This window comes from Streptomyces sp. NRRL F-2664 (assembly GCF_000719345.1).
GTDB lineage: Bacteria > Actinomycetota > Actinomycetes > Streptomycetales > Streptomycetaceae > Streptomyces.
This window is the reverse complement of sequence record NZ_JOFX01000020.1, coordinates 170245-219881: the sequence shown is the minus strand read 5'-3', so window position 1 is coordinate 219881 and position 49637 is coordinate 170245. Positions and strand designations below refer to the sequence as shown.

The window sequence follows — 49637 nt, the reverse complement described above, 5'->3', positions numbered from 1 at the left end:
GCTTGACGGGGCCCTGGGCCGTCCTCTTCTCCCGGATCTCGAAGTCCATCGCATACCCCCTGAACTGGGGTGTTGCGACGACCACTAGAACCTAGTTCACCCCCGGGCCCTTCTCATGTACCTGCCGGGCGGCGTCAGGCGAGGCTGACGGTGCGCGCCGAAACGGCGCCGATCTCGGCGGCGATGTCCGCGAGGACGTTCGCCGGCACCTCGGCGTCGACGGTGAGGACCGCGAGGGCCTCGCCGTGCTCCTCCGCACGGGCCACCTGCATGCCCGCGATGTTCAGGCCGCCCTCACCGAGGACGCGGCCGACGGTGCCGACCACGCCGGGACGGTCGGTGTAGCGCAGCACGACCATGTAGTCGGCGAGCGCCAGGTCCACGTCGTACTCGCCGATGCCCACGATCTTCTGCAGGTGCTTGGGGCCCGCGAGCGTGCCGGAGACCGACACCTCCTGGCCGTCCGAGAGGGTGCCGCGCACCGTCACCACGTTGCGGTGGTCCGGGGACTCCGAGCTGGTGGTCAGGCGCACCTCCACCCCGCGCTCCTGCGCGAACAGCGGAGCGTTGACGTAGGAGACCGTCTCGTCGACGACGTCCTCGAAGACTCCCTTGAGCGCGGAGAGTTCGAGCACCTTGACGTCGTGCTGGGTGATCTCGCCGCAGACCTCGACGTCGAGGCGGACGGCGACCTCGCCGGCGAGGGCGGTGAAGATGCGGCCGAGCTTCTCGGCGAGCGGCAGGCCCGGCCGGACGTCCTCGGCGATGACGCCGCCCTGGACGTTGACCGCGTCCGGCACCAGCTCACCGGCGAGGGCGAGGCGCACCGACTTGGCGACCGAGACACCGGCCTTCTCCTGGGCCTCGTCCGTGGACGCGCCGAGGTGGGGGGTGCAGACGACCTGGTCCAGCTCGAAGAGCGGGGAGTCCGTGCAGGGCTCCTTCGCGTACACGTCGAGGCCGGCGCCGGCGACGCGGCCCTCCTTGATGGCCGAGTACAGGGCGGCCTCGTCCACGATGCCGCCGCGCGCGGCGTTGGCGATGCGCACGGACGGCTTGACCTTGTGCAGGGCCTCGTCGCCGATGAGGCCGAGGGTCTCGGGGGTCTTGGGCAGGTGCACCGTGATGAAGTCGGCGACCTCCAGGAGCTCGTCCAGCGTCAGCATCTTGACGCCCATCTGGGCGGCGCGCGCGGGCTGGACGTAGGGGTCGTACGCGACGATCTTCATGCCGAAGGCCGACATGCGCTGCGCGACGAGGACGCCGATGCGGCCGAGGCCGACGACACCGAGGGTCTTCTCGCTGAGCTCGACGCCCGTGTACTTGTTCCGCTTCCACTCGCCGTTCTTCAGGGCGGTGTTGGCCTGCGGGATGTTGCGGGCGGTGGCGACGAGCAGGCCGCAGGCGAGCTCGGCCGCGGTCACGATGTTCGAGGTCGGGGCGTTGACGACCATCACGCCGGCCTTGGTGGCGGCGGAGACGTCTACGTTGTCCAGACCGACGCCGGCGCGGGCGACGACCTTGAGCTTCTTCGCCGCGGCGATGGCCTCCGCGTCGACCTTCGTCGCGGAGCGGACGAGGATCGCGTCGACGTCGGCGATCGCGGGCAGCAGCTCGGCGCGGTCGGCGCCGTTGCAGTGGCGGATCTCGAAGTCCGGGCCGAGCGCCTCGACAGTGGCGGGCGACAGCTCTTCGGCGATGAGTACGACAGGTTTCGAGCTCACGTGGGTCATCCTCACAAGTCCAGTGCGGACGGCCGTCCCGACGGCCGCAGGCGGTGGAGGGGGTAGCCGCGTGGAAGACGCACGACACTGTGGGCCTGACGCGTATGTGTTGAGCAGTGTAGTGGCGCTGACGGGCCGGTTTTCCGCCTGTCCGGAAGGATCACTCTTCCGTGGTTGGCCGGGTTGGACAAGCCGGGGCCCGGAGGGGCTCCGATCCCGGCGCGCCGGCCACCGGTGCGGCAGGTGCCGTACCGCCCGGTGATGCACGGCGGGCCGGGACCCGAACGTCCCGGCCCCGCCGCCACGCGATCAGCTCTCGTCGCTGTCGACCCAGCTCATCAGCTTGCGCAGCTTCTTGCCGGTGGTCTCCAGCAGGTGCTCCGAGTCGGCCTTCTTGTACTCGTTGTACTTGGGCAGACCCGCCTTGTACTCGGCCATCCACTCCTCGGCGAACTTGCCGCTCTGGATCTCCTCCAGAACCTTCTTCATCTCGGCCTTCGTGGCGTCGGTGATGACGCGCGGGCCGGTGATGTAGTCGCCCCACTCGGCGGTCTCGGAGACCGACCAGCGCATCTTCTCCAGGCCGCCCTCGTACATGAGGTCGACGATGAGCTTCAGCTCGTGCAGGCACTCGAAGTAGGCGATCTCCGGCTGGTAGCCCGCCTCGGTCAGGGTCTCGAAGCCGGCCTTGACCAGCGCGGACGCACCGCCGCAGAGGACGGCCTGCTCACCGAAGAGGTCGGTCTCGGTCTCCTCGGTGAAGGTGGTCTTGATGACACCGGCGCGGGTGCCGCCGATGCCGGCCGCGTAGGAGAGCGCGAGCGCGAAGGCGTTGCCCGAGAAGTCCTGCTCGACGGCGGCGATGCACGGGACGCCGCGGCCTTCCTCGTACTGGCGGCGGACCAGGTGACCCGGGCCCTTGGGGGCGACGAGGGCGACGTCCACGTTGGCCGGGGGCTTGATGAAGCCGTAGCGGACGTTGAAGCCGTGGCCGAAGAAGAGCGCGTCGCCCTCCTCCAGGTGCTCCTTGATCGACTCCTCGTAGATCTCGGCCTGCAGCGGGTCCGGGGTGAGGATCATGATGACGTTCGCCCAGGCGGCGGCCTCGGCCACGGGGACGACCTTCAGGCCCTGCTCCTCGGCCTTGGCCTTGGACTTCGAGCCCTCCTTCAAGCCGACGACGACGTCGACGCCGGAGTCACGGAGCGACAGCGCGTGGGCGTGGCCCTGGCTGCCGTAGCCGATGACCGCGACCTTGCGGCCCTGGATGATGGACAGGTCGGCGTCGTTCTCGTAGAACAGCTCGGCCACTGGGATATCTCCTTGGTGCGCTGGTGTTGCTCCCACCGTACGGCGGGGAACGGAATCTGAGTTTGTCGGTCTCGCCATGCGGGCCGGGCGTGTCTGCCGCGGCCGGGCCGCCGGGGAGGCCGCCGTGCCGCGGCCGCCCCGGTGGCCGGTCAGGCGCTGCGGTCGAGCGCGCGCAGGCTGCGGTCCGTGATGGACCGTCCGCCGCGCCCTATGGCGATCGTGCCGGACTGCACGAGTTCCTTGATGCCGAAGGGCTCCAGCATCTTGAGCATCGCGCCGAGCTTCTCGGTGCCGCCGGTCGCCTCGATGGTGACGGCCTCCGGGGAGACGTCGACCGTCTTGGCGCGGAACAGCTGGACGATCTCGACGATCTGCGAGCGGGTCTCGTTGTCGGCGCGGACCTTCACCAGGACGAGTTCGCGCTCGATGGCGTTGTGCGGCTCCAGCTCGACGATCTTGAGCACGTTGACCAGCTTGTTCAGCTGCTTGGTCACCTGCTCCAGCGGGAGGTCCTCGACGTTGACGACGATGGTGATGCGGGAGATGTCGGGGTGCTCGGTGACGCCGACCGCGAGGGAGTCGATGTTGAACCCGCGGCGGGAGAACAGGGCGGCGATCCGGGCGAGGATGCCGGGCGTGTTCTCGACCAGGACGGAGAGCGTGTGCTTGGACATGTGGGGCGTTCTCTCTCTCGGCTCTCTCGGCTCAGTCGTCTTCGTTGTCGCCGAAGTCGGGACGGACGCCCCGGGCCGCCATGACCTCGTCGTTGGAGGTGCCGGCGGCGACCATCGGCCACACCATGGCGTCCTCGTGGACGATGAAGTCGATGACGACGGTACGGTCGTTGATCGCGTTGGCCTCGGCGATGACCTTGTCCAGGTCGGCCGGGTCCTCGCAGCGCAGGGCGACGCAGCCCATGGCCTCGGACAGCTTGACGAAGTCCGGGACGCGCGTGCCCTTGCGGGGGGCGGTGGACTCGCCGAGCTGGGAGCCGACCGTGTCGTGGCCGGTCTCGTCGGCGTGCAGCACGGTGTTGGAGTACCGCTGGTTGTAGAACAGCGTCTGCCACTGGCGGACCATGCCCAGGGCACCGTTGTTGATGATCGCGACCTTGATCGGGATGTTGTTGAGGGCGCAGGTGACCAGTTCCTGATTGGTCATCTGGAAGCAGCCGTCGCCGTCGATCGCCCAGACCGTGCGCTCGGGCATGCCGACCTTGGCGCCCATCGCGGCCGGGACCGCGTAGCCCATGGTTCCGGCGCCGCCGGAGTTCAGCCAGGTGCGGGGCTCCTCGTACTTGACGAAGTGCGAGGCCCACATCTGGTGCTGGCCGACGCCCGCCGCGAAGACGGTGCCCTTCGGCGCGAGCGCGCCGATCCGCTCGATGACCTGCTGCGGCGACAGGCTGCCGTCCTCGGGCAGGTCGTAGCCCAGGGGGTAGGTCTCGCGCCACCGGTTGAGGTCGTTCCACCAGGCGGTGTAGTCGCCGGCGTGGCCCTCGGTGTGCTCCGCCTGGACCGCCTGGATCAGGTCGGCGATGACCTCGCGGGCGTCACCGACGATCGGGACGTCGACGGCGCGGTTCTTGCCGATCTCGGCCGGGTCGATGTCCGCGTGGATGATCTTGGCGTAGGGGGCGAAGCTGTCCAGCTTGCCGGTGACCCGGTCGTCGAAGCGGGTGCCGAGCGCGATCAGCAGGTCCGACTTCTGCAGCGCGGTGACGCCGGTGACCGAGCCGTGCATGCCGGGCATGCCGACGTGCAGCGGGTGGCTGTCGGGGAAGGAGCCCAGCGCCATCAGGGTGGTGCAGACCGGCACACCGGTCAGCTCGGCCAGGACCTTCAGCTCGGCGGTGGCACCGGACTTCATGACGCCGCCGCCGACGTACAGCACCGGGCGCTTGGCCTGGCAGATGAGCTTGGCGGCCTCGCGGATCTGCTTGGCGTGCGGCTTGGTGACCGGCCGGTAGCCGGGGAGGTCCTGGGAGGGCGGCCACGCGAAGGTGGTCTTGGCCTGCAGGGCGTCCTTGGCGATGTCGACGAGGACCGGGCCCGGACGGCCGGTGGCGGCGATGTGGAACGCCTCGGCGATCGTCTTCGGGATGTCCTCGGCCCTGGTGACCAGGAAGTTGTGCTTGGTGATCGGCATGGTGATGCCGACGATGTCCGCCTCCTGGAAGGCGTCGGTGCCGATCGCCTTGGACGAGACCTGGCCGGTGATCGCGACCAGCGGGACGGAGTCCATGTGCGCGTCGGCGATCGGGGTGACCAGGTTGGTGGCGCCCGGGCCGGACGTGGCCATACAGACGCCGACCTTGCCGGTGGCCTGGGCGTAGCCGGTGGCGGCGTGGCCGGCCCCCTGCTCGTGGCGGACCAGGATGTGACGGACCTTCTTGGAGTCCATCATCGGGTCGTACGCGGGGAGGATGGCACCCCCCGGAATCCCGAAGACGGTGTCGCACCCCACCTCTTCGAGAGAGCGGATGAGGGACTGCGCACCCGTGACGTGCTCAACTGCGGCGGACTGCTGTCCTCCGGAACGGGGCCGCGGCTGCGGATGGTGGGCCCCGGTGGCCTGCTCGGTCATCGGCATTCTCTTCTCGAAGCTGAGGGTTCTACGCGGATTCGGCTCTGTGCCAGTGCAACAAAAAACCCCTCGTGCCAGGAGGCAAGCGAGGGGAGCGCGTCGGGTGTGCGGAGCGGGGACATGCTGGCCCCAGCTTCAGCCGACGCGCTTTCCAAGTACGAGAATTCGGGTGCGCATGGCACTGACCCTCCCTCCGGCGGGAGGGTGATGTCAAGTAGGTGGGACGGGCGTCTCATTATGTGAGCCTCTACGGATGACCATGGAGCCCGCGGAGGAGCCGCCCGCCAGGGCCGGCTGGGCCGCTCCGCCCGGTACTGGGAACGTACCGCGCACCAGCGCACGGCGCAGCCTGTACTCGTCGAGGGGGCCGGAAAAGGCCAGCCCCTGGCCGTGCGTGCACCCCATCGCGCGCAGGGCGGCCACCTGCTCGGGCAGGTCCACACCGTCGGCCACCGAACGCATGCCGAGGTCGTTTGCGATCCGCAACAGGCCAGCCGTGATCTTGTGCAGACGGGCGGACTCGACCACGCCCTCCACCAGGCCGCGGTCCAGCTTGAGCATGTCCACGGGCAGGCGACGCAGGGCACTGATGGCCGCGTAGCCGCTGCCGAAGCCGTCCAGGGCGATGCCCACCCCGAGCCGGTGGAGGGCCGCCAGGCGCCGCTCCAGGTCGTCGAAGGGCACCCTGGGGTCGGACACGGCGAGCTCCAGCACCAGGGCGCCGGAGGGCAGGCCGTGCCGGGTCAGCAGGGCTTCCACGGTGCCGAGCGGCATGGCGCTGTCCAGGAGCCGCTGGGCGGTCATCCGTACGGCCACGGGCACGTCGTGCCCGGCCCGGTGCCGGTCGGCAGCCTGCTCGACAGCCTCCTGCAGCAGCCAGCGGCCCAGCTCGGCGGTGCGGGAGGCGTCGGGGCCCGCACCGCCGCCGGATCCCCGCGTGCCCTCGCTGTACTCGGCCACCCGCAGGAACTCCGTCGGCGTGAAGAGGATGCCCTGGGCGGAGCGCCACCTCGCCTGCGCGGCGACGGCCGCGATCTCACCGGTGGCCAGCGACACGACGGGCTGGTGCAGCAGCGCGAACTCGCCCTCGTGCAGTGCGGTGCGCAGCCGCCCCGCCAGCTCGGCCTTGCGCGCCACCTCGGCCTGCATCTGCGGCGCGTACGTCTCGACGCGGTCCTTGCCGCCCGCCTTGGCCCGGTACATCGCCAGGTCGGCGTTGCGCATCAGGTCCGACGGGGTGATCCCGGGGTCGGCGAAGGCGACGCCGATGCTGGCGGCGACCCGTACCTCGCTGCCGCCGATCCGGTAGGGCTGCGAGAGCCTGGTGCGCAGCCGGTCGGCGATCTCGCGGACCTGGTACTCCCGGGCGCTGCGGTCGCGGCTGCCGTCGCCCAGGATCAGCGCGGCGAACTCGTCGCCGCCGAGCCGGGCGGCGGTGTCCCCGGCCCGGACGGAGTCCTGGAGCCGGCGCGCGGCCTCGACGAGCAGTTCGTCGCCGGCCTGGTGGCCGATGGTGTCGTTGACGGCCTTGAAGCCGTCGAGGTCGATGAAGAGCACGGCGGTGCTGTGGTCGCCCGCGCGGCGGCCCGTCAGGGCCTGGCGCACGCGCCGGGTGAAGAGCGCCCGGTTGGGGAGGTCGGTGAGCGCGTCGTGCTCCGCGCTGTGCTGAAGCTGGGCCTGGAGCCGGACCCGCTCGGTGACGTCCCGGCTGTTGAGGATGAGCCCGCCCTGGTGGCGGTTGACGGTCGACTCCACATTCATCCACTCGCCGCCGCCCGATTTGAAGCGGCACTCGATGCGGGTGGTGGGCTCCTCGGTGGGCGGCGCGGCGAGGAAGCGGCGCACCTCGTGCACCACCCGGCCGAGGTCGTCGGGGTGGATCAGGGTGGCCAGCTCGGTGCCGACCAGCTCCTCCGCCTCGCGGCCGTACACCCCGGCGGCGGCCGGGCTGACGTAGCGCAGCGTCCCGGTGGGCGCGGCGATCATGATGACGTCGCTGGAGCCCTGGACCAGGGAGCGGAAGTGGTTCTCCTTCTGGGCCAGTTCCTGGGTCAGCGCGATGTTGTCCAGGAGCATGATGCCCTGGCGGATGACGAGGGCGAGCACCACGGTGCAGCCCGTGAAGACGACCACCCGGTCGACCTTCCGTCCGTCCACGACGTTGTAGAGGATGCCGAGGGTGCACACGGCGGCCGCGAGGTACGGGGTGAGGGCGGGCAGCGATCCGGTGATCGGGCGGCTGTGGGGCCGGTCCCGGCGTGGGGGCCCGGCGGGCGCCGGACCCTCGGGGGTGCGCCGGGCACCCCACGGGGCGTAGGCGAGCAGCAGCGAGCCGGCGAACCAGCCGGCGTCGAGCAGCTGCCCGGACTGGTATTCGGCGCTCAGCAGGGGCGAGGTGAACAGGGCGTCGCTGAGGACGGTCAGGGCCAGTGCCGCGATGGCGGTGTTGACGGCGGAGCGGTTGGTCTCGCTGCGCCGGAAGTGCAGCACGAGGACCATCGAGACGAGCGCGATGTCCAGCAGGGGGTAGGCGAGGGAGAGAGCGGCGCGCGGCACGCTGCCGGGGGCGCCCGACTGGGCGGTCCGGGCCGCATGGGCGAGGGCGAGGCTCCAGGACAGGGTCAGCAGGGAGCCGCCGATGAGCCAGGAGTCGAGGCCCAGGCAGACCCAGCCGGCGCGGGTGACCGGGCGTTTGGCGAGGACGAGCAGGCCCACGATGGCGGGCGGGGCGAAGCAGAGGAAGGCGAAGTCGGCGAGCGACGGCTTCGGCACGTCCTGGCCGAGGATCACCTCGTACCAGCCCCAGACGGCGTTGCCGAAGGCACCCATGAGGGACGAGAAGGCGAAGAGCAGCCAGGCGGGGCGTTCCCGGCTGTCGATCGTGCGGGCGTAGCTGTAGCAGGAGACGGCGGCCAGCAGTCCGGCAGCACTGAGCCCGAAGTCGCCCATGATCTCAGCGACGTCCTCGGATCCCCAGTTGAGGGCGGCGCCCACGGCGTACCCGCCGCTGACGACCGCGAGGATCAGCTGCATCGCCAGGCACCTGCCGCCGCCCGAGACGGACGGCCGGTCGAGGAGCGCCGCCCCCTGGGTGCTCACCGGTTCCCCCCGCCGGCTGGTTCCGGCGCGGTCCATTCCCGGCTGCGTCGCCTGCGGCGGCTGTGCCGCATCGGATCCTTCGTCCATTGGCCGTGCATCGCCCGTCGCCCCCCAAAGTGTCCGATCACTCCCCAGCGCCAGACGTTCGTGGCGCAGCCCCTTCTTCCGGACGATACACCACTTTCGTCACTCAGGGACATAGTTGCTCTACGCTGCGTTACCGACCGGGGGGGTGTGACAACGCGTCGCATGCGGGTGACTGCGGAGCGTACAGGCATCCGGTGTCACGAGGTGATCAGGACCGTGTGCTCCACGGGCTCTCCGGCGGCGAAGCGGGTGAGCTGGCGGGCCAGCAGGCGCTTGGCGCGCGGCTCGAAGGCCGAGCTGCTGCCGCCGACGTGAGGCGTGATCAGGACGTTCGGCGCGTGCCAGAACGGATGGCCGGCGGGCGGCGGTTCCGGGTCGGTGACGTCGAGGGCCGCGCGCAGCCGGCCGGATTCCAGCTCGGCCAGCAGGGAATCGGTGTCGACGACGGGGCCGCGCGACACGTTCACGAGGAGCGCCCCGTCCTTCATCCGGCTCAGGAACGCGGCGTCCACCAGGCTCCGGGTGGCATCGGTCAGGGGTGTCACGACGATCACCACGTCGGCGTGCGGCAGCAGCCGGGGCAGGTCCGCGACGGCGTGGACGGGCCCTCGCGCAGCCGTCCGCGCAGAACGCGCAACCCGTTCGATCCGCTCGCACTCGAAGGGCACGAGCCGGTCCTCGACGGCCGAGCCGATGGATCCGTAGCCGATGATCAGAACTGACTTGTCGGCGAGGGCGTCGTAGAAGCCGGAGCGCCACTCCCCGCGGTCCTGGCCGCGGACCATTCCGGGGATGCCGCGCAGGGACGCGAGGGTCAGCGTGAGGGCCAGTTCGGCGGTGCTGGCCGTGTGGACCCCGGCCGCGTTGCACAGCCGTACGCCCGCAGGCAGGTCGCCGAGGCGGCCCAGCACGTCGTCGATGCCGGCCGTCAGGGTCTGGACGACCCGCACGGCCGGCATCGCGGCCAGCGGCCGGACGCTGACGTCGGCGGACTTCATGTACGGGGCCACGTAGAAGACGCAGTCGGCCGGATCGGCCGGGAAGGCGTCCTCGCCGTCCCACCGGCGGTAGTGGAAGGAGTCGGGGAGGCCGGCGACCTCTGCGGCGGGGAAGGGGAGCCAGACGTCCCGTGGCGTTGCAGTCATGATCACGAGGCTATGCCAAGCCGTCTTGATCAAGCCGTTAGTTTGGTTGCCGGACGGAGGGGGACGCAGCGGTGGAGCGCAGGTCGATCGGGGCGGGTGCACTCAGCGTGGGCGCCGTCGGCCTCGGCTGTATGCCGATGAGCTGGGCGTACACGCCTTCGCGGCGACGGGGGCACGAGTCGCTGGCCGCCGTGCATGCCGCGCTGGACCTCGGGTCGAACCTGCTGGACACGGCCGACGTGTACGGGCCGTACACCAATGAGCTGCTGCTGGGGCGGGTGTTGCGGGAGCGGCGGTCGGACGCCTTCGTGTCGGCCAAGGTCGGCCTGCGGGCGGGCGACCAGCACGTGGTGGCCGACGGCCGGCCCGGCTATCTGCGGCGGGCGTGCGACGCCTCGCTGCGGCGGCTGCGGACCGACGTCATAGACCTCTACCAGTTGCACCGGGTGGACCCGGAGGTTCCGGTGGAGGAGACCTGGGGGGCCATGGCCGAGCTGGTGAGCGCGGGGAAGGTGCGGGCGCTCGGGTTCTGCGCGCTGGGCGCCGGCGCCGGTCCGGGGGCGGGGCGGCGCGGTGACCGGGGGTACCGGACGACGCTGCGCCACCTGGAGCGGCTGCAGCAGGTCTTCCCCGTGAGCGCTGTGCAGGCGGAGCTGTCGGTGTGGTCGCCCGAGGCCGCGTCGCAGCTGTTGCCGTGGTGCGCGGCGCGCGGGGTGGGCTTCCTGGCGGCGATGCCGCTGGGCAGCGGGTTCCTGACCGGAACGCTCACCCCGGGAGAGGGCTTCGAGCCGCAGGACGTCCGGGCCCGGCATCCGCGGTTCACGGCGGAGGCGATGGCCTCGAACCAGGTGCTGGTGGCGGGGCTGCGGCGGGTGGCGCGGCGGCACGGTCCCGAGGTCACGGTCGCACAGGTGGCCCTGGCCTGGGTGTTGGCCCAGGGGCCGCAGGTGGTGCCGGTGCCGGGGGCGGACCGGGCGCACTGGGCCGTGGAGAACGCCGGGGCGGCCCGGTTGCGGCTCACGCCGGCGGACCTGGCCGAGATCGCGGCCCTTCCGGTCGACGCGGGAGCCTGGGACTGACCGCCCTCAACCACTCGATCGGGTGTACGAGTGGTGGAACTTCGGGACCTGCCCCGGCTGTTGAGACGGGTGAAGGGCAGGATCGGAGGACCGGAAGGGAGCAGGGCGATGCGGTACGGAAGTTCTCCCGGGCAGGCGGGGTGCGAGGGGCCGGGCGGGCGGCGCCGGGGCGTTCTGGCGGCGGTGGCGCTGGCCGGGTGCGGTGCGCTGCTGGTGGCGGGATGCTCCCCGGAGGGCGGCCCGGACAGCGGGCGGGGCGCCTCCCCACCGGGGGCGACGGCGGCGGGGCCCGGGTCACCGGGTCCTTCGGGGAGCGGGACGGCTTCGCCGCAGGCGCCGGCACCGCCCGCGAAGGGGTCGGTGACGGTCACCGGCGAGGTCGCCAAGGACCTTGAGTCGCCCTGGGGCGTGGCTCCCCTCCCTGGAGGGGATCTGCTGGTGGCCTCCCGGGACAAGGGGACCATCAGCCGGGTCGCGGCGGGTTCGGGCGCGGTGACGCGGATCGGCGAGGTCCCGGGGGTCGAATCGGGCGGTGAGGGCGGGCTGCTGGGGCTCGCGCTGTCGCCGGACTTCGCCTCGGACCGTCTGGTGTATGTCTACTTCACGACCGCGTCCGACAACCGGATCGCACGGCTGCGCTATGACGAGCAGAGACCTCCCGGACAGCAACTGGGCGCCCCGGACACGGTGTTCCGCGGCATCCCCAAGGGCCTGATCCACAACGGCGGGCGGATCGCCTTCGGGCCGGACAGGATGCTGTATGCGGGGACCGGCGAGACGGGTGTCACCGGCCTCGCACAGGACAGGACGTCACTCGGCGGAAAAATCCTTCGGATGACCCCGGACGGCGATCCGGTGCACGGCAATCCGGAGGCCGATTCCGTCGTCTACTCCTACGGGCACCGCAATGTGCAGGGCCTTGCCTGGGACAGGGACAAGCGGCTGTGGGCGGCCGAGTTCGGCCAGAACACCTGGGACGAGCTGAATCTGATCGAGCCCGGGGCGAACTACGGCTGGCCCGAGGCCGAGGGGAAGGCGGGCAGGCTCGGCATGCGGGACCCGGTGGCCGTGTGGCGGACCGACGAGGCGTCGCCGAGCGGGATCGCCTGGGCGCAGGGGTCGGTGTGGATGGCGGGGCTGAAGGGCGCGCGGCTCTGGCGGATCCCGTTGTCCGGGACGCAGCCGGTGGCCGAGCCCGAAGCCTTCCTGGGGGACAAGTACGGCCGGCTGCGGACGGTTGTCTCCCTCGGGGGTGACCGGCTGCTGCTGGTCACGAGCGAGACGGACGGGCGCGGGTCGCCGGAAGCCGGCGACGACAGGATCCTGACTCTGACGGTCCGGTGACCGGTGGGCCCTGCACAAGGGGCGGAGGGTGCGTGATGACGGTGTTCAACATGATCGAGGAGCTGTTCCACCCGGGACGCAAGCACACCGATGAGGAGAAGAAGCGGCTGGAGCTGTCCCGGACCGACGTCGGCGACGGTGATCCGGGACGGGGCGCGATAGACCTCGACTCCGGCCGGGTGCTCATACGCCTGGGTGCGGAGCCTCCGGCCGGGCACTGACCGGGGGTGTGCCGGGCCGGCCCACCGGGTCCGGCGTGGTGAAGAGCCGCAGCCGGTGGGCGAGGGCGGCCGCTTCACCGCGACCGGTGACGCCCGGCTCGGCCCTGATGTTCGAGACGTGCACGCTCGCCGTCTTCGGGGAGATGAACGGCTCTCCGGCGATCCCGTAGTCGGTGCTGCCGTGTCCGCACGGTGCACGTCCTCCACGACGAGGACGACGGTGCGGTCGGCGGCGCGATCCTTCGGGAGCAGCCGGTGCAGGGTGCGCCGTGCCGTCGAGAACGGGGCGAAGGACAGGCCCTCCGCCCCTGGCTCGATGCAGCCGCCGACGACGGCGCCCCGCCGGTCCGCCTCGCAGGGGAATTCCTCGGTGAGGCGTGCCCGGCCTCGCCTGGAGGCTCAAGCCATCAGGGCGCGGAGCGGGCGAGGGCCTCAGCCCGGGTGGAGGGGCCGGGAAGGTCCCCACGTGCCTGAGGCACCGCTCAGCCCGCTGCCTTCGGGACGGCCAGGAGGAGGTCGAAGTACATGAGGACGAAGAGGAGCACGCCGAGGGCACCGAGTCCGATGCCGGCCCAGGAGACGGACCGTACCCAGGTGGGCAGGGTGCGCTCGGGGGTGCTGAAGGCGGGCAGGGCCAGTACGAAGGTGGCGATGATCAGGGCGAGGGCCGAGAAGACGCCGTTCACCATCGCGGTGGTGTGCCAGGGGTCGACGAACTGGGCGGCGATCTGGGCGTTGGCGTCGGCGGCCTGGCTCAGTTCCAGGCGGGCGGCGACACTCGCGCGCTCGGAGACGATGCCGGCGACCCAGCTCCCGCTGAGGGCGACGACGGAGAGACCGGCGGAGACGAGCGCGAAGGCCGCGGAGCCGACGTGGCCGGGCGGCTCTTCGCCGGCCGGGTCCTCGGTGAGGGCGTCGTCGTCGAGGTCCGCTTCGTCGAGGGCGGCGTCGGTGTCGGTGGTGGTGCCGGGGGCGGCGTCGGGGGCGGCGTCGGTGACGGCCGGCCGGTCGGCCGCGGCGTTCCGGGGCGTCTCGGCCTTGTCGAGGGCGACCGGGGCGGTGTCCGCGTCGGGGGCGTTCGGGGTGGGGGGCTTCGTGGTGTCCATGCCGGGCACCGTAGGGGCCGTCTCTGAGAGTTCTCTGAGAATCGGGTGGTCACGGCCGTGCCGGGCCCCGGGGTCGGCGGGGCCCGTACGGCGGACGTCAGGAGGCGCGGGCGGCGGCCCACTCATGGGCGAGGACGGACCAGACCTCGGTGTCCTGGCGGACGCCCCGGTGGAGGTGGTTCTCGCGCAAAACGCCCTCTCGGGTCATGCCGAGGCGTTCGGCGACGGCGAGGCTCTTCTTGTTGCCGGTGGCGGCGTGCCACTCGACGCGGTGCATGCCGCGCTCGCCGAGGGCGTAGTCGATCAGGATGCGGCAGGCCTTGGTCACCAGGCCGCGGCCGGCCGCGGCGGGCTCCAGCCAGCAGCCGATCTCGCAGTTCCCGGTGCCCGCGTCGAAGTTGGGGAAGAGGACGCCTCCGACGAGGGTGCCGTCGAGGCGGATGCCGAAGAAGCGGGCGCCGTCCTCACCGGCCTTCACCGCATAGGTGGCCAGGAGGGCCCGGGCGGAGTCCAGGTCGGGGGACCGGTCCGGGAAGCCGACGTACTGGCCGATGAACTCGCGGCCGCGTTCGATGTGGGCGAAGAACTCCTCGGCGTGCCGGGCTTCCAGCGGGAACAGCTGGGCGTCGTCGGCGAGGTCTATCGAGAACATGCGGCTTCTTCCTTGGGACTCGTGCGGCGGTTCGCCGGATCACCGGGAGGCTGTGGCGGGCTCGGTGCCGTCCTCGCTCGTGGCGGGGACCGCGCCGGACCGCTGTGCCGGAAGTTTCGCATGCGGGCGGTGTGCGGGCGGCTCGATGCTGATCCGGGGCAGCCGCCGGTCGAGCCAGGCCGGCAGCCACCAGTTGGCGCCGCCGAGCATGTGCATCAGGGCCGGGACCAGCAGGGTGCGCAGCACGAAGGCGTCGAGTGCCACGGCCGCGGCGAGCGCGATGCCGAACATCGCGATGATCCGGTCGCCGCTCAGCACGAAGGCGAGGAAGACGGAGATCATGATGACGGCCGCCGAGTTGATGACCCGGCTGGTCTCGGCGAGGCCCACGCGCACGGCCCGCCGGTTGTCGCCGGTCTCCAGCCACTCCTCGTACATGCGGCTGACGAGGAAGACCTGGTAGTCCATCGACAGCCCGAAGAGGACGGACACCATGATCACGGGCAGGAAGGGTTCGATGGGGCCGGCGCTGCCCAGGCCGAGCCGTTCACTGCCCCAGCCCCACTGGAAGATCGCGACCACGACGCCGAAGGAGGAGGCGACGGCGGCGACGTTCATGGCCGCCGCCTTCAGCGGGATGCCGATGGACCGGAAGGCCAGCAGCAGCAGGACGCAGCCGAGGGCGACGACCACGCTGACGAAGAGCGGCAGCTTGCCGACGATGACGTCGGCGAAGTCGTCGTAGGCGGCTGTGACGCCGCCGACGTGGACCTGCATGGAGTTGCCCCGGCCGGTGCGCGGGATGACGTCCTGGCGCAGCGTGTCGACGAGGTCGCTCGTGGCCCGGGACTGCGGGGCGGAGTCCGGTACGACGGTCAGGACGGCTGTGTCGCCGCTGCGGTTGAGGACGGCGGGGCCGACGGAGGCGACGCCCGGGGTCGTGCGGAGCGCCTGCGCCAGGTGGTCCACGGCGAGGCGGTCCCCGGCTCCGTCCAGGCGGGCGACCACGGCGAGGGGGCCGTTCGCACCGGGCCCGAAGCCCTCGGCCAGCAGATCGTAGGCCTGCCGGGTGGTGGAGGTGGCGGGGTTGTTGCCCTGGTCGGAGGTGCCCAGGTGGAGGGAGAAGGTGGGCAGGGCCAGGACCACCATGACGGCGGTGGCGACGGCACCGAGCACCTTGGGGTGGCGCTCGACGAAGGCGGCCCAGCGGGCGGCGAAGCCGGAGGTCCGCTCGGGCTGCGGGCCCTCGGCGGCGAGCCTGCGGCGCTCGCGGCCGGACAGGGCGCGCATGCCGATCCAGGAGAGGAGGGCGGGCAGCAGGGTGACCGAGGCGGCGACGGTCAGGACGACGGTCACGCAGGCGGCTATGGCGACGCCGTTGAGGAAGTTCAGCCGCAGCACCAGCATGCCGAGGAGGGCGATGCAGACGGTGGCTCCGGCGAAGACGACGGCGCGGCCGGTGGTGGCGACGGCCGCAGTGGCGGCTTCCTCGACCGGGAGGCCGCGGGCGAGGCCCTTGCGGTGCCGGGTGACGATGAAGAGCGCGTAGTCGATGCCGACGCCGAGGCCGATGAGGGTGCCGAGCATGGGGGCGAAGTCGGCGACGGGCATGGCGTGCCCGAGCAGGGTGATGCCGAAATAGGCCGTGCCGACGCTGACGAGAGCGGTGGCGATGGGCAGCAGGCTCGCGGCGAGGGAGCCGAAGGCGAGGTAGAGGACGACGGCGGCGACGGCGACGCCCATGACCTCGGCGAGGTGTGCGGTGGGGGCCTCGGTCAGCTGGATGGCCCGGCCGCCCAGTTCGACCTGGAGCCCGCCGGCTTCGGTGGTGGGGTTCTTCGCGGCGGCGACGACGGCTCTGGCCTGTGCCTTGGGCACGGAGTCGGCCGGCTGGTCGAAGGTGACCACGGCGTAGGCGGTGCGTCCGTCGGGGCTGATGCGTGCGGCGCTGTCGGGGCCGGGGCCGTAGGGGCCGGCGACCGATCCGACGCCGGGCAGTCCCGCGACGGTGTCGAGTGCCCGGGTCATGCGCTGCTCGATCTCCGGGGTGTGCGCGCTCTGGTGGTCCGGGGCCCGCCACACGATGGTGTCGGTGTCGCCGCCCTGGCCGTGGAAGCCTTCGCGCAGGAGGTCGTTCGCCCTGCCGGATTCGGTGCCGGGGACCTCGTAGTCGTTGGAGAACGCCGTTCCGGCGGTCACGGCGGCCGCCGCGGTCCCGCCGAGGGCGAGCAGCCATATCAGGACGGCGAGGAGGCGGTGGCGCATGCACCACCGCGCGAAGACTGCCAACGGACGTGCTCCCTGGTGGGTTCGGATCTTTACCGGGAGGCAGCCCGTCGCAAAGAACGCGTGAACTCGTGCAGGCCCGGCCGGAGGCCCGGGGGGTCGCCCCGTGGTCCGGCCCAGATGGTCTGCACCCTCCACGATCCCAGTGTTTTGTGATCGTTGGCCCATTTGGTGTGCATCATCACAGAAGGACCGAGAGGTGTGCGGGGCGTCAGGTCCCGGCGGGGGTCACGGCACAGGCTCCGGCTGGCAGGGCGTCCGCCGGCTCCTGGGGCTCGTCCACCCGGTAGCCGGGGATCGAGGGCCAGCGGACGGTGAGGACGACCGCGTCCTCCTCGGCGTACCAGGAGTGGTCGACGCCGCGGCCCCACAGCACGTAGTCGCCCTGTTCGGCAAGGACGACGGTCCGCCCGGGGAACTCGAGCCGGAAGCGTCCGCTGATCAGGACGAGGAGTGCGGTGCGCTTCTCGGCGGTGGCCCAGCGCTCGCGTTCGTCGCCCTTCGGGTGGACACCCCATTTGATCTCCACGTCCTCGCTGTGACGGGGATCGCCCGGGTCCTTGAAGTGGCCGAGGAGCCAGCCGCGGTCGGCAGCGGCGTCCGGGCCGGCCTTGCCGGTGTGGATGGTCAGGTCGTCGTTCACGAGAGGTGAGGCTAATGCAGTTGTGCGGCCGGCCCGGCACTGGTGGGCTGGCCCGATGACCATGGATCGTGAAGAGCTGATGGACGTGCGGGCCCGGTTCGACGCCGAGGTCCGCCAAGGCGCGCAGCCGGACGGCCGGGACGCGCTCGTGGAGCGGGTGGGCCGCGTCGTCCGGCAGAGCGTGCCCGGCCCCGGATGGAACGGCGTGCTGTGGTCGGACCTCGACGAGGCAACGGCGGATGCGGAGATCGCGGCGCAGGTGGCGTTCTACAGGGAGCGCGGCTGCCCGGACTTCGAGTGGAAGCTGTACGGGCACGACGGGCCGGCGGACCTCGGGGGCCGGCTGCGGGCGGCGGGCTTCGTGCCGGAGCCGCCGGAGACGCTGATGGTGGGGCGCACGGCAGGGCTCGCGCAGCTGCCGGTGGAGCCGCCGGAGGGCATCACCCTGCGCGTGGTGACGGACGAGGCGGGCGTCGACCTGATGATGGAGGTCCACCGGGGCGCCTTCGGCACGGCGCTGCCCCGCATCCGCGAGGGGCTGCTGAGCCGGCTGCGCGACGAGCCGGAGACGATCGCCGCGGTCGTCGCGATGGCGGGAGACGTCCCGGTGAGCGCGGCCCGGATGGAGATGCCGCCGGGGGCGGCCTTCGCGGGCCTGTGGGGCGGCGGCACGGTCCCGGCGTGGCGGGGCCGGGGCATCTACCGCCTCCTGGTCGCGCACCGGGCGCGCATCGCGGCGGAACGCGGCATCCCCTACCTCCAGGTCGACGCTTCGGACGAGAGCCGTCCGATCCTGGAGCGGCTGGGCTTCGGCGTGCTGGGCGTGACCGTGCCGTACGTATGGACGCGGCCCGAGGAGCCGGCGCGGGCCGGGCAGGCGTGATCACCGGCAGGGAACGCACCGGCCCGCCCTCTCAGGCCATGAGCGCGAGGCCCGCCGCGGCTTGCTCACGCCCTCGTCGCGCCCGGTGAGGCCGCACCTCGTCCCTGAGGCGGCCCGGCACAGCGGTCATGCCTCCCGCGAGGCGGACGGCGGCACCACCGGCGCGTGGGCGGTGTCGCGCCGGTCGTGCCGGCGCGCGGGCGCACCGCCGCACGGCGTACGCCCCTACGCGGCGTCCGCCCGCCAGTAGCCCAGCCCGTTCACCCGCTGCTTGGGCAGGCCGAGGTCCTTGCGCAGGTAGGCCGTGAGGTTCCGCGTCGTGGCGGTGTCACAGGCCAGCCACACGTACGCCGACGCCGGGTCCCCGAGCAGCTCCGGCAGCTCGGCCCGGATCCGGTCGGCCAGTGCCGTACCGTCCCGCGCCACCCGGCGGAGGTCGTGCCGGCCCGCGTCCAGCCGAACGGGCAGCTCCGTGTCGGAGGTGTGCTGGGTCTCGAACCAGATGGTGGCCGGAGTGGCGGGGAAGGCGTCCAGCAGCGAGTTGATCGCCGGGAGGGACGCCGCATCGCCGATGACCAGCAGGCGCTGCGGGGACGGCTCCGGGGCGGTGAAGCCGGTGCCCTGGACGGTGGCCTCGATGGTGTCCCCGGGGCGGGCGCCGCGCGCCCAGGCGCTGGCGACGCCGTCGTGCAGCGCGAACTCGAAGCAGAAGGTGCCGGCTTCCGGATCGGGGTCGACCAGGGTGTACGCCCGCTGATGCGGCCGGCCCGCGTTGTCGAACCAGACCCGTACCCACATCGTCGGGTGCAGTGACGCGCCGGCCGCGGCCAGCAGTCCGCCGTCGGTGAAGTACACCCGTCGGTAGTGCTCCGTGACGTCTTCCGCCCCGGTCACCGTGAACGTGAAGTCCTTGCCCCGCAGGAGCTTGAGGACCACGCCCTCCCAACCCTTGCCGACCGCCATGTTCGAACCCTCCCCTGACACCTCTATAGTTAGGGCAGCCTAACCTAAATGCGCATCGGGGAAGAGAGCAGCGTGAGCAGTGTGAGCAGCGGAAGCGGCCCGGAGTCGTCCACTGGCACCCGGAGCGGGCCCCAGGGGCAGACCCCGGAATCCTACGACGTCTTCCGCGACCAGTGGGGCATCCCCCACCTGCGCGCATCGGACGAACTCGCGCTCGCCCACGCCCAGGGCCGCGTCACCGCCTTCGACCGCGCCTGGCAGTTGGAGGTCGAACGGCACCGCGCCGAGGGCTCCAGCGCCTCCTTCCTCGGCCCGGACGCCGTCGTCTGGGACCGCTTCGCCCGCCAGAGCCGCCTCGCCGACACCGCCCGCCTCTGCTACGAGGCCATGGCCTCCGACGACCCGTCGACCGCCGCCTGGGTGCGCGCCTACGTCGACGGCGTCAACGCCGGCCTGGCCGCCGGTGCCGCACGAGACGAGCGCTTCGCCCGCACCGGCCTCGCCCCCTCCCCCTGGGAGCCGTGGGTGCCGCTGGCGATCTGGACCGCCACGCACATCCTGTTCGCCGGCTTCCCCACCAAGCTGTGGCGCGAGCGCGTGGCCCGCGCCCTCGGCGACGAGGCACTCACCCTCTTCGCCACCGACGGGCCGCGCATCGCCGGCAGCAACGGCTGGATGGTGCCGGGCGACCGCACCACCACCGGCGCGGCGATCATCGCGGGAGACCCGCACCGCTTCATCGAGGACCCCGGCGTCTACCAGCAGATCCGCCTGTCCTGCCCGGAGTACGACGTCCTGGGCCTCGCCGTCCCCGGAGTCCCGGGCCTCGCACACTTCGGCCACACCGGTTCCGCCGCCTGGGCCATCACCAACGCGATGTCCGACTACCAGGACCTGTACGTCGAGCAGCTGCGCCGCGGCGACGGCACCGGCGTCGCCGTCGTCGAGGCGCTCGGCCCGGACGGGGTCTGGGAGCCCGTCGCGCGCCACACGGAGACCATCACCGTGGCGGGCGGCGGCGACGTCGAGGTGGAGATCCTGGAAACCGCACGCGGCCCGGTGATCGTCCACGCGGACGGCGACGCGGCCGCGGGCGCAGCCCCCGCCGACGGCAGTGCACAGACCCTCTCCCTGCGCTACCCGCCCCGCGTCCGGCGCGACCTCGGCTTCGCCGTCCTCCCCGCCCTGCTGCGCGCACGTACCGTCGCCGACATCGACCGCGCCCTCGACGGATGGGCCGAGCCGGTCAACGTCGTGCACGCCGCCGACACCGAGGGCGGCCTGCTGCACCGCGTCGCGGGCGCCGTGCCGCTGCGCCACCCCGCCAACCGGCTGCGGCCCGTACCCGCGTGGGACCCCGCGCACGCCTGGAAGGGCTGGGCCCCGACCCCGTCCGAACCGGTACAGGGCTTCGCCGTCATGGCGAACGCGCGCGGCATCGCCTCCCCGCTCGGCGTGGAGTTCGCACCCCCGCACCGCGCCGACCGCATCCGCGAGCTGCTCAGCGGCTCCGCGGACTGGTCCCCCGGGGCGATGGCCGAGGTGCACCGGGACACCCACCTGGCATCGGCCGCTCCCCTGCTCGCCCTGCTGCCCGGCCTCGACGACCTGACGCCGGCCGCGCAGGAGCTGCGTACCCGGCTGCTCGCCTGGGACCGGCGGATGGAGGCCGAGAGCACCGACGCCACCGTCTTCGCGGCCTTCCGGACCGCGACCGTACGGCGCTTCGCCGCCGACCCCGTCTTCGCCGGCCTCGCGGGGGCACCCGCCGGACCGGCGGTCTTCCACCCCTGGCTGTACCTGGTACCCAAGATCGGCTACGCGCTCGAAGGCCTGCTGACCACGGACCTCGTACCGGAGTTGGACCGCGCGGCGCACGTCCGTGCCGCCCTGGAGGAGACGGCCGCAGCGGGCTCCCCCGACACCCAGTGGTCGCAGGTCCACCGCCTGACGCCCTGGCAGGCGGTCCCCGACCCGGACGCCCCCGAGTGGCCCGGCCTCGGCGGCGACCACGACTGTGTGAACGCCACCTCCTCCGTCCCCGGCTTCACCGACCTCACCGCTCGCGCGTCGGCCGCCCGTTACGTCTGGGACCTGGCCCGTCGCGAGGACAGCCTGTGGGCGGTGCCGCTGGGCGCGGACGGCGTCACGGGCACCCCCCACCACCGCGACCAGCTTCCCCTGTGGGCACGCTGCGAACTCGCCCCCGTCGTCACCGACTGGGCCCGGCTCACCAAGGAAGCGATATGACCTCCGCCGCATCCCCGTCCCCCCGGCGGCCCGTCCACACGCAGCTCGTCGAGGGCTTCGGCACCGTCACCATCACCCCGGTCGATCCGGCGGCCGACGCCGGCCTCATCCACGACTGGGTCACGCAGGAGCGCGCCCGCTTCTGGGGCATGGGCGAGGCCAGTCCCGAACTGGTCCGGGAGATCTACGAGGACGTCGACCGCCGCACCACCCACCACGCCTTCATCGCGGCCCGGGAGGGTGTGCCGGTCGCGCTGTTCCAGACGTACGAGTGCGAGGCGGACCGGGTCAGCGAGTGCTATGACGCCCGGCCGGGCGACGTCGGCGTGCACCTGCTGATCGGCCCGGCCGAGGGCGCTCCCCGGCCCGGCTTCAGCGCGGCCCTGCTGACGGCCTTCCTCTCCTTCGTGTTCTCCGACCCGGCCACCCGTCGCCTGGTCGCCGAGCCGGACGCGCGCAACGCCAAGGCCCTCGCGCGGCTGGAGCGCACCGGGTTCGTGCTCGGACCGGAGGTCGTGCTCCCAGAGGTCGACCTGCCCGAGGTCTACCTCCCGGCCAAGCCGGCCCGGCTGGCCTTCCTCAGCGCTCCGCAGCGCACCGCAGGAAGCCGCTGACTCGCACCGCCCGGCCCGCCGGGCGCGGGGCGAACGGCGGTTGCCGGCGGGTCGGCTCGCCGGCCGGAGCGGTTTCCCGACCGGCGAATCGCCGCGCGGCCGGGCCAAACCGATCGTTCCGATTGACCGCGTGATTCTGGTCACGCAAGACTGATGCCCCTTCACCAACCCGGCGCTGGGGGGACATTGACCAGCCAGAATCTGCACATCGGGCCGGATGCGGCGGCGGACCGCTACCGCCTGCTCCGGTCCATCGGGCGCGGCGGGGAGGCCGTGCTCTACCTCGCGGAGATCGAACTCGCGGGCAGCGCGGAGCCCGTCGTCGTCAAGGTGCTCGACTCCAGGACGACCATCACGCCCGAGGTGTTCGACCGCATCAGCCAGAAGTGGAACGAGCAGGCCGAGCTGCTGAGATTCGTCCACCGGCCCGGCGTCGTGGGTGTGCGCGAGCACTTCGAGGGACCGCCCATCCACCGGCCCGGGGAGTCGTCCACCCTGACCGGGCGGGCGCTCGTCCTGGTCATGAACCACGTCGACGGACTCGACCTGCGGGACTGGCGGGCCGAGCGCACGCTCGCCACCGCCGCCGAGCGGCGCGAGGTCATGCGGACCCTGGAGCAGCTGGCCGAGGTACTGGACTGGCTGCACTCGGGGAGGGCCACGCCCTCGGGGCGCCAGGTCGTCCACGGCGACCTCTCCCCCGGCAACGTCATGGTCGACGCCCACGGACAGGCCACGCTGGTGGACTTCGGCCTCAGCAAGCTGACCGCCGACCACCGGACGGCGGAGATCTGGTTCACCCCCGGCTACGCGGCGCCCGAGGTGTTCGAGGGCAAGCGGACCCCGGGGACCGACCGGTACGCCTTCGGAGCCATCGCCTACTTCCTGCTCAGCGGGGAGTCCCCGCCGGCCTCGCCGCAGCAGCTGGCCCGGGCAATGGCCGGGCTCCCGCAGATCGCGGTGCTGGACCGCGAGCAGCGCTCCCGGATCACCGACCTCTTCGCGGAGGAGCCCGCCCGGCGGCCGGTGAACCTCACCGGGTGGATGAAGGACCTGCGCCGCGCGGTGGTGTCCACCACGACACCGACGACGTCGCAGCGGGCGCCGCAGGACTCCCCGCCGAAGCCGGCCGCGCCTCCACCGCCCGCCGTGCCGCCCCAGCCGGCCACCCCGCCGGACCGGCCCGCGCAGTCCGTGCCGCAGCCGCCGCCGTACGTGCCGACCGCACCGGTGGCCACGCCGGCCACGGCTCCGCCCGCACCGGCCACGGCTCCGGAGCCGGCCCCGCCCGCGCCGGCCACGGCGACGGCGCCCGCGGCGACGGCTCGGCCACCCGCCGCCGTCCCGGACGCGGTGCCCGCCGGCTACGGCCCGGCGGCGGCGTACCACCCGGGCACGGGCACCCCGGCGGCCGCGGACGTGCCGCCCTCCGCGAAGCCGAGGAGGAAGCGGACCGCGGTGGTCCTGGGCTCCGCGGCCGCCGTGGTGGTGGCGGCCGTGCTCGCGGTGATCGGCGTACAGCTCGTGGGCGACAAGGACAAGGCCGACACCGCGAAGGACGGCAGCGCCGTCGGGGACGGCACCCGCGCGGCCACGGCCCCCGCGTCCCCCACCTCGTCACAGCCCGGAGCCCCGAACGGGGCCACGCCCGGGACCTCCGCGAGCCCGGAGGGCTCCGCGAGCCCGCACGCCCCGGGGGCGGTCAAGGACAGCAACGTCGCCGACCTGACGGTGCGGGCATCGGTCGGGAACGTGGACAACTTCGAGGTCGGCTCCGCCAAGCTGAACACCACGGAGTACGGCGCGGCGCTCCTCGGCAGCTGCTACTACGGTGCGGCCATCGAGTACGACGTCAACCGGGCCTGGTCCACGCTGGAGTTCACCGCCGGGATCGACGACGGTTCGACCGTGGAACAGGCCCGGCTGACCATCTCGGTGGACGACAAGCCCGCGGTCTTCTCCGAACTGGTCCACCTGGGCAGGCCGGTCACCAAGTCCCTCGACATCAAGGGCGCCCTGCGTCTGCGCATCAAGGTGGAAGAGGGCTGCAAGGGCCGCGGCAACGCCGTCCTCGCCGCCCCCGTCCTCACCCGCTGACGGACCCGGACCCGTCCGACACCCCGAGGTCGGCCCGCATGGCCGCGCGCATCTCCCGCAGCAGGGCCCAGATCTCCTGCTGGTCGCGGGAGACGGTGGCCATCGTCTCCCCTTCCTCGGGGGCGCCCCGCTCCAGGCGCTTGACCTGGCCGTAGACCCGGCTCAGGGCGTGGTTGACGGCGCTCGCGGGCCCGAGCACGGCGTCCGGCGCGATCATCTGCGCCTCGGAGTAGCGGTCGCGCTGGGCGTCCTTGGCCTCGTCGAGCGCCTCCCGGTCCGCGTCCTCGACCGTGCGCTCCCGCATGACGTGCAGATGGCGGTTGAGGGCGGTGGTGAACTGCCGGGCGTCCCGGTTGAGGTCTGCGTAGCAGGTCCGTCGCAGCGCCAGGTAGTCACGGATCTCCTCGTGACCGCGCAGGAGTTCCATCTCCCGGCGCTTCGCCCGCTCCGCGCCCCGCTGGGTGAGCAGCGCCCCGCCCAGGGTGCCCACGACACCCACGGCGGCGATGACCATCGCACCGATCTCCACCCTCGACTCCCCCTGTCCTCGGTCGGCTTCGACGGTCCAGTGTGCGGGAGACGACCGAGGCCCCGCACCGACAGGTGCGGGGCCTCGGGAGGTTCGGGCCGCAAAGGCCCGGAGGACTCAGCCCTCGGTGACGCCCAGGCGCTCCAGGATGAGCTCCTTGACGCGCGCCGCGTCGGCCTGGCCGCGGGTGGTCTTCATGACCGCACCGACCAGGGCGCCGACAGCGGCGATCTTGCCGCCGCGGATCTTGTCGGCGATGGCCGCATTGCCCGCGATGGCCTCGTCGACGGCCGCGCCGAGCGCGCCCTCGTCCGAGACGACCTTCAGGCCGCGCTTCTCGACGACCTCGTCCGGGGTGCCCTCGCCGGCGAGAACGCCCTCGATGACCTGCCGGGCCAGCTTGTCGTTCAGGTCACCCGCCGCGACCAGGGCCGCGACCCGGGCCACCTGCGCCGGGGTGATCGGCAGCTCGTCGACGACGACGCCCTGCTCGTTGGCGTTGCGGGCCAGCTCGCCCATCCACCACTTGCGGGCGGCGGCCGAGTCGGCACCCGCCTCGATGGTGGCGACGATGGAGTCCACCGCGCCCGCATTGAGGATCGACTGCATGTCGTGCTCGCTGACGCCCCACTCCTCGCGGAGGCGGTTGCGGCGCACGCGCGGCATCTCCGGCAGACCGGCGCGCAGCTCCTCGACCCACTCACGGGCCGGGGCCACGGGGACCAGGTCGGGCTCCGGGAAGTAGCGGTAGTCCTCGGCGTTGTCCTTGATGCGGCCGGCCGTGGTGGAGCCGTCCTCCTCGTGGAAGTGCCGGGTCTCCTGCACGATCGAGCCGCCGGAGGAGAGCACCGCCGCGTGGCGCTGGATCTCGAAACGGGCGGCGCGCTCGACGGAGCGCAGCGAGTTGACGTTCTTGGTCTCCGAACGGGTGCCGAATTCCTTCGTCCCGTTGGGCCGCAGCGACAGGTTCACGTCGCAGCGCATCTGGCCCTTGTCCATACGGGCTTCGGAGACGCCGAGCGCCTTGATGACCTCGCGCAGCTCGGCGACGTACGCCTTGGCGACCTCGGGGGCCCGCTCGCCCGCGCCCTCGATGGGCTTGGTGACGATCTCGATGAGCGGGATGCCGGCGCGGTTGTAGTCCAGGAGGGAGTGGGAGGCGCCGTGGATGCGGCCGGTGGCGCCGCCGACGTGCAGCGACTTGCCGGTGTCCTCCTCCATGTGGGCGCGCTCGATCTCCACGCGGAAGATCTCGCCGTCCTCCAGCTGGACGTCCAGGTAGCCGTTGAAGGCGATGGGCTCGTCGTACTGGGAGGTCTGGAAGTTCTTCGGCATGTCCGGATAGAAGTAGTTCTTCCGGGCGAAGCGGCACCACTCGGCGATCTCGCAGTTCAGCGCGAGACCGATCTTGATGGCGGACTCGACGCCGATCGCGTTGACGACCGGGAGGGAGCCGGGCAGGCCGAGACAGGTGGGGCAGGTCTGCGCGTTGGGCTCGCCGCCGAGCTCGGTCGAGCAGCCGCAGAACATCTTGGTCCTGGTGCCGAGCTCGACATGGACCTCCAGGCCCATGACGGGGTCGTACGACGCCAGGGCGTCCTTGTACGACAGCAGTTCGGTGAAGGTGGTCACGGTGAAACTTTCCCTCTCAGCCCAGCAGGACGTCGTCGTCGCCCAGACGCTTCAGCTCGCGGTACAGGATCGCGAGGCCGGTGACGATGGCGGCGGCGGACACGGCGGCGTCGACCAGCTTCAGCACGTCGTTCTCGCTGCGGGCCTTCTTGACCTGCTTGATCACGCTGATGGCGCCGAAGGCGGTGGTGCCGATCGACAGGTAGGTGCCGGTCTTGGACTTCTTGAAGCCCTTGGCCTTGGACAGTGCACTGGTGCTCACAGCGACGGTGCCTCCTCGAGCAGCGGGTGACCCCAGCGTGCGACGAACGCGGCCTCGACGGCCGCACCGACCTTGTAGAGGCGGTCGTCCTGCATGGCGGGGGCGATGATCTGCAGCCCGACCGGAAGGCCGTCCTCCGGAGCCAGGCCGCACGGGAGCGACATGGCGGAGTTGCCGGCCAGGTTGGTCGGGATGGTGCACAGGTCCGCGAGGTACATGGCGAGCGGGTCGTCGGTGCGCTCGCCGATGGGGAAGGCGGTGGTCGGGGTCGTCGGGGAGACGATCACGTCGACCTGTTCGAAGGACTTCTCGAAGTCCTTCGAGATGAGCGTGCGGACCTTCTGGGCGGAGCCGTAGTACGCGTCGTAGTAGCCGGAGCTGAGCGCGTACGTACCGAGGATGATGCGGCGCTTGACCTCGTCGCCGAAGCCGGCTTCGCGGGTCAGGGCGGTGACGTCCTCGGCGGACTTGGTGCCGTCGTCGCCGACGCGCAGGCCGTAGCGCATGGCGTCGAAGCGGGCCAGGTTGGAGGAGCACTCGGACGGCGCGATCAGGTAGTACGCGGCCATCGCGAGGTCGAAGGACGGGCAGTCGAGCTCGACGATCTCGGCGCCGAGCTCCTTGAGGAGCTCCACCGACTCGTTGAAGCGCTGGACGACGCCGGCCTGGTAGCCCTCGCCGGCGAACTGCTTGACCACGCCGACGCGCATGCCGGCGACCGAGCCGTTGCGGGCGGCCTCGACGACCGGCGGGACCGGGGCGTCGATGGAGGTGGAGTCGAGCGGGTCGTGTCCGGCGATCACCTCGTGCAGCAGGGCCGCGTCCAGGACCGTACGGGCGCAGGGGCCGCCCTGGTCGAGGGAGGAGGAGAAGGCGACCATGCCGTAGCGGGAGACGCCGCCGTACGTGGGCTTGACGCCGACGGTGCCGGTGACGGCGGCGGGCTGGCGGATGGAGCCGCCGGTGTCCGTGCCGATGGCGAGCGGGGCCTGGTAGGCGGCGAGGGCCGCGGCGGAGCCGCCGCCGGAGCCGCCGGGGATGCGGGTGAGGTCCCAGGGGTTGCCGGTGGGGCCGTAGGCGCTGTTCTCGGTGGAGGACCCCATGGCGAACTCGTCCATGTTGGTCTTGCCGAGGATGACGACGTCGGCCTCCTTGAGCTTGCGCGTCAGGGTGGCGTCGTAGGGCGGGATCCAGCCTTCGAGGATCTTCGAGCCGACGGTGGTCGGGACCCCGACGGTGGTGAAGATGTCCTTGAGGGCGAGGGGCACGCCGGCCAGCGGGCCGAGCTTCTCGCCGGCCTCCCGCTTGGCGTCCACGGCGCGGGCCTGGGCGAGGGCGCCCTCGCGGTCCACGTACAGGAAGGCGTGGACCTTCTCGTCGGTGGCGTCGATGCGGGCCAGGTGGGCCTCGGTCACCTCGACGGCCGTCAGCTCGCCTGAGGCGATCTTCTCGGCGGTCTCGGCGGCCGTGAGCTTGATGATGTCGACCATGGCTGTTAGTCCTCCCCCAGGATCTGCGGCACCTTGAAACGCTGCTGCTCCTGGGCGGGAGCACCGGAGAGCGCCTGCTCGGGGGTGAGCGACGGACGGACCTCGTCCGCGCGCATGACGTTGGTCAGCGGCAGCGGGTGGGAGGTCGGCGGGACGTCTTGGTCGGCGACCTCGGAGACACGGGCGACCGCGCCGATGATGTCGTCGAGCTGTCCGGCGAAATGATCCAGCTCGTTGCTGGACAGCTCAAGGCGCGCCAGCCGTGCGAGGTGGACGACCTCCTCGCGCGTAATGCCAGGCATGCAGCGATCCTCTGGGGGTGGGTGGATGTGTAGGTTCGGGCTCAATCCTATGGGGCCCGGTGCCCGGGCTGCGAAACGGTTTGGCCCGGGCCGCGGCGCGGGCCCGCCGTGCAGGTCCGGGCGCGGTGCCGCCGCGCGGGTGGCTGCGCGGCTCGGCGGCCCCGCTCCTCGATCGCCGGGGTGCGCACCGACCGGGGCGTCGCGGGCGGCGGCGGTCAGACCGCGTCGGCCTCGGCCGCTGCCAGTTCCGCCGTGATGTCCGCCGGGCGGCGCCAACCGCGCTCGCCGCGGGCCAGCAGCCAGGCGGTGGCCTCCTGGGGCGGCATCGCGGCGGCCACCAGCCAGCCCTGGACGGCGTCGCAGCCCAGGTCGCGCAGCCGCTCCCAGGTCTCGTCGTCCTCGACGCCCTCGGCGACGACGAGCAGGCCGAGCGAGTGCGCGAGGTCCACGGTGCAGCGGACGATCGCCGCGTCCTGCGTGTCGACGGCCAGCCGGCCCACGAACGAGCGGTCGATCTTCAGCTCGCTGACGGGGAGGCGGCGCAGGTGGACGAGGGAGGAGTACCCGGTGCCGAAGTCGTCCAGGGACATCTTCACGCCGTGCCCGGTGAGGCCGGCCATGGTGTCCGCGGCGCGCTGGGGGTCCTCCAGCAGGACGTGTTCCGTTATCTCCAGCTGCAGGCCGCTGGCCGGGACCCCGTGGCGGGCGAGCCGCGCGGCCACGGCGCCGGCGAAGCCGGGGGTGTGGACGTCGCGGGGCGAGACGTTGACGGCGACGGGCACCTTGAGGCCCTGGGCCCGCCAGCGGGCCACCTGGGCCAGGGCGGTCTCCAGTACGTACTCGGTCAGGTGCGGCATCAGCCCGGAGGTCTCGGCGATCGCGATGAACTCGTCCGGGGGGACCCGCCCGCGTTCCGGGTGGACCCATCGGACCAGTGCTTCGAGGCCGGCGACCTGTCCGTCGAAGCGGACCTTCGGCTGGTAGTGCAGTTCCACCTCGCCGGCGTCGAGCGCTCTGCGGAGGTCGCCGAGGAGGCCCAGGCGGTCGGGGGTGTTGCTGTCGCGCTTGGACTCGTACACCTCCACGCCCGTGCGGTCCCGCTTGGCCTGGTACATCGCCACGTCCGCGCGCCGCAGCAGTCCCTCCGCGTCCAGCGCGTGGTCGGGGAAGACGGCGAGCCCGGCGCTTGCCTCCAGGACCAGGGTGAGGCCGTCCAGGTCGAGGGGAGAGCTGAGCTCCGCGACCAGGTGGCGGGCGACGCGCTGGGCGCTGGTGGTGGAGTCGGTGACGGGAAGCAGGACGGCGAACTCGTCGCCGCCGAGGCGGGCGGCCTCCGCCTCGTCGGGCAGGGCCTGCCGCAGCCGGTCGGCGATCTGGAGGAGCAGGCGGTCTCCCGCGAGGTGGCCCAGGGTGTCGTTGACCGCCCGGAAGCGGTCCAGGTCGATCAGTACGAGGGCGGCCCGGGTGCCCAAACGTTCAGCCTCGTCCAGGGCGGACCACGCCCGCTCCAGCAGCCACTGCCGGTTGGGCAGCCCGGTCAGCGGGTCCCGCAGCTGCTCCTCGGCGCGCGCCCGGGCGATCCAGAGCGTGGAGTCGAGTGCGATCAGGGGTACGGCGAACAGCGGCAGCAGCACCGGCAGGCTGACCGCGACCACGCAGATGAGGGGTGCGATGCCGAGCAGCGCGACCGCTACTAAGGCCTGTCGGAGCAGGGCGGTCCGGGCGACGGTGGGCAGTCCGCCGCCGCGCGGGGCCAGCGCGATCCACAGCAGGAACCGGGTGGCCAGCAGGTAGGTGACGGCGACGAGGGCGATCTCGGGTACGGCGTCCAGCCCCCAGGTGGTGGGCGGCCAGGGGCTCTCGACGGAGGGCGCCTCGCCGAAGGCGGCGAGGACGAGGGCGGCGGCGCCGATGCCGAGGATGTCGACGGAGCCGTGGAGGAGTCCCTGCCGCCAGCGGTGCCGGCGGGCGGCCCCGACGAGGGAGACCACGGCCAGCGAGACCAGTCCGGCGGGCACCCACCCGTAGAGGATGAGCACGCCGAGGGTGAGGGCGGCGCCCGATCCGGTGCCGCCCCACCAGCGGTCGCGGCCGAGAGCGACCAGGTGGCCGACGATGATGCCGGTGAGGAGGGCCAGCGCCCAGCCGACCGGCCCGCCGGGGAACAGGGCGTGACGGGCGCTCAGGGCGGACGCGACGCCGGTGGTGAGCACCGCGACCGCGAGACCCACGACGACGAAGGGCAGCACGCCGCGCCGCCCCTGCCCGCCCGCGCCGGTGTCGACCGGTCGGGTCTCCGGCGTCCTGACACCCAGGACACCGAGCCTGCCCGCCCGCATGGACGGGATGTCCCCGCCGAATTCAGGTGACGGGTCGGCGCTTTCGGTGGGTTTCATGCCCGTACCTCTCACAGCCGGCGATGCCGATGTCACACGATGGCCCCGATGCCGTGCCACCACGGCCGGAATCGCGTCCCGCAGCCGTGCACGACAGGCGCACCCCTCAACAGTAGGCCGCGGGAGGCTCCCAGGGGCAGCGGTCGGCAGTGGTTGCCCGAATGCGACCCAGCCATCCTCATCAGTACGGTATCCGCCGAACGGGTGAGTTTGGACCGGGGCCCCCCGTCAGTCTTCCGATGATCCGACAGGTCACCGCTCTACGACCAGGCTTGTACCGGCCGTTTACCACCGTCCGCCGCGCCTGGCGTGCGCCCGCCCGTCCGGCCGCACGCCACGCATCCGTTCGCCTTCGCTACTCCCCCTCGGGGATTGCCGTCTCGCTCCTACTCTCCTCCGGCGGTACCGTCCACCGGGAGCGCGGCCTCGCGGGCCGCCTCCGGGCCCTGCTCCAGCAGCACGGCGAAGCCGGCGTCGTCGAGGACGGGCAGCTTCAGCTGGACGGCCTTGTCGTATTTCGACCCGGGGTTGTCTCCGACGACGACGAAGGAGGTCTTCTTCGAGACGGAGCCGGTCACCTTGGCGCCGCGGCTCTGCAGGGCCTCTTTGGCGCCGTCCCGCGTGTGGCTCTGCAAAGTGCCGGTGACGACCACGGTCAGTCCCTCCAGGGGCCGCGGCCCCTCGTCCTCGGCGGAACCTTCCTCCTCCATCCGAACCCCCGCCTCGCGCCACTTGCGCAGGATCTCCTGGTGCCAGTCGACCGCGAACCACTCCTTGAGGGAGGCCGCGATGATCGCACCGACCCCGTCGGTGGCGGTCAGCTGCTCCTCGGTCGCGGCCTCGATCGCCGCGATGGACCGGAACTCGTGGGCGAGCGCCTCGGCCGCGACCGGTCCGACGTGGCGGATGGACAGGCCGTTGATGACGCGGGCGAGGGGGCGCTCCTTGGCCGCGGCGATGTTCTCCAGCATCGCCAGGGCGTTCTTCTTCGGCTCGCCCTTCTGGTTGGCGAAGACCGTGACGATCTTCTCCTCGCCCGTCTTCGGGTCGCGTTTGGGCAGGCCGCTGTCCTGGTCGAGGACGTACGCCTTGATGGGTAGCAACTGCTCGATGGTCAGGGCGAAGAGGTCGCCCTCGTCGAGCAGCGGCGGCCGGGCCGGCTCCAGCGGGGCGGTCAGGGCGGCGGCCGCGACCATGCCGAAGTTCTCGATGTCGAGGGACTGCCGGCCCGCCAGGTAGAACAGCCGTTCGCGCAACTGCGCCGGGCAGGTCTGGGCGTTGGGGCACCGGACGTCGATGTCCCCCTCCTTCATCGGCCGCAGCGCGGTCCCGCAGGCGGGGCACTCGGTCGGCATCTCGAACTCCCGCTCGGTGCCGTCCCGCAGGTCCACCACCGGCCCCAGGATCTCGGGGATGACGTCGCCGGCCTTGCGCAGGACGACGGTGTCCCCGATGAGCACGCCCTTGGCCCGGACGACCTCCTGGTTGTGCAGGGTGGCGAACTCCACCTCGGAGCCCGCCACGGTCACCGGCTCGACCTGTGCGTACGGGGTCACGCGGCCGGTCCGCCCCACGCCGACCTTGATGTCGATCAGCTTGGTGTTGACCTCTTCGGGGGCGTACTTCCAGGCGATGGCCCAGCGCGGGGCGCGGGCGGTGGAGCCGAGCCGTCCCTGGAGGGCGATCTCGTCGAGCTTGACGACGACGCCGTCGATCTCGTGCTCCACCGAGTGCCGGTTCTCGCCGAACTCGGCGATGAACGCGCGGACCTCGTCGAGGGAGGAGAGCACCTTGTTGTGCCGGGCGGTGGGCAGGCCCCATTCGCGCAGCAGCTCGTACGCCTGCGACTGGCGGTCGATCTCGAGGCCCTGGCGGGCGCCGATGCCGTGGACGACCATGTGCAGCGGGCGGCTCGCCGTGACCTTGGGGTCCTTTTGGCGCAGCGAACCGGCCGCGGCGTTGCGCGGGTTGGCGAACGGCTTGCCCTCCGCCGCGACGAGTCTCGCGTTGAGCTCCTCGAACTTCTCCATCGGGAAGTACACCTCGCCGCGGATCTCGACGAGGGCGGGGATGCGGTCGCCCGAGAGGCGGTCGGGGATCTCGGCGATGGTGCGCACGTTGGGGGTGATGTCCTCACCGGTGCGGCCGTCGCCGCGGGTGGCCGCCCGGGTGAGGCGGCCGTGCTCGTAGGTGAGGTTGACGGCGAGGCCGTCCACCTTCAGCTCGCACAGGTAGTGGTAGTCGGAGGTGCCGGTGTCGCGGGCCACCCGCTCGGCCCAGGCGGCCAGTTCCTCGTCGTCGAAGGCGTTGTCGAGGGAGAGCATGCGCTCGCGGTGCTCGACGGAGGCGAAGTCCGTCTCGTACGCCCCGGCCACCTTCTGGGTGGGCGAGTCGGGCGTGCGCAGCTCCGGAAACTCCTCCTCCAGGGCCTCCAGCGAGCGCAGCAGCTGGTCGAACTCGGCGTCGCTGACGACCGGCTGGTCGTTGACGTAGTACCGGAAGCGGTGCTCCTCGACCTGCTCGGCCAGCAGCTGGTGCTGTTCGCGCACTGCCGCCGGTACCGCCGTGTCCTGCTGTTCGGCTGCCATGCCGTGTCCTCCCGTGGCCCGTCTCGACCGTCACTCAGGGTTGTCGGCGAGCGACCTCGCCGCTCTGACGCAATGCGCCTGCACCGCGCGGGCGTAGGCGGGCGAGGCGCCCGCCAGACCGCACGCGGGGGTGACCACGACGGACTCCGCCAGAGTCCCCGGAGCCAGCCCCAGCCTGCGCCAGAGCTTCCTGACACCCATGACGCTACCGCCCGGGTCCGACAACGGACCGTCGGTGCCGGGCACCACTCCGGCGAAGAGCTTCGTCCCGCCTTCGACGGCTTCCCCGACGGCGTCGTCCTCGCGCTCCGTGAGCAGTGAGAAATCGAACGACACGCCCGCGGCGCCGGCCCGCCGCAGCAGGCCGAAGGGGACCTCGGGCGCGCAGGAGTGGACGACGACCTCACCGTCGTGGACGGCGATCAGGTCGCGCAGCGCACCCTCGACGACCTGCCGGTCCACGGCGCGGTAGGTGCGGTAGCCGCTCGCCGAGCGGATCCGGCCGCGCAGGACGGCCGTCAGGGACGGCTCGTCGAGCTGGAGCACGATCTCGGCGCCGGGGATCCGCCTGCGCACGTCGGCCAGGTGCTCGCGCAGGCCCTCGGCGAGGGATCCGGCCAGGTCCCGGCAGGCGCCGGCGTCCTGCAGCATCGCCTCGCCGCCGTGCAGTTCGAGGGCGGCGGCCAGCGTCCACGGTCCGACGGCCTGGACCTTGAGCCGGCCGGTGTAGCCCTGGGTGAACTCCTCCAGGGCGTCCAGGTCCTCTCCCAGCCAGGACCGGGCCCGGCGGGTGTCGCGGCCGGGCCGGTCGCTGATCCGCCAGCCGCTGGGCTCCACGTGCGCGTACATGTCGACGAGCAGCCCGGTCGAGCGGCCGATCATGTCCGCGCCGGGCCCGCGGGCGGGCAGCTCGGGCAGGTAGGGGAAGTCCTCGAAGGAGCCGGTCGCCGTCTTGGCGGCCTCACGGGCGTCGCCGCCGGGCAGCGAGCCGACTCCGGTCGCGCCGGCGCTCATCGGCCCGGCCTCACGGACAGGTCGTTGACCTCGGCGTCGCGCGGCAGGTCGACGGCCATGACGATGGTGGTCGCGACGGATTCGGGGTCGATCCAGGCGGCGGGGTCGTACTCCTTGCCCTCCTGGGAGTGCACCTTGGCCTGCATGGGGCTGGCGGTGCGGCCCGGGTAGACGGAGGTGACGCGGATGCCGTTGCCCCGCTCCTCGGCGCGCAGGGAGTCGGCGAGTGCCTTGAGGCCGTGCTTGGAGGCGGCGTACGCGCTCCAGTCGGCGTGGGCGTTGAGGCCGGCGCCGGAGTTCACGAAGACGACGGTGGCCTTGGAGGCGCGCAGGGTGGGCAGCAGCAGTCGGGTCACCTCGGCGGGGGCGACGAGGTTCACGTTGAGCTGCTGGTGCCAGGTCTTGGGCCGCAGGTCCCCCACCGGTCCGAGGTCCACGATCCCGGCGATGTGCAGGAGCGAGTCGATGCGCTCGGGGATCGCCTGCTTCGAGAAGGCCCAGGAGAGCCGGTCGGGGTCGGCGAGGTCGCCCACGAGGACCCGGGCGCCGGGGTAGCGCTCGACGAGCTGCTTGCCGCGGGCGGCGTCGCGGGCCAGGAGGACGAGGTCGTCGCCCCGGGCGTGCAGGCGGGTCGCGACGGCGGCGCCGATGCCGGAACCGGCACCGGTGATCAGGTGAGTAGCCATACCGCCCATGCTCGCAGGTCCCGCAGGCCGGGGTGGGAGAAGCCCCGGGGCCGGCGCCGGCCCCGGGCAGCACCGCGATCGACTCCCCCGCCCCGGCGGCGGGTACGCCTCCCGGACCACCGTACGGGGCGCCGCGCCGAGAAGCGGTCCGCCGCTCGGCGCCGGGCCGGGACCCGGCGCCCCGGCCGTCACCGCAGCCCGGCGGGACCGTTCGAGCGCCGCCGCCCGGTCCGCGGTGGCGGCCGACGGGAGGCCGGCGGCGCCGGCCGTGCCGCGGGTGTGGGGGCCCGGAGACCGGGGTCAGGTGCCGGCGACCGCCGCGTAGGCCCGTTCCACGGCGGTGCGGGCGCCGGCAGCCTGCTCCGCCGAGACGGCAGGGGCGAAGCCCCGGCCGATCGTGGCGTGCGGGAGCGCCGCGACGAGCCGTGCCCGCACATCGTCCCGCGGCTCGGCCCACCGCCGGAGCGCCTGCGCCCGTACGTCGGCCTGTGCGGCGGCGGGGTCCGGTGCGGGCGGGGCGAAGCGGCCGCCGCAGGCGCGTTCGTGCTCGCTCCAGCGGTCGGCCCAGAACTCCACGGTCCAGCCGGGCCGGCGCGCGGCCATGTGTCCGGCGTGGGGCACGGTGCCGCTCAGCCACCACCCGACCCTGCGGGCCGCGGGGTCGATGTGGATGCCGGCCTCGGCGTGCCCCGCGTACCCGGTGTGGGCGGGCGCGTCCGCGAGCCGGTCGAGGAGCGCGGGGCCTTCGGCGACGGGGTGGTCGGCTATGTGGGCGAGGACGTGGCAGCGGCCGGATCCGACCGTGATGACGGCGGCCAGGGGGTCGGGGTCGGCCAGCTCCTCGTCGTCGGCCTCCAGGGCCGGACCGGGGCGCACGCCGCCCCACTCGTCCGCCGGGTCCAGCCCGAGATGGTCGCGCAGGCCGCTCTGCCCGTCGTAGAGCCAGCGGACCTCCCAGCCGGGCCAGGCGAGGCCGAGCAGCCGCAGCCAGGCGGCGCGGGTGCGCAGGGCGACCGACGGGCCTTCCTGGGCGAAGGCCAGGAGCAGCTTGCGGGCGGGGTCGATCAGGGCGCCCGCCTCGCACATGTCGTCGTCGTACCCGGGGCCTTCCGTCAGCCGGTGGCCCGGACGAACGGCAGGAGCGCCTCGGGGCCGCCGAGCAGGTCGAGGTCGAGGCCGACGGCGCCGAAGGAGGAAGACCGGTGCTCGTACCCGTCGGGGCCCACGCTCACGAAGGTGGCCCGGTTGCCCATCAGAGGCCGGCCTCGGCGCGCAGGGCCGCTGCCGTCTTCGAGGCGTCGTAGTCGGCCGGGACGCCCTCGACCAGGACGGCCTCGCCCGCCATGTGGCGCGTGCGCAGCGGGAGGATGGCCTGGTAGGCGTCGGAGGCGTACCAGGCGCGGGCCCGCTCGATGTCGGGGAAGCCGATCACCACGACCGTGCCGGGGAAGGGGCCCTCCAGGACCTCGACCTGCTTGCCGTGCACGAGGAAGCGGCCGCCGAAGGGGTCCATCGTCGACTGGATGGCCTCGATGTAGGCGAGGACGTCCTCATGCATCGTCTCGGGGCGGAGGTGGGCGATGGCGTACGCGGTCATGGTCTGCTCCCTCGTCGGCTGTCGGCGGCAACGGTCCGCCGGTGCGGACCTCGGTCCGATCGTGTCAGCGGGCGACGGCGGTGGCGATTACCTCAGGGGTCATGCCGGGGCGGCCTGGAAGGTGCGCCGGTAGGCGATCGGGGAGACGCCGAGGGACGCGCGCATGTGCTGGCGCAGGGAGCCCGCGGAGCCGAAGCCGGACCGGTGGGCGACCAGGTCGACCGGCAGGTCGCTGGACTCCAGCAGGTGGCGGGCCGTCTCCAGGCGCTGGGCGGTGAGCCACTGGACCGGGGTCATGCCGACCTCGTCGCGGAAGCGCCGGGTGAAGGTGCGCAGGCTCATCCGGGCGTGGGCTGCGAGCTCGGCGAGGCTGACCGGTTCGGCGAGGCGTTCCAGGGCCCAGGCGCGGGTGGCGGTGGTGCTGGCGACGGTGGGTTCGGGGACCGGCCGGTCGATGAACTGGGCCTGTCCGCCGTCGCGCCAGGGCGGTACGACGCACATGCGGGCGGCCCGGTTGGTGGCGGCGACGCCGTGGTCGCGCCGGATGAGGTGCAGGCACAGGTCGACTCCGGCGGAGACCCCGGCGGAGGTCAGCACATCGCCGTCGTCGACGAAGAGGACGTCCTCGTCGATGCGGACCCGGGGGTAGGCGCGGCGGAATTCGTCGGCGAGGTTCCAGTGGGTGGTGGCGGGGCGGTCGTCGAGGAGGCCGGCGGCGGCGAGGACGTAGGAGCCGGAGCAGATGGACACCATGCGGGTGCCGGGGCGGATGCCGGCGATGGCCCCGGCGACCGCGGGTGGCAGCGGCCCGCCCCGGGCGAGCTCGGGCATGGCGTGGGTGGGCGGCACGATCACGGTGTCGGCGGCGGCCAGGGCCTCGGGTCCGGCGGCGGGCTGGAGGGTGAAGCCGGAGTCGCTGGGCACGGGGGCGCCGTCGGCGGTGCAGACGACGACGTCGTAGAGGGGTTCGCCGTCGTCGTCCACGGCGCTGCCGAAGACCCGTGACGGGATGCCCAGCTCAAACGGCGGGAAGCCGGGCAGGGCCAGGACCGCGACCAGGTGCCGGCCGTTCGCGCCGGTCCCCCGGGGGGTCGGGTCCTCGGTGTGCTCCTCGATGGCGGCCATGGCCAGATCCTGTCACACAGTGGCCAAACGGCCAATACCACGAGGACGGGCCCTGCCCGAAGGTGGAACACGTCGCCGGGAGAACGACCCGGTACCCCGACACCGACGGATGGAAATGAGGCGGACTGAGATGCGTGCGATCGTCGTCAACGAGTGGGGCGGCCCGGAGAACCTGGTCGAGCGGGAGATCGAGCGCCCCGAGCCGGGTCTGGGCGAGGTCCTCGTCCGTGTCCACGCGGCGGGCGTCAACCCGGTCGACTGGAAGACCCGCGCCAGCGGCGCCCTGATCGCCTGGGGGGAGACGCCGATCGTGGGCTGGGACGTCTCCGGCACGGTCGAGGCGGTCGGCCCCGGTGTGACCCTGTACGCCCCGGGCGACGAGGTCTACGGCATGCCGCTCTTCCCGCGGCAGGCGGGCGGCTACGCCGAGTACGTGGTGGCCCCGGCGCGGCACTTCGCGCGCAAGCCCGCCTCCCTCGACCACGTGCAGGCGGCGGCGCTGCCGCTGGCGGCGCTCACCGCGTGGCAGGCGCTGGTGGACACGGCCGGTGTCACGGCGGGCCAGCGGGTGCTCGTGCACGCGGCGGCCGGCGGCGTCGGGCACCTGGCGGTGCAGATCGCCAAGGCGCGCGGCGCCTACGTGATCGGCACGGCCAGCGCGGCCAAGCACGACGTGCTGCGCGGGCTGGGCGCCGACGAACTGGTCGACTACCGCTCGGTGGACTTCGCCGAGGCGGTCGCGGACGTCGATGTCGTCCTGGACGCGCTGGGCGGCGACACCGCCGAGCGCAGCCTGAAGGTCCTGCGGCCCGGCGGTCACCTCATCTCGCTGCCCGGTCCGGACTCCGTCCCGGCGGACGCCGCCGGGGTGAACGCGGCCTGGGTGCTGGTGGACCCCGATCTCAAGGGCCTGGAGGCCGTCGCAGACCTCGCGGACCGCGGACTGCTGAAGCCGCTGGTGGAGACGGTGCTGCCGCTCTCGCAGGCCGCCCGGGCGCACGAGATCGGCGAGCAGGGCCGGACCACCGGCAAGATCGTCCTGACGGTGGTCTGACCCGCGGACCCGGTCGGCCCTCAGACGGCGGCGGCGGCCCGGGTGGTCGTGGCGATGGTGGCGGAGCCGACCACGCGGGTGCCGTCGTAGAGCACGATCGCCTGGCCGGGGGCCACGCCGCGGACGGGCTCGGTGAAGGAGACGCGCAGCTCGCCGTCCACGACCTCGGCGAAGACCTCGCTCTCGCCGCCGTGGGCGCGCAGCTGCGCGGTGTACGTGCCCGGGGCGGCGGCCTCGGCGCCGCACCAGCGGGGCCGGATCGCGGTGAGGGCACGGACGTCGAGGGCCTCGGCGGGGCCGACGGTGACGGTGTTGTTCACCGGGGAGATGTCGAGGACGTAGCGCGGCTTGCCGTCGGGGGCCGGGTGGCCGATCCGCAGGCCCTTGCGCTGGCCGATGGTGAAGCCGAAGGCGCCCTCGTGGGTGCCGATCTTCTCGCCGGACTCGTCGACGATGTCGCCCTCGGCCTTGCCGAGCCGGTGCGCGAGGAAGCCCTGGGTGTCGCCGTCGGCGATGAAGCAGATGTCGTGGCTGTCGGGCTTCTTCGCCACGGCGAGGCCGCGGGCCTCCGCCTCGGCGCGGATCTCGTCCTTGGTGGTGAGGGTGTCGCCCAGCGGGAAGAGGGCGTGGGCGAGCTGCTTCTCGTCGAGGACGCCGAGGACGTAGGACTGGTCCTTGGCCATGTCGGAGGCGCGGTGCAGCTCGCGGGTGCCGTCCTCCTTCAGCACGACGGTGGCGTAGTGGCCGGTGCAGACGGCGTCGAAGCCGAGGGCGAGGGCCTTGTCGAGCAGCGCGGCGAACTTGATCTTCTCGTTGCAGCGCAGGCAGGGGTTAGGGGTGCGCCCGGCCTCGTACTCGGAGATGAAGTCCTCGACGACGTCCTCGCGGAAGCGCTCGGCGAGGTCCCAGACGTAGAAGGGGATGCCGATGACGTCGGCGGCGCGGCGGGCGTCGCGGGAGTCCTCGATGGTGCAGCAGCCGCGGGCGCCGGTCCGGAAGGACTGGGGATTGGCGGAGAGGGCGAGGTGGACACCGGTCACGTCGTGCCCGGCTTCGACGGCGCGGGCGGCGGCGACGGCGGAGTCCACTCCGCCGGACATGGCGGCCAGGACGCGAAGGGGGCGGTCGGTGCGCGGCAGGTTCTCAGTCATAGCACCGTCCAGGGTACGGGGGAACCCAGCGGGGTCACAGCGCGTTACTCGGGTCAGGGGGGTGGATCACATGACCGAGCAGGGGAACGCGGGATCGAAGCCGAGGGGCCGCACGCGCAGGGCTGTGCTGCTGGGCGGGCTCGGGGTCGTCGCGGCGGGGGCGGTCGCCGGCCGGGACGAGATCCGCCGCGCGTGGTGGCTGCTGCCGGGGGTGGCCAAGCCGCGCAAGGAGGGTGAGATCGACCACGCGGGCGCGGGATGGACGGCGGCCTCGCCGGCGAACTGGCGGATGGCGGACCGGCCCGACGACTACCGCGTCGACCGGATCGTCGTGCACGTCACACAGGGTGGCTTCCGGTCCTCGGTGGACGCCTTCAAGAACCCCTGGCACAAGGCGTCGGCGCACTACATAGTCCGCGGCGACGGGCACGTGGAGCAGATGGTGCGCGAGCTGGACGTGGCCTTCCACGCGGGCAACCGCTCGATGAACGAGCGCAGCGTCGGCATCGAGCACGTGGGCTTCGTGGACCGGCCGAAGGACTTCACGGACGCCATGTATGCGGCGTCGGCGCGGCTGGCGGCCGACATCTGCCGGCGGTACGACTTCCCGGCGGACCGCAAGCACATCGTCGGGCATGCGGAGGTGCCGGGTGCCGACCACACGGACCCGGGCGACCACTGGGACTGGGACCGCTACATACGCATGGTCCGGGAGGCCCTGGCGGCTTCGGCCTGAGCCTCCCGGTGCGCTCAGCTGAGGCCGGCCGTCCGGGCGCGCTCGACCGCGGGGCCGATGGCGGCGGCCAGCGCGGCGACGTCCTCCTTGGTGGAGGTGTGGCCGAGGGAGAAGCGCAGGGTGCCGCGGGCCAGCTGCGGGTCGGTGCCGGCGGCCAGCAGGACGTGGCTCGGCTGGGCGACGCCCGCGGTGCAGGCCGAGCCCGTGGAGCACTCGATGCCCTGGGCGTCGAGCAGGAGCAGCAGCGAGTCGCCCTCGCAGCCGGGGAAGCTGAAGTGCGCGTTGGCCGGCAGCCGCTCCTCGGGGTCTCCGCCGAGGACGGCGTCGGGGACGGCGGCCAGGACGGCGGCCACCAGTTCGTCGCGCAGGGCACCGATCTCGGTGGCGAAGTGCTGGCGCCGCTCGGCGGCCAGGACGGCGGCCACCGCGAAGGCGGCGACGGCGGGCACGTCGAGGGTGCCGGAGCGGACGTGCCGCTCCTGCCCGCCGCCGTGCAGGACGGGTACGGGGCTCTGGTCGCGGCCGAGGAGCAGCGCTCCGATGCCGTAGGGGCCGCCGATCTTGTGGCCGCTGACGGTCATGGCGGCGAGGCCGCTGTCGCCGAAGTGGACGTCGAGCTGCCCGAAGGCCTGGACGGCGTCGGAGTGCAGGGGGATTCCGGCCTCGCGGGCGACGGCGGCCAGTTCGCGGACCGGCATGACGGTGCCGATCTCGTTGTTGGCCCACATGACGGTGGCGAGGGCGATGTCGTCGGGGTTGTGCTCGACGGCCTCGCGGAAGGCGTCGGGGTGGACGCGCCCGTAGCGGTCCACGGGCAGGTAGTCGACCCGGGCACCCTCGTGTTCGGCGAGCCAGTGCACGGCGTCGAGCACCGCGTGGTGCTCGACCGGGCTGGCGATGACCCGGGTCCGGGCGGGGTCTTCGGCTCGCCGGGCCCAGTAGAGGCCCTTGACGGCGAGGTTGTCGGCCTCCGTGCCGCCGGCGGTGAAGATCACCTCGCTGGGGCGGGCGCCGATCGCCTCGGCGAAGGCCTCGCGGGCCTCCTCGACGGTACGGCGGGCCCGGCGGCCGGCGGCGTGCAGGGAGGAGGCGTTCCCCGTGGCGGCGAACTGCGCGGTCATCGCCGCGGCGGCCTCCGGCAGCATGGGGGTGGTGGCGGCGTGGTCGAGGTAGGCCATGATCCCCCGATTCTACGAGCCCGCCCGTACCTCTCCGCCCGGCGGGATGCGATCCGGCCGGGTCACGGGGCCGCGGCGGGCCGCCGCTCCCCGGCCCGGCGTCCGATCACATGCGCAGGGCCCGGGCCAGCTGGCGGGACTGCGCGACCAGGTGGTCGGTGGAGTCCCAGACCTCGGCGTCCTCCTCCAGGAAGCCGCCGGCCAGGTTGCGGGTGGTGATGGAGATCCGCAGCGGGCCGGGGGCAGGGCGGCGGCGGATGTGCGTGGTGAGTTCCACGGTCGGGGTCCACGCCACGAGGCCGAGGTCGAAGGCGGTGGGCGGCAGCGCGTCCACCGCGAGGAGCAGGGAGAGCGGGTCGGCGTCGCGGCCGTCGGCCAGCTCGAACCAGGCCCGCATCTCGCCCTTGCCGGAGGGAGCGCCGACGGCCCAGCCGGCGGTCGCCGGGTCCAGCCGCAGCCGGAGCCGGTCGACGATGGCGGAGCTGCCGGGGATCGGCGCGGGGCCGGCCTCCGGGCCGATGCAGTTCTCGTAGGAGGGCATGAGCGGCGGCACCGCCGCCGTCCGCACGTCGTCCGGAAGGGACGCGAGGTCGCCGTAGGAGGCGAGGACGCGGATGCGCTCCACCTCGTTGCCGTGCTCGTCGTACTGGAAGAGCGAGGCCTGGCCGGTGGAGAGGGTGCGGCCGACCCGGACGACCTCGGTGCGGATCACGGCGGGGCCGGGCACGGAGGAGGTCAGGTAGTGCGCGGACACCGTGAAGGGGTCCGGGTGCGGGAGGGTCGCCGACAGGGCCCGGCCGACCAGGGCCAGCAGGTAACCGCCGTTGACGGCGGCGATGATCGTCCAGCCGGCGGAGAGCTCCGCGTCGTACACGCCGGGCTCGCCGGCGCGTTCGGTGATGGCGGTGTCGCGGTCGAACTCGCTGTCACCGATGGATGCCTGGGCAGCTGCATATGACATGCAAACGACGGTACACCGGCTTGCTACTAAGCGGTAGCTTTCTCTTGTTACGGCTCTTCGGCCACCGCGGAGCGCCGGTTCCAGGCCAGCGGGGCCCGCCAGTGGTAGCGCATGGCGAGGATCCTGAGGACGAAGGTGGTGACGATCGCCAGTCCGGTGGTGACGGCGTTGAGGGAGTCCAGCGCGATGAAGACGGCCACCATGGCGGCGCCGACGGTGGCGGGCACGGCGTACATCTCCCGGTCCCGCAGCAGCGAGGGCACCTCGTTGGCCAGGACGTCGCGCAGAACGCCGCCGCCGACGGCGGTGGCCAGGCCCAGGGCGGCGGACGCGGTCAGGCCGAGGCCGTACTCGTAGGCCTTGGTCGTGCCGGTCACGCAGAACAGCGCGAGGCCGGCGGCGTCGAAGACGTTGATGGCCCGGTTGATCCGCTGGACCTCGGGGTGCAGGAAGAAGACGAGCGCGGCGGCGATCAGCGGGGTGACGAAGAAGCTGAGCTCGCCGAAGGCGGCCGGCGGCACGGCGCCGATGACCAGGTCGCGGAAGAGGCCCCCGCCGAGGGCCGTGACGAGGGCCAGGACGGCGATGCCGAAGACGTCGAAGTTCTTGCGGACGGCGAGCAGGGCGCCCGCCGTGGCGAAGACGAAGATGCCGGCGAGGTCCAGGGCATGCTGGACCCCGGGCGGGAAGAGATCATGGAGCACGGGGCCATTGTCGCCTGGGGCGGGCTCGGCGGAATGCGCGGCTCCGCCGTCGCGGGCGTGCGGGCCGCACACCGGGGGCTCCGCCCCGGACCCCTGGCTCGTGCCGCGCCGTTGCGGGGGCGCTGCCCCCGAGCCCCCGCGCCTCAACGCCGGCGGGGCTGGATGTGGCCGGGCGGGCCCCGGGTCGGGACGGTTCAGTCGACGGGGCTGGGGCCGGTGGCGCTGCGCCGGGTGGGTCGGGACGGCCCACCCGGCGCCCGGGTCACTCCGTCGCCGTCGTCACCGCGTCCGACGCGCCCGGGAGGGGCTTGTCGCCCGGGGCCTGGTCGGGGGCGTTCTCCGGGTGGTGGCAGGCCACCTGGTGGCCCGTCTTCAGCGCCAGGAGCGGCGGTTCCTGCGTCGCGCAGATCTGCGTCGCCTTCCAGCACCGCGTGTGGAAGCGGCAGCCGCTCGGCGGCGAGATGGGGGACGGCACGTCGCCCTTGAGCAGGATGCGGCCGCTCTTGGCGCCCCGCCGCCTCGGGTCGGGCACCGGCACGGCCGACATCAGGGCCGCGGTGTAGGGGTGCATGGGCTCCCCGTACAGCGACTTGTTGTCGGCGAGCTCGACGATCTTGCCCAGGTACATCACCGCGATGCGGTCCGAGACGTGGCGGATGACCGACAGATCGTGCGCGATGATCACGTAGGTGAGGCCGAGCTCGTCCTGGAGGTCGTCCAGCAGGTTGACCACCTGGGCCTGGATCGAGACGTCCAGCGCCGAGACGGGCTCGTCCGCGACCACCAGCTTCGGCTTCAGCGCCAAGGCCCGCGCGATGCCGATGCGCTGGCGCTGGCCGCCCGAGAACTCGTGCGGGTAGCGGTTGTAGTGCTCCGGGTTGAGCCCGACGAGCGACAGCAGCCGCTGGACCTCCGCCTTGAGGCCGCCCTCCGGCTCCACGCCCTGGAGCTTGAAGGGGGCGCCGACGATGGTGCCCACCGTGTGGCGCGGGTTCAGCGAGCCGTAGGGGTCCTGGAAGATCATCTGCACGTCCCGGCGCAGCGGGCGCATGCCCGCCACGCTCAGGTGCGTGATGTCCTTGCCTTCGAACTCGATGGTTCCGCCGGTCGGTTCGAGCAGCCGCGTGATCAGCCGGCCCATGGTCGACTTGCCGCAGCCGGACTCGCCGACGATGCCGAGGGTCTCACCGCGGCGGACGTCGAAGTCGATGCCGTCGACGGCCTTGACCGCGCCGGTCTGCCTGCGCAGCAGCCCCTTGGTGATGGGGAAGTGCTTGGTCAGGCCGGTGACCTTGAGCAGCGGCTCCGGAGAGTCCGTGGCCTGCGCCGGGAGGGTGACGGCGGGGTCCGTCTTCGTGGTGTCGGTCACAGCTTCGGCGCAATCTCTTCGGTCCAGATCCGGGTCCGCTCCTCCTGCGACATGTGGCAGGCGGACCAGTGGCGGGTGCCGTCCGCCCCGGTGTCGTCCGGCGCCGTGAGCTCGGGGCGCACGGTGCGGGTGACGTTGCCCTTGGGTACGTCGGCGTACGGGCAGCGCGGGTTGAAGGCACAGCCGCTCGGGATGTTGATGAGGCTGGGCGGCGAGCCCTTGACCGGGATGAGGCGCTCGGTCTGCTCGCGGTCGATGCGCGGCATCGAGCCCAGCAGGCCCCAGGTGTAGGGGTGCCGGGGCTCGTAGAAGACCTTCTCGGCGGTGCCGCGCTCGACGCAGCGGCCGCCGTACATCACGAGGAGTTCGTCGGCCATCTCGGCGACCACGCCGAGGTCGTGCGTGATCATGATGACCGCGGAGCCGAACTCCTTCTGCAGGTCCCGGATCAGGTCGAGGATCTGGGCCTGGACGGTGACGTCCAGGGCGGTCGTCGGCTCGTCCGCGATCAGCAGCTCGGGATTGTTGACGAGCGCCATCGCGATCATGGCGCGCTGGCGCATGCCGCCGGAGAACTCGTGCGGGTAGCTGTCGACGCGCTTGTGGGGTTCGGGGATGCCGACACGGTCGAGGAGCTCGACGGCCCGCGTGCGGGCGGCCTTCTTGTCGACCTTGTGGTGCACCCGGTAGGCCTCGGCGATCTGCTTGCCCACCGTGAAGTACGGGTGCATGGCGGACAGCGGGTCCTGGAAGATCATCGCGATCTCCCGGCCGCGCAGCCGGCGCACCTCGTCCTCGTCGGCGGAGAGCAGCTCCTTGCCGTCGAGCCAGATCTCGCCGGAGATCCGGGCGCGCTGGCGGCCGTACTGGCCCACGCGGTGCAGGCCCATGATGCCCAGCGAGGTGACCGACTTGCCGGATCCGGACTCGCCCACGATGCCGAGGGTCTTGCCCTTCTCCAGCGTGAAGGAGAGCCCGTCGACCGACTTGACCAGGCCGTCCTCGGTGGGGAAGTGCACCTTGAGGTCGCGGACCTCCAGGAATGCGGTGGAGGGCGGTGAGCCGTCGTAGGGCTGGTTGGGCGCCGCGGTCTCTCCGGTCTTGGTCGTCCGGTCGGTCATGACAGCCTCACTCGGGGGTCGATCACCGCGTACAGGAGGTCAACGATGAGGTTCGCGGCGACGACGAAGAACGCGGAGATCAGGGTGATGCCCAGGATGACCGGGAGGTCGTGCTCGCTGATGGCGCGTACCGCGCTGTAGCCCAGGCCGTGCAGCGAGAACGTGTACTCGGTCAGGACCGCGCCGCCCATCAGAGCGCCGAGGTCGAGGCCCAGGACGGTCAGGATCGGCGTCATCGTGGAGCGCATGGCGTGCTTGCCGATGACGACGGGCTCCGTCAGGCCCTTGGCGCGGGCGGTGCGGATGTAGTCCTCGTTGAGGACCTCCAGCATCGTGGCGCGGGTGAGCCGGGCGTACATCGCCGCGTAGAGGAAGGCGAGCGAGACCCACGGCAGGACCATGCCGTTGAACCACTTGGCCGGGTCGTCGGCGAAGGTCGCCTCCGGCCGTCCGAACCAGCCGAGCTGGTCGGAGAAGAGGGCGATGACGAGCATGCCCGTGAAGTAGATGGGGAGGGAGACGCCGGCGAGGGCGACGCCCATGACCGAGCGGTCCAGGACGGTGCCGCGCTTGAGGGCGGAGACGACGCCGGTGGCGACACCTCCGGCGACCCACAGCACGACGGCGCCCAGGGCGAGGGAGAGGGTGACCGGCAGCCAGTCCAGCAGCAGCGGCCAGACCTCCTGCTCGGTCTTGAAGGAGTACCCGAAGCAGGGCGCGGCGCATTGCGTGACGTCGGAGCCGTTGGCGTACGTACGACCCGCCACCAGCCCGACGACGAACTTGCCGAACTGGACGAGGACCGGGTCGTCGAGACCCATCTTCTGCCGGATGCCTTCGATGGCGGCGGGGTCGGACTGCTTGCCCACGAAGTACAGGGCCGGGTCCGTCCCGATGAGCTTCGGGAACAGGAAGAAGATTCCGAAGGTCACCAGCGTGATGACCAGCAGCATGACGAGGACGGCGAAGATCCGTCGGATGAGGTATGCAAGCACTGCGCTCGGCCTGGCTGCGGCCCGGGGGCGCCCCCTTCCGGAGAGCGCCCCCACGCCGTAACCGCGGCCATCACCTGCCCTTCGTGCCTAGCGGGTGTGGCACTGGAACACTGGAACTGGACTGATGGACCGTTACTTCACGACACCGAGGGACGCGTAGTCGTAGCGGCCGTTGTAGGCGTCGGTGGTGTAGGCGTTCGTCAGCCGGGTGCTGCGCCAGGTGATCGTCTTGTCGTAGACGAAGGGCAGGTAGACGGCGGCCTCGGAGACCTTCTGGTTCATCTGCTTGTAGATCTCGCCGGCCTTGTCCGGGTCGGTCTCCGCGATCGCCTGGTCGAACAGGGAGTTGATGGCGGGGTCGTTCAGCTCGGAGAAGTTGTTGTTGCCGCTCTGCAGGATGAAGCGGCCGTCGACCAGCGGCTGGGAGAAGCCCTGCCCGGTCGGGAAGTCGGCGCCCCAGCCCATGATGATGATGCCGTAGCCCTTCTCCTTGACGACCTTCGGCGAGCCGATGATGCCGGAGGTCTGCGCGCCGTCGAACTGGTCGACGTCGGCCTCGATGCCGACCTGCTTCAGGGCGTTCTGGAGCGAGACGGCCGTGGCGACCTCGACCGGCTTGTTGTTGCGGACGGCGATGGTGGTCTTGAAGCCGGCCTCCTTGCCGCAGGCCTTGAGGGCCTCCTTGGCCTTTTCGAGGTTCGGCTTGCCGTCGTTCTTCAGGACCTCGTACGGGTCGTACTTGGCGTCCGAGCCCTTGATGCCCAGCGGGAGCATGTTGGGCGCGATGTCACCACCGGCCTGCGGGCCGCCGCGGGCGGTCTGCAGGGACTTCTTGTCGGCCGCGTGGATGACGGCCTTGCGGCACTCGATGTTGTCGAACGGCGCGACGGTCTGCGGCATGACCGCGTACCGGATGAAGCCGGTCTGGCCGTTGTCGAGGTTGCCCTTGTGGTCCTTCAGCGCGGTGGCGCGGGCCGCCTGGCCGATGCCGGTCGCGTTGATGTCGAGGTCGAACTCGCCGTTCATCAGGCGCTTGTCCATGTCGTCCGCGTTCGCCATGAACGTGACCGAGATGGTGTCCGGGAGCGCCTTGCGGATCGTGTCCGACTCGGGCTTCCAGTTCTCGTTGCGCGAGAGCTTCATGCTCTTGTTCGGCTCGTACGAGTCGATCTTGTACGGGCCGTTCGAGAAGGGCTTCAGGCCGTACTTGGCGGCGGTGTCCTTGTCCTGCTTGACCGGGCTCGCCGCCGGCATCGCCAGCATCTGCTCGAAGTCGCCGTTGGGCGTGGGGAGCTTGAAGATGATGGTCTTCGCGTCCGGGGTCTCGATCGCCTTCAGGCCGAGCTTGTCCGGAGCGGTGTCCTTGTACGGGCCGGGGTACTCGGCCTTCGGGTCGAGGACCTGCTGGAGGTAGACCGGACCGCCGGAGATGACGTCCTGTGCCCAGGTGCGCTCGATGCCGTACTTGATGTCCTGGGCGGTGACGGGCGAGCCGTCCTCCCAGGTCACGTTGTCCTTCAGGGTGTACTTGTAGGTCTTGCCGCCGTCGCTGATCTCGGCCTTGGCGGTGGCGAGGTCCGGGACGAGCTCGGTGCTCTCCTTGCCGGGGCCGGGCTTGAAGCTGATCAGCTGGCGCGTGTAGTAGCGGGCGAAGTCCCACATGAAGCCGTAGTAGCCGCGCTGCGGGTCCCACGAGTCGGCGTCCTGGGTGCCGACGAACTTCAGCTCGCCGCCCTTCTTGTCCGACGGGTTGGCGACCTTCTCGATGCCCGCGTTGAAGCCGCCGCCGGAGGCCGCGCCCTTGTCGTCCTTCTTGTCGGCCCCGCCACAGGCGGTCGCGGTGAGCATGGCCGCGAGCACGACGGCCGTGCCGGCGGCAAGTCTGCGCTTCGACGTGCGATGGGTAGTCACGATGCTCGCAACCCTCCGTTGTAGTTCCGGTGTACGTACGGCACGAGGCCGGTCCTTGGTTTGCCCTGCGGTGGCTAGCGGGAGCCCTTCGGGTCGAGGGCGTCGCGGACGCCGTCGCCGAAGAGGTTGAAGGCCAGCACGGTGATGAAGATCGCTACGCCGGGGAAGATCATGAAGAGCGGATCGTCCTCGTAGGTCCGCACGGCCGTGGCGAGGGTTTCCCCCCAGGACGGCGTGGGCGGCTTGACGCCGACTCCGAGGAAGCTCAGGGCCGCCTCGGTCAGCACGTTGGTGGGGATCATCAGGGTCGCGTAGACCGTGATGGGCGCCACCAGGTTCGGGAGCAGTTCGCGGAAGAGGATGTAGAAGCGGCCCGCGCCGAGGCTGCGTGCGGCCTCGACGTACTCGCGCTCGCGCAGCGAGAGGGTCTGGCCCCGGACGATGCGGCCGATGTAGGGCCAGCCGAAGAAGCCGATCACCAGCACCAGGACGGCGATGCGCAGGCCCGAACCCTCGAACCCCCACAGCTTGTTGGGGATGACGGAGATCAGGGCGATGATGAAGAGCAGCTGCGGGAAGGCCAGCAGCAGGTCCATCACCCGGCTGATCGCCGCGTCGACCCACCCGCCGAAGTAGCCGGCGACGATGCCGAAGAAGGTGCCGAGCGAGACCGCCACGAAGGCGGACAGGAAGGCCACCAGCAGCGAGATCCGGGCGCCGTAGACGATGCGGCTGAAGACGTCGCG

Annotated in this window: 42 protein-coding genes and 1 pseudogene (1 of these 43 running past the window's edge); 9 read left to right on the top strand and 34 right to left on the bottom strand. The window is 72.2% G+C overall.

The genetic code is table 11. The features are described from left to right. Positions 1 to 134: 134 nt before the first annotated feature. From serA to IF89_RS0119270, 6 genes are all read right to left on the bottom strand, one after another. Entirely contained in the window at positions 135 to 1724 is a 1590-nt protein-coding gene (gene serA / locus IF89_RS0119295; protein WP_030769258.1) for a phosphoglycerate dehydrogenase, read from the bottom strand. A gap of 309 nt (positions 1725 to 2033) precedes the next feature. Continuing rightward, on the bottom strand, positions 2034 to 3035 hold the full coding sequence (gene ilvC, locus IF89_RS0119290) for a ketol-acid reductoisomerase (RefSeq protein WP_030769255.1): 1002 nt from the start codon (positions 3033 to 3035) through the stop codon (positions 2034 to 2036). Between the two features lie 149 nt (positions 3036 to 3184). After that, complete coding sequence (ilvN, locus tag IF89_RS0119285; protein ID WP_030769253.1) at positions 3185 to 3709, bottom strand: acetolactate synthase small subunit; 525 nt, start codon at positions 3707 to 3709, stop codon at positions 3185 to 3187. A gap of 31 nt (positions 3710 to 3740) precedes the next feature. Beyond that, positions 3741 to 5627 carry an acetolactate synthase large subunit gene (locus IF89_RS0119280; protein WP_030769250.1) on the bottom strand — a complete coding sequence of 629 codons (1887 nt, stop codon included), beginning with the start codon at positions 5625 to 5627 and terminating at the stop codon, positions 3741 to 3743. 204 nt (positions 5628 to 5831) lie between these two features. Then, positions 5832 to 8756 carry an EAL domain-containing protein gene (locus IF89_RS0119275; RefSeq protein WP_078628400.1) on the bottom strand — a complete coding sequence of 975 codons (2925 nt, stop codon included), beginning with the start codon at positions 8754 to 8756 and terminating at the stop codon, positions 5832 to 5834. Positions 8757 to 9004: 248 nt separating this feature from the next. Continuing rightward, on the bottom strand, positions 9005 to 9952 hold the full coding sequence (locus IF89_RS0119270; RefSeq protein WP_030769246.1) for a 2-hydroxyacid dehydrogenase: 948 nt from the start codon (positions 9950 to 9952) through the stop codon (positions 9005 to 9007). A gap of 71 nt (positions 9953 to 10023) precedes the next feature. Here IF89_RS0119270 and IF89_RS0119265 point away from each other — a divergent pair, with 71 nt between their 5' ends. From IF89_RS0119265 to IF89_RS38105, 3 genes are all read left to right on the top strand, one after another. Then, positions 10024 to 11031 carry an aldo/keto reductase gene (locus IF89_RS0119265; protein ID WP_030769245.1) on the top strand — a complete coding sequence of 336 codons (1008 nt, stop codon included), beginning with the start codon at positions 10024 to 10026 and terminating at the stop codon, positions 11029 to 11031. Between the two features lie 108 nt (positions 11032 to 11139). Next, positions 11140 to 12375, top strand: coding sequence for a PQQ-dependent sugar dehydrogenase (locus IF89_RS0119260; RefSeq protein ID WP_051807259.1), 1236 nt, complete (start codon positions 11140 to 11142; stop codon positions 12373 to 12375). Between the two features lie 35 nt (positions 12376 to 12410). Beyond that, complete coding sequence (locus tag IF89_RS38105) at positions 12411 to 12596, top strand: DUF6191 domain-containing protein (protein WP_078628399.1); 186 nt, start codon at positions 12411 to 12413, stop codon at positions 12594 to 12596. On the opposite strand, the pseudogene IF89_RS47715 reads toward IF89_RS38105, so the two are convergent. The 5 genes and pseudogenes from IF89_RS47715 to IF89_RS0119230 all read right to left on the bottom strand — a co-directional run. Continuing rightward, positions 12559 to 12777 (bottom strand): annotated as a pseudogene (locus IF89_RS47715) (hypothetical protein); the annotation flags it as partial. The gene IF89_RS38105 and the pseudogene IF89_RS47715 overlap by 38 nt on opposite strands. Before the next feature lie 301 nt (positions 12778 to 13078). Further along, positions 13079 to 13702, bottom strand: coding sequence for a hypothetical protein (locus IF89_RS0119245; RefSeq protein WP_051807258.1), 624 nt, complete (start codon positions 13700 to 13702; stop codon positions 13079 to 13081). 97 nt (positions 13703 to 13799) lie between these two features. Continuing rightward, entirely contained in the window at positions 13800 to 14354 is a 555-nt protein-coding gene (locus tag IF89_RS0119240) for a GNAT family N-acetyltransferase (RefSeq protein WP_030769236.1), read from the bottom strand. A gap of 39 nt (positions 14355 to 14393) precedes the next feature. Further along, positions 14394 to 16643, bottom strand: coding sequence for an MMPL family transporter (locus tag IF89_RS0119235; protein WP_043194117.1), 2250 nt, complete (start codon positions 16641 to 16643; stop codon positions 14394 to 14396). A gap of 208 nt (positions 16644 to 16851) precedes the next feature. After that, the gene (locus IF89_RS0119230) at positions 16852 to 17283 is read right to left on the bottom strand and encodes a signal peptidase I (protein WP_107047310.1); all 432 of its coding nucleotides are present in this window, start codon (positions 17281 to 17283) and stop codon (positions 16852 to 16854) included. 55 nt (positions 17284 to 17338) lie between these two features. Between IF89_RS0119230 and IF89_RS0119225 the strand changes: the two genes are divergently transcribed. After that, the gene (locus IF89_RS0119225) at positions 17339 to 18166 is read left to right on the top strand and encodes a GNAT family N-acetyltransferase (RefSeq protein WP_420706937.1); all 828 of its coding nucleotides are present in this window, start codon (positions 17339 to 17341) and stop codon (positions 18164 to 18166) included. A 225-nt stretch (positions 18167 to 18391) separates the two neighbouring features. Here IF89_RS0119225 and IF89_RS0119220 read toward each other — a convergent pair whose 3' ends face one another. Next, positions 18392 to 19129 (bottom strand): siderophore-interacting protein, encoded by a 738-nt coding sequence (locus tag IF89_RS0119220; protein WP_030769223.1) that lies wholly within the window; start codon positions 19127 to 19129, stop codon positions 18392 to 18394. 48 nt (positions 19130 to 19177) lie between these two features. On the opposite strand from IF89_RS0119220, the gene IF89_RS0119215 reads away from it, so the two are divergent. From IF89_RS0119215 to IF89_RS49065, 3 genes are all read left to right on the top strand, one after another. Then, complete coding sequence (locus IF89_RS0119215) at positions 19178 to 21379, top strand: penicillin acylase family protein (protein ID WP_078628398.1); 2202 nt, start codon at positions 19178 to 19180, stop codon at positions 21377 to 21379. Beyond that, complete coding sequence (locus IF89_RS0119210; RefSeq protein ID WP_030769217.1) at positions 21376 to 21993, top strand: GNAT family N-acetyltransferase; 618 nt, start codon at positions 21376 to 21378, stop codon at positions 21991 to 21993. Before IF89_RS0119215 ends, IF89_RS0119210 begins: the two co-directional genes overlap by 4 nt. A gap of 186 nt (positions 21994 to 22179) precedes the next feature. After that, positions 22180 to 24090: a protein kinase domain-containing protein gene (locus IF89_RS49065; protein WP_030769214.1), complete on the top strand. Its 1911-nt coding sequence runs from the start codon at positions 22180 to 22182 to the stop codon at positions 24088 to 24090. On the opposite strand, the gene IF89_RS0119200 is transcribed toward IF89_RS49065, so the two are convergent. The 13 genes from IF89_RS0119200 to IF89_RS0119140 all read right to left on the bottom strand — a co-directional run bounded on the left by IF89_RS0119200 (position 24080) and on the right by IF89_RS0119140 (position 37711). Then, a complete protein-coding gene (locus IF89_RS0119200; protein WP_234327805.1) occupies positions 24080 to 24619 on the bottom strand; it encodes a hypothetical protein in 540 nt (179 codons plus the stop codon). The genes IF89_RS49065 and IF89_RS0119200 overlap by 11 nt on opposite strands. Positions 24620 to 24736: 117 nt before the next feature. Beyond that, on the bottom strand, positions 24737 to 26251 hold the full coding sequence (gatB, locus tag IF89_RS0119195; protein WP_030769209.1) for an Asp-tRNA(Asn)/Glu-tRNA(Gln) amidotransferase subunit GatB: 1515 nt from the start codon (positions 26249 to 26251) through the stop codon (positions 24737 to 24739). A 16-nt stretch (positions 26252 to 26267) separates the two neighbouring features. Continuing rightward, positions 26268 to 26513, bottom strand: a complete 246-nt coding sequence (locus IF89_RS0119190; RefSeq protein WP_030769206.1) for a hypothetical protein — start codon at positions 26511 to 26513, stop codon at positions 26268 to 26270. Next, positions 26510 to 28003 carry an Asp-tRNA(Asn)/Glu-tRNA(Gln) amidotransferase subunit GatA gene (gene gatA / locus IF89_RS0119185; RefSeq protein WP_030769203.1) on the bottom strand — a complete coding sequence of 498 codons (1494 nt, stop codon included), beginning with the start codon at positions 28001 to 28003 and terminating at the stop codon, positions 26510 to 26512. Before gatA ends, IF89_RS0119190 begins: the two co-directional genes overlap by 4 nt. Positions 28004 to 28008: 5 nt before the next feature. After that, positions 28009 to 28305, bottom strand: coding sequence for an Asp-tRNA(Asn)/Glu-tRNA(Gln) amidotransferase subunit GatC (gatC, locus tag IF89_RS0119180; RefSeq protein ID WP_030030671.1), 297 nt, complete (start codon positions 28303 to 28305; stop codon positions 28009 to 28011). A gap of 215 nt (positions 28306 to 28520) precedes the next feature. Continuing rightward, positions 28521 to 30701 carry a bifunctional diguanylate cyclase/phosphodiesterase gene (locus tag IF89_RS0119175; protein ID WP_234327804.1) on the bottom strand — a complete coding sequence of 727 codons (2181 nt, stop codon included), beginning with the start codon at positions 30699 to 30701 and terminating at the stop codon, positions 28521 to 28523. A gap of 386 nt (positions 30702 to 31087) precedes the next feature. Next, the gene (gene ligA, locus IF89_RS0119170) at positions 31088 to 33289 is read right to left on the bottom strand and encodes an NAD-dependent DNA ligase LigA (RefSeq protein ID WP_030769195.1); all 2202 of its coding nucleotides are present in this window, start codon (positions 33287 to 33289) and stop codon (positions 31088 to 31090) included. 30 nt (positions 33290 to 33319) lie between these two features. Continuing rightward, the gene (locus tag IF89_RS0119165) at positions 33320 to 34303 is read right to left on the bottom strand and encodes a methionine synthase (RefSeq protein ID WP_030769191.1); all 984 of its coding nucleotides are present in this window, start codon (positions 34301 to 34303) and stop codon (positions 33320 to 33322) included. Further along, on the bottom strand, positions 34300 to 34989 hold the full coding sequence (locus tag IF89_RS0119160) for an SDR family oxidoreductase (protein ID WP_030769188.1): 690 nt from the start codon (positions 34987 to 34989) through the stop codon (positions 34300 to 34302). The genes IF89_RS0119165 and IF89_RS0119160 overlap by 4 nt, the downstream gene beginning before the upstream one ends. A 300-nt stretch (positions 34990 to 35289) precedes the next feature. After that, positions 35290 to 36075, bottom strand: coding sequence for a hypothetical protein (locus IF89_RS0119155; protein ID WP_030769187.1), 786 nt, complete (start codon positions 36073 to 36075; stop codon positions 35290 to 35292). Positions 36076 to 36101: 26 nt separating this feature from the next. Continuing rightward, positions 36102 to 36242 (bottom strand): hypothetical protein, encoded by a 141-nt coding sequence (locus IF89_RS46025; protein ID WP_158717888.1) that lies wholly within the window; start codon positions 36240 to 36242, stop codon positions 36102 to 36104. Then, positions 36242 to 36586: a DUF1330 domain-containing protein gene (locus IF89_RS0119145; RefSeq protein WP_030769185.1), complete on the bottom strand. Its 345-nt coding sequence runs from the start codon at positions 36584 to 36586 to the stop codon at positions 36242 to 36244. The genes IF89_RS46025 and IF89_RS0119145 overlap by 1 nt, the downstream gene beginning before the upstream one ends. A 99-nt stretch (positions 36587 to 36685) precedes the next feature. After that, positions 36686 to 37711: a GlxA family transcriptional regulator gene (locus IF89_RS0119140; protein ID WP_030769181.1), complete on the bottom strand. Its 1026-nt coding sequence runs from the start codon at positions 37709 to 37711 to the stop codon at positions 36686 to 36688. 130 nt (positions 37712 to 37841) lie between these two features. Between IF89_RS0119140 and IF89_RS0119135 the strand changes: the two genes are divergently transcribed. Then, the gene (locus IF89_RS0119135; protein WP_030769178.1) at positions 37842 to 38765 is read left to right on the top strand and encodes an NADP-dependent oxidoreductase; all 924 of its coding nucleotides are present in this window, start codon (positions 37842 to 37844) and stop codon (positions 38763 to 38765) included. A 20-nt stretch (positions 38766 to 38785) separates the two neighbouring features. Here the strand turns inward: IF89_RS0119135 and mnmA are convergent, their stop codons facing one another. Further along, the gene (gene mnmA / locus IF89_RS0119130; protein WP_030769175.1) at positions 38786 to 39916 is read right to left on the bottom strand and encodes a tRNA 2-thiouridine(34) synthase MnmA; all 1131 of its coding nucleotides are present in this window, start codon (positions 39914 to 39916) and stop codon (positions 38786 to 38788) included. Positions 39917 to 39986: 70 nt separating this feature from the next. Between mnmA and IF89_RS0119125 the strand changes: the two genes are divergently transcribed. Further along, positions 39987 to 40652: an N-acetylmuramoyl-L-alanine amidase gene (locus IF89_RS0119125; protein ID WP_030769173.1), complete on the top strand. Its 666-nt coding sequence runs from the start codon at positions 39987 to 39989 to the stop codon at positions 40650 to 40652. Between the two features lie 14 nt (positions 40653 to 40666). On the opposite strand, the gene IF89_RS0119120 is transcribed toward IF89_RS0119125, so the two are convergent. From IF89_RS0119120 to IF89_RS0119085, 8 genes are all read right to left on the bottom strand, one after another. Beyond that, positions 40667 to 41830, bottom strand: a complete 1164-nt coding sequence (locus tag IF89_RS0119120) for a cysteine desulfurase family protein (protein ID WP_030769169.1) — start codon at positions 41828 to 41830, stop codon at positions 40667 to 40669. 106 nt (positions 41831 to 41936) lie between these two features. Continuing rightward, complete coding sequence (locus tag IF89_RS0119115) at positions 41937 to 42791, bottom strand: thioesterase family protein (RefSeq protein WP_030769166.1); 855 nt, start codon at positions 42789 to 42791, stop codon at positions 41937 to 41939. A 47-nt stretch (positions 42792 to 42838) separates the two neighbouring features. Next, positions 42839 to 43495 (bottom strand): trimeric intracellular cation channel family protein, encoded by a 657-nt coding sequence (locus tag IF89_RS0119110; protein WP_030769164.1) that lies wholly within the window; start codon positions 43493 to 43495, stop codon positions 42839 to 42841. A 262-nt stretch (positions 43496 to 43757) separates the two neighbouring features. Further along, positions 43758 to 44864: an ABC transporter ATP-binding protein gene (locus IF89_RS0119105; RefSeq protein WP_030769161.1), complete on the bottom strand. Its 1107-nt coding sequence runs from the start codon at positions 44862 to 44864 to the stop codon at positions 43758 to 43760. Further along, positions 44861 to 45985, bottom strand: coding sequence for an ABC transporter ATP-binding protein (locus IF89_RS0119100; RefSeq protein ID WP_030769157.1), 1125 nt, complete (start codon positions 45983 to 45985; stop codon positions 44861 to 44863). Before IF89_RS0119100 ends, IF89_RS0119105 begins: the two co-directional genes overlap by 4 nt. After that, complete coding sequence (locus IF89_RS0119095) at positions 45982 to 46980, bottom strand: ABC transporter permease (protein ID WP_030769156.1); 999 nt, start codon at positions 46978 to 46980, stop codon at positions 45982 to 45984. The genes IF89_RS0119100 and IF89_RS0119095 overlap by 4 nt, the downstream gene beginning before the upstream one ends. A 132-nt stretch (positions 46981 to 47112) precedes the next feature. Continuing rightward, positions 47113 to 48891 (bottom strand): ABC transporter substrate-binding protein, encoded by a 1779-nt coding sequence (locus IF89_RS0119090; protein ID WP_030769154.1) that lies wholly within the window; start codon positions 48889 to 48891, stop codon positions 47113 to 47115. A gap of 74 nt (positions 48892 to 48965) precedes the next feature. Next, positions 48966 to 49637, bottom strand: partial view of an ABC transporter permease gene (locus IF89_RS0119085; protein ID WP_030769152.1) — the 3' portion only. It continues 324 nt past the right edge of the window; the window shows 672 of its 996 coding nt (coding positions 325–996); its start codon lies off the right edge, out of view — the gene reads right to left on this strand; its stop codon occupies positions 48966 to 48968.

Bases quoted from the DNA above. Each gene is read 5' to 3' on its own strand.
- ilvN (WP_030769253.1), bottom strand. From the start codon at position 3,709: ATGTCCAAGCACACGCTCTCCGTCCTGGTCGAGAACACGCCCGGCATC.
- IF89_RS0119280 (WP_030769250.1), bottom strand. From the start codon at position 5,627: ATGCCGATGACCGAGCAGGCCACCGGGGCCCACCATCCGCAGCCGCGG.
- IF89_RS0119275 (WP_078628400.1), bottom strand. From the start codon at position 8,756: ATGGACCGCGCCGGAACCAGCCGGCGGGGGGAACCGGTGAGCACCCAG.
- IF89_RS0119270 (WP_030769246.1), bottom strand. From the start codon at position 9,952: ATGACTGCAACGCCACGGGACGTCTGGCTCCCCTTCCCCGCCGCAGAG.
- IF89_RS0119260 (WP_051807259.1), top strand. From the start codon at position 11,140: ATGCGGTACGGAAGTTCTCCCGGGCAGGCGGGGTGCGAGGGGCCGGGC.
- IF89_RS38105 (WP_078628399.1), top strand. From the start codon at position 12,411: ATGACGGTGTTCAACATGATCGAGGAGCTGTTCCACCCGGGACGCAAG.
- IF89_RS0119245 (WP_051807258.1), bottom strand. From the start codon at position 13,702: ATGGACACCACGAAGCCCCCCACCCCGAACGCCCCCGACGCGGACACC.
- IF89_RS0119240 (WP_030769236.1), bottom strand. From the start codon at position 14,354: ATGTTCTCGATAGACCTCGCCGACGACGCCCAGCTGTTCCCGCTGGAA.
- IF89_RS0119225 (WP_420706937.1), top strand. From the start codon at position 17,339: ATGACCATGGATCGTGAAGAGCTGATGGACGTGCGGGCCCGGTTCGAC.
- IF89_RS0119220 (WP_030769223.1), bottom strand. From the start codon at position 19,129: ATGGCGGTCGGCAAGGGTTGGGAGGGCGTGGTCCTCAAGCTCCTGCGG.
- IF89_RS0119215 (WP_078628398.1), top strand. From the start codon at position 19,178: ATGCGCATCGGGGAAGAGAGCAGCGTGAGCAGTGTGAGCAGCGGAAGC.
- IF89_RS0119210 (WP_030769217.1), top strand. From the start codon at position 21,376: ATGACCTCCGCCGCATCCCCGTCCCCCCGGCGGCCCGTCCACACGCAG.
- gatA (WP_030769203.1), bottom strand. From the start codon at position 28,003: ATGGTCGACATCATCAAGCTCACGGCCGCCGAGACCGCCGAGAAGATC.
- gatC (WP_030030671.1), bottom strand. From the start codon at position 28,305: ATGCCTGGCATTACGCGCGAGGAGGTCGTCCACCTCGCACGGCTGGCG.
- IF89_RS0119175 (WP_234327804.1), bottom strand. From the start codon at position 30,701: ATGAAACCCACCGAAAGCGCCGACCCGTCACCTGAATTCGGCGGGGAC.
- ligA (WP_030769195.1), bottom strand. From the start codon at position 33,289: ATGGCAGCCGAACAGCAGGACACGGCGGTACCGGCGGCAGTGCGCGAA.
- IF89_RS0119165 (WP_030769191.1), bottom strand. From the start codon at position 34,303: ATGAGCGCCGGCGCGACCGGAGTCGGCTCGCTGCCCGGCGGCGACGCC.
- IF89_RS0119160 (WP_030769188.1), bottom strand. From the start codon at position 34,989: ATGGCTACTCACCTGATCACCGGTGCCGGTTCCGGCATCGGCGCCGCC.
- IF89_RS0119155 (WP_030769187.1), bottom strand. From the start codon at position 36,075: ATGTGCGAGGCGGGCGCCCTGATCGACCCCGCCCGCAAGCTGCTCCTG.
- IF89_RS46025 (WP_158717888.1), bottom strand. From the start codon at position 36,242: ATGGGCAACCGGGCCACCTTCGTGAGCGTGGGCCCCGACGGGTACGAG.
- IF89_RS0119145 (WP_030769185.1), bottom strand. From the start codon at position 36,586: ATGACCGCGTACGCCATCGCCCACCTCCGCCCCGAGACGATGCATGAG.
- IF89_RS0119140 (WP_030769181.1), bottom strand. From the start codon at position 37,711: ATGGCCGCCATCGAGGAGCACACCGAGGACCCGACCCCCCGGGGGACC.
- IF89_RS0119135 (WP_030769178.1), top strand. From the start codon at position 37,842: ATGCGTGCGATCGTCGTCAACGAGTGGGGCGGCCCGGAGAACCTGGTC.
- mnmA (WP_030769175.1), bottom strand. From the start codon at position 39,916: ATGACTGAGAACCTGCCGCGCACCGACCGCCCCCTTCGCGTCCTGGCC.
- IF89_RS0119125 (WP_030769173.1), top strand. From the start codon at position 39,987: ATGACCGAGCAGGGGAACGCGGGATCGAAGCCGAGGGGCCGCACGCGC.
- IF89_RS0119120 (WP_030769169.1), bottom strand. From the start codon at position 41,830: ATGGCCTACCTCGACCACGCCGCCACCACCCCCATGCTGCCGGAGGCC.
- IF89_RS0119115 (WP_030769166.1), bottom strand. From the start codon at position 42,791: ATGTCATATGCAGCTGCCCAGGCATCCATCGGTGACAGCGAGTTCGAC.
- IF89_RS0119100 (WP_030769157.1), bottom strand. From the start codon at position 45,985: ATGACCGACCGGACGACCAAGACCGGAGAGACCGCGGCGCCCAACCAG.